This window comes from Labrys sp. KB_33_2 (genome assembly GCF_052114505.1).
Lineage (GTDB): Bacteria > Pseudomonadota > Alphaproteobacteria > Rhizobiales > Labraceae > Labrys.
Genome location: NZ_JBFREW010000011.1, coordinates 57,672 through 114,713 on the forward strand (window position 1 = coordinate 57,672; position 57,042 = coordinate 114,713).

Genomic DNA, 57,042 nt, shown 5'->3' on the forward strand with positions numbered 1-57,042 from the left:
TGCCACTGGCGGCCCAGGAGAGCGAGCACCATCGGCGCTGCCCGGGCGAAATCCGCCATTTCGGCGGCTGCGAACGGGGATGAACCGTTCTGGCGCAAGAGCGAATAAGCGAGATAGAGATCCGGCCTAAGGGCGTGCAGGAAGACGATCTCCTCGGTGAGGGAGCCGCTTTCCATCGAGATGCAGGGATGGACATCGGGCGAATTGAAATATTCGCCCTCGAAGAAATCGTCCGGGGCGAGATCATGCAGGCGATAGAGGCCTGATGGCATGGTGTGCACGCAGGCGGTGTAGACGGCGTCGAGCAGATAGGTGCCGGCGAGATAATTGGCCATGATCTGGGACGACGACACCGCCTTCAGACCGTCATGGAGCAGTGTCGGCCTGTCTTCGAGCGGGTATGCGAAGATGCAGCTCAAATCGAAGGGGGCCAGGTGCCGAAGGGCCGCATCGAGGGCGGGCGCGAATTGCGGTGAACCCAGCAGGGCGACCAGGTCCGGCGTGGCCCGATGCCAGCCATCGGCGGCCGATTGTTCGCGGCTGTTCATGGCCGTTCCTTCATCCCTCGTTTCCTGCCTTGCCCATATGCCTGTTCCAGCCGGCGATGGCCTCTATCTCTTTAGGGATATTTATCGCAACGCTGCTTCGCGGATCATCGGGATGTCGCAAAGAGGAGAATTTTACAAGCTCCTCGGCAAGAGGGGACTTCCATGACGATCGAGACGACCAGCCGCCCGACCGGCGGCGTGACCTATCAGAGTGTCGACGAGGCCTATTTCGAACAACGCCAGCTCAAGCGCCATGCCGGGCTGTTCACCTTGTGGATGATGGGGGTCGGCGCCGTCGTCGCCGGTGAGTATTCGGGCTGGAACATCGGCCTGTCCCAGGGCGGCTTCGGCGGCATGCTGTTCGGTGCCCTGATCATCGGCTTCATGTATGTCTGTCTGTGCTCCTCGATCAGCGAGATGAGCGCGGCCCTGCCGCATACGGGCGGCGCCTATTCCTTCGCGCGCACCGCGCTCGGGCCCTGGGGCGGCTTCACCACGGGCCTGGCCGAGAACATCGAATTCGTGCTGGCGCCCGGCGCCAACATGTTCTTCATGGCCTCCTATCTCGCCGCCATTTTCGGTACGCCCGACAGCTGGCTGCCGCTGTGGTGGGTCGCCGGCTATATGGTGATGCTCGGCCTGTCCGTCCGCGGCCTGGAGCTGTCCATGCGTGTGGTGGTCTGGATCACCGTCGCGGCGGTGCTGGTCCTGCTGTTCTTCTTCGCCGTGGCCATCCCGCATGTCGACTTCGTCAGGCATGCGCTCAACATCGGCGCCGAGGGCAAGCTTGTCGCTGACGGTAACGGCCCCTGGCTGCCCTTCGGCCTCACTGGCATCATGTTGTCGCTGCCCTTCGGCGTCTACATGTTCCTGGCGGTCGAGCAATTGCCGCTCACCGCCGAGGAAGCCAAGAACCCCACGCGCGACATGCCGCGCGCCCTGATCCTGTCGATCCTGACGCTGATCGCGCTCGCCCTCGGCGTGCTGTTCTTCAGCGCCTCCATTCCGCCGGGCGCCCATGCCATGGGCTCGTCGGGCGAGCCGCTGCTCGATGGCTTCCGCACCATCTTCGGCGACGGCTGGGCCAAGCTGCTGGCGGGCGTGGCGGTGCTGGGGCTTGCCGCGAGCTTCTTTGCCGGCAGCTTTGCCTCGGGCCGCAACATCTATTCGCTGTCGCGCGCCGGCTATTTGCCGACCGTCCTGTCGGTGACCAATCCCCGCACCAAGACGCCGAACATCGCGCTGGCCACCGGCGCGGGCTTTGCCCTCATCGTGCTGCTGGCGATCTGGTTCCTGGGCGGCAAGGACAATGTCGCCTTCATGGCCGGCTTCCTGGTCAGCATGATCGTGTTTGCCGGCATGGTGTCCTACATCCTGCAGAGCATCGCTTTCCTGCGCCTGCGCAGGCTCTATCCCGACATCGCCAGGCCGTTCCGCAGCCCCTTCGGTGCCTTCGGGGCCTATGCCACCATCGGCATCTGCATTCTCACGCTCGGCTACCAGTTCTTCGATCCGCTCTATCGCTGGGCGGCGATCGCGGCGGCGGCCTGGTACCTTATCGGCCTCGGCTATTTTGGTTTCTACCGCCGCCATCGCCTGGTGCTGTCGCCGGAAGAGGAGTTCGCGGTGTCCGGCGGCACGCGCGGCCGCCCGCTCGGCGAGCCTTGAGGCGCCAGCGTGGGCGAACGGATATCGGCCGGATAGCCGGCCGATTATGGATCGAATAGTCTAAATACAAGCGAGGACATCATGGCCGGAAGGCTAGCAGGCAAGACCGCCATCATTTCGGGCGGGGCGACGGGCATGGGCGGGGCGGCTTCCAAGCTGTTCGCGGCCGAGGGCGCCAAGGTCGCCATCATCGACCGCAATGCCGTCGCGGCTGAGGAGACGGCGGCCGCCATCCATGCGGCCGGAGGAGAGGCGGCCGCCTTCATCGCCGATGTCTCGGAGGAGGCCGAGGTCGAGGCAGCGGTCAAGGCAGTGCAGGAGCGCTTCGGACCCGTGACCACTTTGTTCAACCATGCCGGCACCATCCTGATCAAACCCTTCCTCGAGATCTCGCTCACCGAGTGGGACTGGCTGCATGCGGTCAATGTCCGCTCGATGTTCCTGATGACACGGGCGGTGCTGCCGCAGATGATCGGCAATGGCGGGGGAGCGATCGTCTGCACCTCCTCGATCTCGGCGGTGGCGGCAACGCCGATGGAAGTGCTCTACGACACCACCAAGGGCGCCTGCCACATGTTCGCCCGGGCCATTGCGGTGGAGTTCCGGGACCGCAACATCCGCTGCAACGCCGTCTGCCCGGGCTTCATCCGCACGCCGCACGGCCTGCGCGAGGTTGCCGAATTGCAGGCGCATGGGGTCGACGTCTCCGACGCTGCCATCGCGGCTCAGCAGGGGCGGATCGGTGAGCCCGAGGATGTCGCGCGGGCCGCGCTCTATCTGGCCAGCGACGAGTCGAGCTTCGTCAACGGTGCCCACCTGTTCGTGGACAACGGCTTCACCGCAATCTGAGCCTTTGCCGCCCTCTTCCCTCCGGCCGGCGAAGCGCGATATCGTGACGCCGACCGGAGCATGATGGGGGAGGGCGACGTGAGCGCCAGCGACGACACACAAGCGAACGGCCTGTCCGCACTGGATCTGGCCTTCCTGCGGCAGTCGATCGCGCTGTCGGACGAGTCCAGGCGACGCGGCCGCCATCCCTTTGCCGCGCTGGTGGTCGACCGGGACGGTAATGTCGTCTCCTCGGCCGGCAACAATTCGATGCCGCCCGAGGGCGATCCGACCCAGCACGCCGAATTGGTGGCCGCCGCGGCGGCAGCCAAGGCAAGGACGCCGGAAGACCTTGCCGCCTCGACGCTCTACACCAGCGCCGAACCCTGCTGCATGTGCGCGGGAGCCGTCTATTGGACGGGCATCGGGCGGGTGGTCTATGCCCTCTCCGAGCGCCGCCTGCTCGAACTCACCGGCGCCCATCCCGAAAATCCGACCTTCTCGCTGCCCTGCCGCGAGATTTTCGCGCGGGGACAACGGCGGATCGAAGTGGTCGGCCCCGCACTGGAGGAGGAGGCCGCGGTGCCCCACCAGGGCTTCTGGACGTGAGAGGCAAGGCGCTTTCGCGGTATTTGTCGGGCGTTACGCCCCGCGCGGTCTCGACTTTTGTCATTGCCGGGCTCGACCCGGCAATCCAGCGCTCTTTCAGCGGGCGGATCCGGAGGCGCTGGATGCCTGGGGCAGGCCCGGGCATGACAAGGTCTGTGTTTTTTAATAGATCAGGCGCTCACAAGCTCTGAATACGAGACTCTCCGTCGTCCCGCCCGGTGTTATCGAGGAGGCTCGGTGGCGGTGCTGGCACGATCGCGCGGGCCAATCGGCAGGGTGATCTCGAAGGCAGCTCCTCCGGACGCAGCAGGCTGATAGGTTGCAGTGCCGCCATGGGCGATGGCGATGGCGCGCACCACGGTCAGCCCCAGCCCCGAGCCGCCCTTGGCGCGCGATCGTGAGAATTCAGCGCGGGAGAAGGGCTCGAAGGCCTGTGCGACGAAATCGGGCGGCAGGCCCTGGCCCTCATCCTCCACCCGGATGGTGATCGTGGCCGTCGCCTTTGCCATGCTGATGAGGATGCGCCCCGGCTTGGCATAACGCAGCGCATTGTCGATCAACGCGAGGAGGGCCTGGCGCACGCGCGTACCGTCGCACCAGACCCGCACGTCTTCCAGTGTCACCTCGGCATGAAAGCCGCCGGCTTCAATGGCCGGCCGCATCACGTCCACGGCGCGTTCGACCTCGCCTGCCAGGCGGACGAGCTCGAAACGCAGGTCGAACCTGCCGCTGTCGACCAGCGTGGCGACGCGCAGATCATCCACCAGACGCGACAAGCCCTCAACCTGTGTCAGCAGAGTTCGATACAGCGCTGGCGAGGGCTGGAACACCCCATCCGCCAAGCCTTGGATACGACCGCGCAGGATGGTGAGCGGCGTGCGCAGCTCATGCGCGATCGCGGCGTTCCAGGCGGTGACGTCGGCGGCCATTTTCTGCAGGCGGCTGGCCATCTCGTTGAAATCATCCGCCAGATGCGCGGTCTCGCCGAGCGAGCGGTCGCCCGCCACGGCGCGGGCCGAAAGATCGCCGTCGGCGATGCGCCGGGCACTCGCCGCCACCGAATTAAGGGGCGCCAGGATGCGTCCGGCCAGCCGAAAGGCCGCGATGATCGCCGCGACCAGGGCAAAGAACACCATGATCGCGATGGCCAGCAGGTCCGGCCCGGTCGGAATCAGGCTGTCATTTTCGGCCAGGTCCGGGAAGAAGGCGACGAGCAGGGCATAGAAGATGTAAGAGCCGACGATCAGCACCAGCGCCGCGATCAGCGACACATAGATCATCGACAGGGTGATCTGCCGGCTGAGGCCCCGGAAGCGGATCATCGCGTGCTGCCCAGCCTGTAGCCGACGCCGCGGACATTGACGAGCATCCCGGCGACGCCGGCGCATTCGAGCTTGCGCCTGAGATTGCTGACATGGCTGTCGACGGTGCGGTCCAGCGCATCGCTGCCGGGCAGGCAGGCATCGACCAGTTCGCTGCGGGTGAAGACACGCAGCGGCGAGCGTGCCATATGGGCCAACAGCCGGAATTCGGTGAGAGTCAGGTTGAGCACCTCGCTGTCCTCACGTCCGTTGACGCGGGCGAGATAGGCGTCGAGATCGAGTTCCAGAGTGTCGATCCTTAGGATGCCGCTGGTCTTGGCCGAACTCGAACGGCGCAGCACAGCCTTGGCGCGCGCGACGACTTCGGCCGGATTGAAAGGCTTGACCACATAATCGTCGGCCCCGATGCGTAGCGCCTGCAGGCGGTCGATATCCTGTTCGAGCGCCGTGATCATGATCACCGGCGTGTCGCCGCGATGGCGCAGTTCCGACAATGCTTCCCAGCCGTCGACGCGCGGCATCATCACGTCGAGCAGCACCAGATCCGGCTTGAGTGCCTGGTGCAGGTCGAGCGCGATGCGCCCGTCTGCGGCCCGGACCGTGCGGAAGCCTTCCCGCTCCAGATAGGCCTCCAGGATAGTGGCAATTTCGGCCTCGTCCTCGGCGATCAGGATGAGGGCGCTCATGTCGGGTCTCCGTCGGCACGTAACATTGTAAAACTCGAAAATGCCGGCGTATTCGCGTTTCGATCGCCTGATGGTTCTCGATACCAAGTCAGGGATTGGCGAAAATCGCAGACGGGAACCGAGAGTCATGGGACATGCTTCTCGGCAATGTCGTGCGGTTTGTGCCACGAGGCGGCCCGGCAGTCGATGCATGCGACGCCGCCTCCATACGATCTCCATCAAGTCTCGACAGTTCCCCAACCAAGGCGCGCGATAGGCGGCGCCTCGTGATCCATCCTCGGATCGCCAGCAAGCCGAAAGCCATGATCAAGATCTCACGTCTGTGCCTGCTTCTCCTCGCCCTTGCCTTGCTGTTCGTCTGGACGGCCGGTGGAACATCCATGGCTGAAGGAACCGATGCGGCGGAAACCAAGGCTGCGCTCGTTTCGGTGTCGCAGGCGACATCCGAGACAGTGACGCTCTTCGACGAATTGCCGGGGCGGGTTTCCGCTTTTCGCACGGCCGATATCCGGCCGCAGGTCGGCGGCATCGTCGAACGCCGCTTGTTCGAGCAGGGATCCGAAGTCGTTCAAGGCCAGGCGCTCTATCAGATCGCCGCTGCGCCGTTCCAGGCCGATGTCGACATGGCGGCTGCCGCGCTGCTGCGCGCCGAAGCCATGCTGGAACGGGCCCGCAAGGCGCATGAGCGGGCCGAGAGGCTGGTCAAGGTCAAGGCGATCAGTGCTGACAGCTTCGACCAGGCCGTCTCCAGTCTGGCACAGACACAGGCCGGCGTAGCCGAAGCCAAGGCGACGCTACAGCGGCGCAAGCTCGATCTCGCCTTCACCACGGTACGGGCGCCGATCGGCGGGCAGACGGGGCGGAGCCTGGTCAGCGAGGGAGCTCTGGTCAGTGCAAACGATGCCAATGCCCTGACCACGATCCAGCAGATCGACAGGGTCTTTGTCGACATCCTCCAGCCGGCGGCCAGCATCGAGGCGGTCAGGCAGGCGGCGCGCGATGGACTGCTCGACGATGCCTCGAAATTGCCCGTCGACCTTTTCGCCACCGACGGCCGGCGCTACCCGGTTTCCGGACGAGCACTGTTCTCCGACATCAGCGTCGATCCGGGTACCGGCAATCTCATGGTGCGCGTCGAGGTCGACAATCCCGCCCGCGCGCTGCTGCCGGGCATGTATGTGCGGGCCCGCTTGCCGCGCGGCATTCGCAAGGACGTCCTGCTGGTGCCCGAGCAGGCCGTGGCCCGAGACGCCGCCGGGCAGCCCCAGCTCGTGGTGCTCACCGAGGGCAAGCCGGAGCGCCGCGCCATCCGGCTCGGCGACGCCGTCGGAGGCCGCGTTATCGTCGCCTCCGGGCTGAGGGCGGGCGAGATCTATGTCGTGCAGGGCCAGGAGCGCGCCCAGGACGGCGAAGCGGTGAGAACGGTGCCTTTCGAGGACGAGGCGCTGGCCGCCAAACCATCGCAACCCCTGCTACGCTGAGAACCGGCGAGACCCGACATGGCCCAGTTTTTCATCAATCGCCCGGTATTTGCCTGGGTGATCGCCATCTTCATCACCCTGTTGGGCTTGATTGCCCTCCCGCAGCTGCCGATTTCGCGTTTTCCGCCGATCGCGCCGCCCAGCGTCAGCATTGCCGCCAGCTATGTCGGGGCTTCGCCGCAGACGATCGAAGACGGTGTCGTCAGCCTGATCGAGCGTGAATTGTCGGGGGTGAAGGACATCCTTTATTTCGAATCCTCGACCGACACCTCGGGATCGGCGGATATCACGGTCACCTTCAAGCCCGGCACCGACCCGCAGATGGCGCAGGTCGACATCCAGAACCGGCTCAAGGCGATCGAAGCGCGCCTGCCCCAGGCCGTGCGCCAGACGGGATTGTCGGTGGAGGCCGCTTCCTCGGGCTTCCTGATGATCGTCGGCCTGAATGCCAAGGATGGGCGCTATGACGAACTGACGCTCGGCGACTACATGACACGCAACATCGCCGAAGAGCTCAAGCGCGTGCCCGGCGTCGGCCGGGTGCAGTCCTTCAGCTCGGAGAAGGCGATGCGGATCTGGGTCGATCCGGCTCTGCTGATCTCCTATTCACTGTCGCTCTCGGACGTCACCAGCGCCATCCAGGCCCAGAATGCGCAGATCGCGCCGGGGCGGGTGGGCGCGGAGCCGACGGTACCGGGCCAGATGGTCTCCATTCCCCTGACGGTGCAGGGCCAGTTGCAGACCCCGCAGGAGTTCGCCGCCATCGTGTTGCGGGCCCGCGCCGACGGCTCCAAGCTGGTGCTGGGCGATGTCGCGCGCGTGGAGATCGGCGCGCAAAGCCTGAGCTATTCCATTCGCGAAAATGGCAAGCCGTCGACGGCGGTCGCCATCCAGCTTTCGCCCGGCGCCAATGCCGTCGCGACCGCCGACGGCGTGCGCGCGCGCCTCGCCGAACTCGCCACTACCATGCCGAAGGGCATGAGCTATTCCATCCCCTACGACACCGCTCCCTTCGTGAAGGTGTCGATCGAGAAGGTGGTGGCTACGCTGCTGGAAGCGATGGTCCTGGTCTTCGCGGTGATGTTCCTCTTCCTGCAGAAGGTCCGCTATACGCTGATCCCCGCCATCGTGGCGCCCATCGCGCTGCTCGGCACCTTCGCCGTGATGTGGGGCGCGGGTTATTCGATCAACGTGCTCACCATGTTCGGCATGGTGCTGGCCATCGGCATCATCGTCGACGACGCCATCGTCGTAGTCGAGAATGTCGAGCGCATCATGGCGAGCGAAGGACTGCCCCCGAAGCAGGCGACCGAAAAGGCGATGAAGGAGATCACCGGCGCCATCGTCGGCATCACGCTGGTGCTGGCGGCGGTGTTCATCCCGATGGGCCTGGCCGGCGGATCGGTCGGTGCAATCTACCGCCAGTTCACCATGTCGATGGCGGTGTCCATCCTGTTCTCGGCCTTGCTGGCGTTGACGCTGACACCGGCCCTGTGCGCCACGCTGCTCAAGCCGGTCGCCTCCGGGCATCATGCCAAGGGAGGGTTCTTCGGCTGGTTCAATCGCAGCTTCGACAGCCTGACGGCGGGCTATGCGGGCTGGGTCGGCGGGCTGATCCGGCGGACGGGCCGGGTGATGGTTGTTTATCTCGTCCTGATCGGCGGGCTGATCTATGCCTATGGGCAATTGCCGTCCTCCTTCCTGCCCCAGGAGGACCAGGGCAATTTCATCACTTCCTTCTCGCTGCCCTCCGATGCCACCGCCGAGCGCACGCTTGCCATCGTCAAGCAGTTCGACCGGCATGTCGTCGCGCGCCCCGATGTCTCCAGCTCCATTGCCGTCATGGGCTACGGCTTTGCCGGTGCCGGGCCGAATACGGCGATCGCCTTCACCACGCTGAAGGATTGGAGCGAGCGCAGCACCAGCGTCGACGACGCCATTGCCGGCGCCACGCAAGCCATGGCCGATATCCGCGAGGGCACCGTGATGAGCCTCAAGCCGCCGGCCATCGACGAATTGGGCACGACATCCGGTTTCACGCTGCGCCTGCAGGACAGGGCGAACCGGGGCTATGCCGCGTTGATGGCGGCGCAGGGCCAGCTGATCGAGCTTGCTTCCAGGAGCAGCCTGGTGACCGGCGTGTATGCCGAAGGCCTGCCCAACGGCCCGAGCATGCGGCTTAAGATCGACCGCCAGAAGGCGGAGGCGCTGGGCGTGCCCTTCACCGCGATCAACGATGCGCTGTCTGTCGCCATCGGCTCGTCCTACGTCAACGACTTCCCCAATCTCGGCCGGCTGCAGCAGGTGATCGTGCAGGCCGATGCGCCGGCGCGCATGCGCATCGACGATGTGCTCAAGCTGCGCCTGCGCAACAATGCCGGCGGCATGGTTGCCCTGTCGGAGGTAGTCACGCCAGTCTGGCAGACGAGCCCGCTGCAATTGGTGCGCTATAACAGCTTCCAGGCCGCGCGCATCGCCGGCTCGGCGGCTCCCGGTGTTTCTTCCGGCGATGCCATGGCCGAGATGGAACGGCTTGCGGCGAAATTGCCCGCCGGCTTCGCCATCGCATGGACCGGAGAGTCCCTGCAGGAACAGCTCTCGGGTGCGCAAGCGCCGGTCCTGCTCGGGGTGTCGATGCTGGTGGTGTTCCTGGTCCTGGCCGCGCTCTACGAAAGCTGGTCCGTGCCGTTCTCGGTCATGCTGGTGGTGCCGCTCGGCATTCTCGGTGCCGTCGCCGCGGTGCTGCTGCGCGGCCTGGAGAACGACGTGTTCTTCAAGGTCGGCCTCGTCACCATCATCGGCCTCGCGGCCAAGAATGCCATCCTGATCGTCGAATTCGCTCAGTCGCTGCGCGCGGCAGGCAGGCCCCTGCACGAAGCCGTCACCGAAGCCGCGCGCCTCAGGCTGCGGCCGATCCTGATGACTTCGCTCGCCTTCGCGCTCGGCGTGGTGCCGCTGATGCTGGCGCGCGGCGCCAGCGCCGAAACCCAGCACGCTATCGGTACCGGTGTGTTCGGCGGCATGGTCTCGGCCACGCTGCTGGCGGTGTTCTTCGTGCCGGTGTTCTATGGGCTGGTGATGAAGCTTTTCGGCCGACGCAAGCCGCAGGCGGCAGCGGCCGATGCCAGCGTCCAAGGGGCGGAATGAGCAGGGCGGCGGCCTGAGGGTTGAATGCCTCAGGCCGCCGCGACATCGAGCAGGGAGGCGATCGCCGAGGAGGTGAAGCCGCCGATGCCTTCGCGAATGTCGGCGCCGATGGCTGCAGCCAGCTCCTCCTCGTTGCGCTGACGCAAGGCCTGGATGATTTCCTGGTGCCGGTCGACCACATAGAGTTCGGCGACATGCTCCATGGCGACGCCCTGGACTGGGCCGAGCTGCAGCCAGACGCTCTCGATCATCGGCAGGATGATGCGGTCCGGGCTGATCGCGTAGATGGTGCGGTGAAATTGCTGGTTGGCGAGCAGGGCGCCGACCTTGTCTTGCCTGTGGATGGCCTGGTCGATGGCGAGATCCATCTCGACCAGCTGGCCGATCTGCCGTTCGGTGATATGCACAACGGCCCGCCGTGCTGCATGCTGTTCCAGCACGACGCGCAGGGAGATCAGCTCCTCGAAGAGGTCCGGCGTGACGGCGGGCACCTGGATCCGGCGGTTCTCGAGCAGTTTCAGGGCGCCGATCGAGGTGAGTTGCCTGAGCGCCTCCCGCACGGGCGTGGAGCTGCTTTCGAGCGCGGCGGCGAGACCGCGTATGGTCAGCGAGGTTCCAGGCCGGAAAGCCCCCACCATGATGGCCTGCCTGAGGCGCAGGAAGACATAATCATGCGTCGTCATGCCATCAGCCCGGACCAATGGCGGCAGTGCCAGCTTCTTCAATAACCTCGCCTCCTCATCAAACCAGCATCTGCTTATCGCGAAGTCGGGCTTGCTTCCAGTCGGATATGATGTCACATACCTAATAATGTGATCACAAAATGGAGCGCGCATGATGACGTCCGAAAGCATCGATCGGGACACCTTGGCAGACCTGCTCAAGGAGGACAGTCCGATCGAGAGCATTCAGGCCGTGGTCTGCGATCTCAACGGCATCATGCGTGGCAAGCGCGTGCCGGTCAGGCAGGCCGAGAAGGTGCTGGGCGGGGGTATCCGCATGCCCCTGTCAATCGTGGGCGTCGACGTCTGGGGCGAGGATATCATCGGCAGCGAGCAGGTATTCGCTAGCGGCGACATGGATGGCATCTGCGGGGCGACCGGACGCGGCATCCTGCCGGTGAACTGGACGTCGCGGCCGAGCGCCATGGTGCCGCTCTGGCTCTTCCTGGAGAATGGCGAGCCTTTTCTCGCCGATCCGCGCCAGGCCCTCGCTGCCGTGGTGCGCGAATACCAGAAGCTCGGCCTGCGCCCCGTGGTGGCGACAGAGATGGAATTCTATCTGATCGATCCGGAGCCGGACAGCGCCGTGCCGCCGATCTCGCCCTACACCGGCAAGCGGCTCGATTCGGACGCCATTCTCTCCATCGACGAGCTCAACGATTTCGGCGAGTTCATTTCCGACGTCTATGCCGAATGTGCGCGCCAGAACGTGGCGGCGGACGCCGCTGTTGCCGAGAACGGCATCGGCCAGTTCGAGATCAACCTCTTGCACAGCGACGATCCCTTGAAGGCGGCCGACGACGCCGTGTTCTTCAAGCGCATCGTCAAGGGCGTTGCCCGCAAGCATGGTCTGGCTGCGACCTTCATGGCCAAGCCCTATGGCATGCGCTCGGGCAACGGCATGCATGTGCATTTCAGCCTCCTCGACGCCGAGGGGCGCAACGTCTTCGACGACGGCAGCAAGGAAGGCTCGCCGATCCTGCGGCATGCAGTCGCCGGCTTGCTGCGCGGCATGGCCGAGACTACGCTATTGTTCGCGCCGCATTTCAATTCCTATCGCCGCCTGCGGCCCGATACCCACGCCCCGACCACGATCGCCTGGGGCTATGAGAACCGCACCGCCGCGGTCCGCATCCCCGGCGGCAGCCCGGCGGCGCGGCGCATCGAACACCGGGTCGCCGGGGCTGATGCCAATCCCTATCTGGTGGTCGCCGCCATACTTGGCGCTGCCCTGATCGGCATCCGCAAGCAATGGACCCCGCCCGAGCCCATCGTCGGCCGCGCCCATCTGCCGAGTGCCTCGGCCAAGATCCCCTCGGAATGGGGACAGGCGGTCGATGCCTTCGAGGCAGGCGAGATCGCCGCCGAGATTTTCGACCCCGTGCTGCGCTCCATGCTGATCGCCTGCAAGCGCCAGGAGATCGCCGGCTTCACCGAACAGGTCACCGACTACGAATTCGCCGCCTATCTCGAAATCGTCTGACCGCCATCCATTCCACCGAGATCCCGGCTGCGGCCCCAGGCCAAACCCCTGGTTTGGCCTGACTGCGCGACGACCGGTCTGTTGAGGTATGCCTGCCATGTCCACCGTCGAGTTCACCGCTGCGCAGCCCCCATCGTCCAACGCTGGCCATGCGCCATCCTACTATGCTGCGACGGCCAAGGGCGCCTTCGAGCGCCCCAGGCTGAATGAGCATCTGAGCGCCGATATCTGCGTCATCGGCGCCGGCTTCACCGGCATTTCCGCGGCGCTGGAACTGGCCGAGCGAGGCTACAACGTGGTGGTGCTGGAAGCCGTCCGCATCGGCTTCGGCGCGTCTGGGCGCAATGGCGGCCAGATCGTCAACGGCTATAGCCGTGACCTCGACGTGATCGAAAAGCGATATGGCGACCAGGCGGCCAAGGCGCTCGGCGCCATGGCCGGGGAGGGCGCCGATATCATCCGTGGCCGCATCGCTTCCTACGACATCGATTGCGACCTGGTGCCGGGCGGCTTCTTCGCCGCCTTCACCGACAAGCAGTTGCGCGAACTCGACGATCAGCAGCGCATCTGGGAGAGCCATGGCCATGGCGGCCTTGAGCGGGTCGACCGGGCTGGCCTGCCGGCCATCGTAAAATCGGATCGCTATGTCGGCGGCCTGGTCGATCACAAGGGTGGTCACATCCACCCGCTCAGCCTGGTGCTGGGCGAGGCGGCGGCGGTCGAGCGGCATGGCGGACGCATTTTCGAGCACTCGCCGGTCGTCTCGGTCGAGCAGGGGGCCAGGCCGGTGGTGCGCACCAGGCACGGAGCGGTGACCTGCACCTATCTCCTCGTCTGCGGCAATGCCTATATCGGCAATCTCCTGCCCGAGATCGGCGGCAAGATGATGCCGGTCTCCAGCCAGGTCGTCGCCACCGAGCCGTTGGACGAGGCGGTGATCCGTGATTTGCTGCCGGCCAATTATTGCGTTGAGGACATGAACTACATCCTCGACTATTACCGCCGCACCGCCGACAACCGCCTGCTTTTCGGCGGCGGCATCGTCTATGGCGGCGGCGATCCGGCCAGTATCGAAGCCAAGATCCGGCCGAGCCTTGCCAGGACCTTCCCGCAGCTTGCCAATATCCGCTTCGACTATGCCTGGAGCGGCAATTTCGCGCTGACCCTGACGCGCATCCCGCATGTCGGGCGCCTGTCGCCGTCGATCTATTTCTCGCATGGCGACAGTGGCCATGGCGTGACCACCACCCATCTGCTCGGCAAGATCCTGGGCGAGGCGGTGGCCGGCCAGGCCGAGCGTTTCGATGTCTGGAGCAGCCTGCCCTACTACCCCTTCCCGGGTGGCAAGACCTTTCGGGTGCCGCTAACCGTGCTCGGCGCCTGGTGGTACGGCTTGAGGGACAAATTCGGCCTGTGACCTGGGGGCGATTTTCTACCCTCCCCTGGAAGGGGAGGGTCGGCCCACGCCTGCGACAAGATGGCCGTCCCCGTGGATTGGCGGCGCAGAGCAGTGTAAGTCTGACGAAATCACGAGAGGCCGGCGACAGCCTCCGCAATGAGGGAGTGAGAGATGCTCGACAAGCGCAAATTCTACATCGACGGCAAATGGGTCGATCCCGTCGTTCCCAACGATCTGCAGGTGCTGGATCCGGCCACCGAGCAGCCGGTCGCCGTGATCTCCATGGGCACGCCCGCCGATGTCGACAAGGCTGTCGCCGCCGCCAAGAAAGCCTTCGCCACCTATTCGCGCACCAGTGTCGAGGAACGCCTGGCGCTCCTGGAAAAGCTGCTCGAAGTCTACAAGCGCCGCTATGAGGAGATGGCGCAGACCATCACACTCGAACTCGGCGCGCCGATTTCGATGAGCCGGGCCCAGCAGGCCGATGTGGGCGTGGGCCATTTGCAGGGCTTCATCGACGCGCTGCGTCATCTCAAGGCCCGTGACACCCTGCCCAATGGCGACGTGGTGCTGCGCGAGCCGATTGGCGTCTGTGGCCTGATCACCCCCTGGAACTGGCCGATCAACCAGATCGCGCTCAAGGTGGTGCCCGCGCTCGCCACCGGCAGCACCTGCGTGCTCAAGCCGAGCGAGTTCACCCCCCTCAATGCGCTGCTCTATGCCGAAATGGTCGAGGAAGCCGGCTTCCCCGCCGGCGTGTTCAACCTGGTGAACGGCGACGGCCCCTCGGTCGGCGCTGCCCTCTCCAAGCACAAGGATATCGACATGATGTCCTTCACCGGCTCGACCCGCGCCGGCATCGCCGTCAGCAAGGATGCGGCCGAGACCGTCAAGCGCGTCACGCTCGAGCTCGGCGGCAAGTCGCCCAACATCATCTTCGAGGATGCCGACCTCGAGGATCGCGTTGCCGGCAGTGTGCTGGAATGCTTCAACAACTCCGGCCAGTCCTGCGATGCACCGACGCGCATGCTGGTGCAGCGTTCGGTCTACGATAAGGTCGTCGAGATCGCCGAGCGCACCGGCAAGACGCAGGCCGTCGGTGATCCCAAGCAGGAAGGCGAGCATATCGGCCCGCTGGTCAGCGATATCCAGTTCGGCCGCGTACAGGCTCTGATCGAAGCCGGCGTCGCCGAAGGCGCGCGGGTGCTGATCGGCGGTCCCGGCAAGCCGGAAGGCTATGAAAAGGGCTATTTCGTCAAGCCGACCATCTTCGCCAATGTCGATCCGAACATGCGCATCGCCCGCGAGGAGATCTTCGGCCCGGTACTGTCGATCATCCCCTTCGACACCGAGGAGCAGGCGATCGAGCTGGCCAACGATACCAATTACGGCCTTGCCGCCTATCTGCAGACGGGTGACGACAAGCGGGCCGAGCGGGTGGCGGCCAGGCTGCGCGCCGGCATGGTGCACATCAATGGCGGGCCGCATCGCTATGGCAGCCCGTTCGGCGGCTACAAGCAGTCCGGCAATGGCCGCGAAGGCGGCATCTTCGGCCTGGAGGACTTCCTCGAGGTGAAGACCGTGCATCGTCCCTGACGGGCTAGGCACCCATCACAAACCGGCGCCGGGATCCTCCCGGCGCCGCTGTCATTCATGGTCGGGATATCGGCCGATCCGGCCGGGCGGAGGCTAAATCGAGAGCTGCCAGGGACGCTTCTGCGATGTCGGCCAGATCCTGGCGCGAAGCCCCGTCCTGTGCCTGCAGCGACAGGGCCTGCAGGATGGCCGCGAAGAAGCGTGACAACCGGCCGATATCGGCTGCGGACGAGAGGTCGCCCTCGGCGCGGCCACGCTCCAGCCTTTGATGGATGAGGTCCTCGGTAGTTTTTCTGAGGCCGCGCATATGCATACGCACAGCCGCATTCTGCTCCTGGCAGTTGATCAGGCCGAGACTGACCATGCAGCCGCCCTGGGAGGGGCTGGCCAGCGCTATATCGATGCTGGCGAGCAGCATGGCGGCGATGGCCTCCCGGGTCGAGGCGGTGTCGGCGAGGATGCGCATGCTGCCGCTGCCAGCGGTGGCGAGGTAGAGATCGACGGCCTCGCGGAAGATCGCTTCCTTGCTGTCGAAGGCGGCGTAGAAGCTGGGCGGGTTGATGCCCATGGCTGCGGTCAGATCGGCAAGCTGTGCCGCCTCGTAACCCTTGGCCCAGAAGACCTGCATGGCGCGTTCGAGCGCAGCACTGCGGTCGAAGGCGCGAGGGCGTCCGCGGGCTGCCATGGAAATCCTTTCTGTAGTTTCAATTATAGAATTCTTGACATGCTGGCATGAGGCTTTTTATGTAATCCGAATTACAGAATGGAGCAAGCCATGGACAATGCTATGCGCGCCGAGCGCATCGAGACGATCCGCAGCTATTTCCGGCTGGTGGACGCCAGGGAGCCGGCCTTGCTGGATCTGTTTACGGATGATGTGCGATTCTACTTTCCCAAATTCGGGATGGCTGCGGGCAAGGCCGCCGTGGCCGGCTTCGGCGAGCGGATCGGGCGTGAGTTGCGCAGCCTGATCCACGACATCGATGGTCTCATCTTCACGGTCGACGGGGACCGTATCGTGGTGGAGGGGCAGGAGGCCGGCGTCACTATGGCCGGCGAAAGCTGGCCTGACGGCGAGATCTCGCAAGGCCGTTTCTGCAACGTGTTCGAATTCGACGGCTCCCTGATCAGCCGCACCTATATCTATGTCGATCCGGATTTCACCAGTGCCGATCAGCCGCGGCTGCAACGCTATCGGGACGGCGGCGAGATTGCATCGCCGCGCGAGGTGGCGCTGCGTTATCTGGAGGCGGTCGGACTTTATCGTGCCGAGCCGGGTGATCCGCAGCGCCTGGTTGCGATCACCGAACTCTTCTCCGAGGATGCCGATTGGGACATCGCGGGTGACCGGGCGCGCGTGCCGTGGATCGGGCCTCGTCGGGGCAAGGCGGAGATCGCCACCTTCTTCCGCGAGCTGATCTCCAGCATCGAACCCAGGTATTTCGAGGTGCGCTCCGTCCTGGCGGATGGCGAACGGGCCGTCATCCTCGGAGAGCTTGCCTCGCTGGTACGCGCCACCGGCAGGCTGATCGAGACCGGGTTCGCCTTCGACCTCACGGTGAGGCAGGGCAGGATCGTGCGCTACCGTATGCTGGAGGATAGCTACGCCGTGGCGCAGGCTGCCTGATAAAGAGTGTCCCGCCGCCTCATGAGAAGCAGCGGGACACTAAAACCCTATCGGTGTCCTACTTCATCGTCGGCATCACGAAATCGGCGCCGGCGCGGATACCGGTGGGCCAGCGGCTCGTGATGGTCTTGAGCTTGGTGTAGAAGCGCACGCCCTCGGCGCCGTGCATGTGATGGTCACCGAACAGCGAAGACTTCCAGCCGCCGAAGGAGTGGAACGCCATCGGCACCGGGATCGGCACGTTGATGCCGACCATGCCGACCTGGATCTGGTGGGCGAATTCGCGGGCGGCATCACCGTCGCGGGTGAAGATCGCGGTGCCGTTGCCGAATTCATGCTCGTTGATCATGCGGGCAGCGGTGGCATAGTCGGGTGCGCGGGCCACTGCGAGCACCGGGCCGAAGATCTCTTCCTTGTAGATCGTCATGTCGGTGGTGACGCCATCGAACAGGGTACCGCCGAGATAATAGCCGTTCTCGTAGCCCTGCATGGCGAAGCCACGCCCGTCCACCACCAGCTTGGCGCCTTCGGCGACGCCGGTGTCGATATAGCCGCGCACCTTGTCGAGATGCTGCTTGGTGACGAGCGGACCCATTTCGGCTTCCGGATCGGTGCCGGGACCGATCTTGAGGGCGCGCACGCGGGGTTCGAGCTTGGCGAGCAGCGCCTCGGCGGTGGCTTCGCCGATCGGCACCGCAACCGAGATCGCCATGCAGCGCTCGCCGGCCGAGCCATAGGCCGCACCCATCAGGGCGTCGACGGCCTGGTCCATATCGGCGTCGGGCATGACGATCATGTGGTTCTTGGCACCGCCCAGCGCCTGGCAGCGCTTGCCGTTGTGCGAGGCGGTTTCGTAGATGTAGCGGGCGATCGGTGTAGAGCCGACGAAGCTGACGGCCGAGATGTCGGGATCGGTGAGGATGGCGTCGACGGCTTCCTTGTCGCCCTGGACCACATTGAAGACGCCATCCGGCAGGCCGGCCTCCTTGAGCCATTGCGCCAGGAGGAGCGAAGCGGACGGGTCGCGCTCGGAAGGCTTGAGGATGAAGCAGTTGCCGCAGGCCAGCGCCACCGGGAACATCCACATCGGCACCATGGCGGGGAAGTTGAACGGCGTGATGCCGGCAACGACGCCGAGCGGCTGGCGCAGGGAATGGCTGTCGACGCGCGTGCCGACATTTTCCGTCACCTCGCCCTTGAGGAGCTGGGGCGCGGAGGTGGCAAACTCCACCACTTCCATGCCGCGCTGGATCTCGCCCTTGGCATCGGAGAGCACCTTGCCATGCTCGGCCGTGATCGCGGCGGCGAGCTCGTCGGTGCGTTCTTCCAGGATGTGCAGGAACTTGTTGAGGATGCGGGCGCGGCGCAGCGGCGTGGTAGCGGCCCAGCCGGGGGCGGCGGCCTTGGCGGCGGCGGAGGCCTCGCGCACTTCGGCAACCGAAGCGAGGGCGACTTCGGCTGCAGCCTCGCCGGTGGCGGGATTGTAGACCGCGGCCTTGCGGCCGCTGCGGCCGGCGACCAGCTTGCCGCCGATGAAATGGGAGATCTCGCGCGTCATCCTCTACCTCCTGTCGCTCCGTCCGTCGATCGGGCGGCTTTCGGCGCGATCTATGCAGTTGATCCGTTCGCACAGCAATGAGAAGGATTGCACTTCCGATGTGCAAAAATTAAGGTCATTGGCGAATGATCTTCCCGGGTGCACGGACATCCTGCCCGTTCTTGGAAACGTCGAGCTCGCAGGATCGGAAGAACGGGCAGGATGCCCGTGCATCCGGAACAGGAGCCCGTCATGAACTGGGATCACGTCCGCATCTTCCTGGCGGTAGCGCGCAGCGGCCAATTGCTCGGCGCAGCGCGGCAACTCGGGCTCAACCATGCCACTGTCGGCCGCCAACTTACGGCGCTCGAGGAGACGTTCGGGGCGCGGCTGGTCGAGCGCCAGACCCAGGGCTGTACGCTGACACCAGCCGGCGAGGCCCTACTGGTCGCAGCGGAGAAGGCCGAATCCGAATTCCTGCGTGTCGGTGCCCTGGTTTCCGGCACCACGGCGGAGATCAGCGGCACAGTGCGTGTCGGCGCGCCGGACGGACTCGGCAACTACTTCCTGTCGCATGAACTGGGCGCCTTGGCCGCCCGCCACCCGGAACTGGTGGTGCAACTGGTGCCGCTGCCGCGAACCTTTTCGCTGTCACGGCGGGAGGCCGATATCGTGGTGACGCTGGACCGCCCGGTACAGGGGCGGCTGATGGTCAAGAAGCTGACCGACTATACGCTCAGCGTCTATGCTTCCAGGCGCTATCTCGAAGAGACCGCCCCCATCACCTGCGAAGAGGATCTGGCCGGCCACCTCTTCGTCACCCATGTCGACGACCTCGTCTACAGCCGGGCGCTGGACTATGCCGAGACGCTGGGCAGGCTGATGCGCCGGCGTTTCGAATGCGGCAGCGTGGTCGCCCAGATGGAGGCCGTCAGGGCCGGCCACGGCATCGGCATCCTGCACGATTATGCCGCCCGGCAATATCCCGAGTTGAAGCGCCTGCTGCCGGGCACGCGCTTCACCCGCAGCTATTGGCTGGTCTCCCACCCCGACACGCACAACACCCGCCGCGTCGCCGCCGTCGCCGACCACATCACGGCCCGCGTGCGGGCCGAGCGGGCCAATTTCGCGCGGGATTGAGGAAACCTCCCGGGCCGCCTCACGCCCGTCCCGAGGCCATTGCCGTCTGCGGCGTGTCGTTGATCGGGAAATGCAGCGCCGCCGCCATCAGACTGGCAAGGGCGGTCGCCCACCACACCAGCGTGTAGGAACCGGTGAGGTCGAAAGTCAGGCCACCGAGCCAGGCGCCGAGAAACGAGCCGATCTGGTGGCTGAGAAAGCAGATGCCGAACAAGGTGCCGAGATGGCGCACGCCGAAGACCTTGGCGACGAGACCGCTGGTGAGGGGAACCGTGCCGAGCCAGGTCAGGCCCATCACGGCCGCGAACAGGGCGACTGATATGTCCGACTTCGGTGCCAGGAAGAAGGCGGCGATGGTGACACCCCGGATCAGGTAGAGCCAGCCGAGCACATGTTGCTGCCGATAGCGCCCACCGAGCCAGCCACAGGCCCAGCTTCCCGCCATGTTGAACAGGCCGATCAAGGCGAGGGCCTTTGCGCCGGTACCGGCGGGCATGTGGCAGAGCGAAAGATAGCCCGGCAGATGGGTGGCGATGAAGGCGAGCTGGAAGCCACAGGTGAAGAAGCCGAGGGTGAGAAGGCAATAGCCGCGATGGCCGAGAGCCTGTTCCAGCGCGGCTTTCAGCGGCAGGCCTGCCTCTTCCTTTTTGACCGCGGCCAGCCTTGGCCGGCCATCCAGAAACAGGCCGAAAGGCGCCGCGGCCAGCATGACGAGCGCCAACACGACGAGGGCGGTGGACAGGCCCGAATGCTCCGAGACGATCTGTGCCAGGGGAACCATGGCGACCTGGCCGAACGAGCCGCCGGCACTGGCGATGCCCATGGCCATGCTGCGCTTTTCGGGCGAGGTCCCGCGGCCGACCGCGGTCAGAACGACACCGAAGGCCGTGCAACTGATGCCGATGCCGACCAGGACGCCGAGACCGAGGATGAGCATGATCCCTGAGGGTGCCATGGCGGCAATGCCGAGGCCCAAGGCGAACATGGCGGCGCCGAATGCCACGACCGGTGCCGAGCCGTAGCGGTCGGCCGCAGCGCCGGCAAAAGGCTGCGCCGCGCCCCAGACCAGGTTGTGGATGGCGATGGCAAAGGCGATCAGGGTGACGGGAAGGCCCCGGTCCATCGAGAAAGGCTCGACGAAAAGCCCGAAGGTCTGCCGGATGCCCATGGCCGCGCTCAGGATGACGGCAGCGGACAGGATCAGCAGTGTCTGGCGACTGAATACGGGCCTGGCTTTGATCGGATCGGACAGGGCCATTTCCATCTCCTCGGGAGAGGGCGATCGCGTTCCCGACGCCGCCGCTTCATCCCGTTTCTCGGGGGAGCTCAATAGATGGCGGGGACGATTCACCCGAATGACCGGCCTGTACACTCACTGTACGGTATACTTGATTCATTGGACGATCTGATCCTCGACCTTGATTGACGAGACGCCCCTGCTTGCGCCAAGGGATAAGGGGCTAACGATGCGGAAATGGGGTAGGCTGGAGAAGAGCAGGAAGAGTGCCGGACAATTCGAATTCCCGAACGGTGGTCACCGCCCGACGCATCGAAACCAACGTACCGCCGTCACTACGGCGCTTCCTCGCGCTTGCGGATTTCGAACCGGCAGCCCGCCGGCATCTGCCGCGCCAGATCTATGGCTATTATGCCGGTGCTGCCGAGACGAATGCGGCGCATGCCGGCAACACCCGGGCGCTGGCCGCCCTCGGGCTGGTGCCACGCGTGCTCGTCGATACCAGGGCGCGTTCGACGCACCATACCCTGTTCGGCCAGGCCTATGCCCTGCCGGTCGGCATAGCGCCCATGGGACTGTCGGGCCTTGCGACTTTCGAGGGCGACTTGGCCCTCGCCAAGGCGGCGGCTGCCGAGAACGCCCTGATGGTGGCCAGCGCCACCTCGCTGATCCAGTTGGAGCGGTTGGCCGAGGAGGGTGGGGCGCGCTGGTTCCAGACCTATCTGCCGGGCGAGCCCGAACGCATCAGCCGCATGGTGGCGCGCGTGGCGGCCGCGGGCTTTGAGACGCTCGTGCTCACAGCCGACGTGCCGGTCGCCGCCAATCGCGAGAACAACGCCCGCACGGGCTTCTCGACGCCCCTGAAGCCGAGCCTGAGATTGTTCTGGGATGGCATTACCCATCCGTCCTGGTCGCTGGGAACCTTCGCCCGCACCCTGGCCGGCGGCATGCCGCGCTTCGAGAACATGGACGCCTTTCGCGGCCCGACCCTGCTGTCCCGCAACGCGGTGCGCGACATCGGCGCACGCGACGGCCTCGACTGGAGCCATCTCGATCTCATCCGGCAATTGTGGCGTGGCAAGCTGGTGGTGAAGGGCATCCTCGCACCCGAAGACGTTGCCATCGCGCGTGACAGAGGGGTTGATGGCGTCTGGATCTCCAATCATGGCGGGCGCCAGCTCGATACGGCCATCGCCCCCATGACGGTCCTGGCCGAGGCCGTTTCGGCAGCTGGCGAGATGGCCGTGTTGATCGATGGCGGCTTCCGCCGTGGCACGGATGTCCTGAAGGCCTTGGCACTCGGGGCCGACTTCGTCTTCGTCGGGCGTCCTTTCCTGTTCGCCGCCGCCGTGGGGGGCGAGGGCGGCATTCGTCACGCCCTCGGCCTCCTCCAGGCGGAAATTGCGCGCAACATGGCCATGCTGGGCGTGAGCGACCTCGACGAATTGCAGCCTGTGCATGTACGTGCGGTAGGCTGATCGCAGGGGTTTCTTTCCCAAGCCAAATAAATTGCCCGCCTTGCCTCACAAGAGGCTTGACCTTCCCATGATGTCAAGCCTTACGCCCTGTCCAGGAAGGCTGGGAAACCAGCGGGAATCGACTGAGAGGCATGGGACGGGCTGATGAACGACCATCACCATCATCACGATCACCACCACGATCATGCCGGGGCGCATGCCGGCGTGAAGGACCCGGTCTGCGGCATGGAGGTCGATCCGGCGACCGCCAAGCATTCGCTTCGGCACGAGGGGCACCCCTACTATTTCTGCTCGGCCGGCTGCAAGTCGAAATTCGAGGCGGAGCCGGGGCGTTATCTCGGCGAGCGCAAGCCCGCGGCGCCTGCGCCTGAAGGCACGATCTACACCTGCCCGATGCACCCCGAGATTCGGCAGGAAGGGCCGGGATCCTGCCCGATCTGCGGCATGGCGCTCGAGCCTCTCCAAGTCACGGCCGAAGCCGGCCCCAATCCCGAACTCACGGATATGACGCGGCGCTTCTGGGTGAGCCTGGTGCTGGCCTTGCCCGTCTTCGTCCTGGAGATGGGCTCTCATCTCGTCCCCGCGCTGCATCATCTGGTGCCGCCGGCCCAATCGGCCTGGATCCAGCTCGTCTTGGCCAGTATCGTGGTGCTGTGGGGCGGCTGGCCCTTCTTCGTGCGCGGCTGGCAGTCCGTCCTGCGCCGCAACCTCAACATGTTCACCCTGATCGCCATGGGCACCGGCATTGCCTGGGTCTACAGCCTGGTGGCGGTGCTGGCGCCCGGCCTGTTCCCCGAAGCCTTCCGTGGCGACGATGGCAGCGTGGCCGTCTATTTCGAGGCGGCCGCGGTGATCACCGTGCTCGTGCTGCTCGGCCAGGTGCTCGAACTCAGGGCCCGCGAACATACCTCGGGGGCGATCCGGGCTTTGCTCAACCTCGCGCCGAAGACGGCGACGCTCATCCGGCCGGATGGCTCGGAAGAGGAGATCACGCTCGACAAGGTGGCGGTCGGCGACAATCTGCGTATCCGTCCCGGCGAGAAAGTGCCGGTGGACGGCAGTGTGCTGGAGGGTCGCTCCTCGCTCGACGAGGCCTTGGTGACCGGCGAATCCATGCCGGTGAGCAAGGCCGTCGGCGACAGCGTCATCGGCGGTACGCTCAACCAGACCGGTGCTTTGGTCATCCGCGCCGACAAGGTCGAGGGCGACACCATGCTGGCCCAGATCGTGCAGATGGTGTCGCAGGCGCAGCGTTCGCGTGCTCCGATCCAGCGCCTGGCCGACCAGGTGGCCGGCTGGTTCGTACCCCTGGTCATCCTGGTCGCGGCGGCGGCCTTTGCCGCCTGGGCCGTGTTCGGCCCCGAGCCTCGCTTCGCCTATGGCCTGGTCGCGGCGGTCACGGTGCTAATCATCGCCTGTCCCTGTGCCCTGGGATTGGCGACGCCGATGTCGATCATGGTCGGCGTCGGCAAGGGAGCCGGTCTCGGTGTGCTAATCCGGAACGCCGAAGCGCTGGAGCGGTTGGAAAAGGTCGACACCCTGGTGGTCGACAAGACGGGTACGCTCACCGAAGGGCACCCAACCGTTACCGCCATCTGGCCCGCCGAAGGCTTTGGCGAGGACGAGCTGCTGCGGCTGGCGGCCAGCGTGGAGCGCGCCTCCGAACATCCCCTCGCCCGGGCCGTGGTCGCGGCGGCGGAGGCGAAGGGTCTCGCCTTGTCCGCGGTTGTGGATTTCGATTCACCCACGGGCAAGGGTGCGCGAGGTACCGTCGAAGGCCGGCCGGTGCTCCTCGGCAATGCGGCCTTCATGGCGCAGGAGGGCGTTGCGGTCGCCCTGGCGGCGGAAGCCGACCGGCTGCGCCACGACGGGGCGACGGTAATCTTCGCCGCTGTCGACGGGCGCCTGGCCGGCCTGCTCGCCATTGCCGATCCGGTCAAGGAAACCACGCCGGCTGCCCTGGCCGCCCTGCGTGAGGAGGGCATTCATGTCGTGATGGTGACCGGGGACAACCGCGTTACCGCCGAAGCCATCGCCCGCCGGCTCGGCATCGATGCCGTCGAGGCCGAGGTCCTGCCCGAACGCAAGAGTGTGCTGGTCGAGGCCTTCAAGCGCGAGGGCAAGGTGGTGGCCATGGCTGGCGACGGCGTCAACGATGCGCCGGCCCTGGCGGCGGCCGATGTCGGCATCGCCATGGGTGCGGGCACGGATGTCGCGATCGAGAGTGCCGGCGTCACCCTGGTCAAGGGCGATCTCATGGGCATCGTGCGGGCAAGGCGGCTGTCGCAGGCCACCATGGCCAATATCCGCCAGAATCTTTTCCTCGCCTTCGTCTACAACGCAGCCGGCGTACCGGTTGCCGCCGGGGTGCTCTACCCCTTCTTCGGCATCCTGCTGTCGCCCATCATCGCCGCGGCCGCCATGGCGCTCTCCTCCGTCAGCGTCATCACCAATGCGCTCCGCCTGCGCGCACGCCAGCTCTGAATAAGGATTGGAACTATGAACAGACGTGAATTTCTGCTCTCGGGCGTTGCGGCCCTGGTGATTTCAGGCCCGGCCGCGGCGCAGATGCAGGACCATTCCGAGCATGGCATGCCGGGCATGGAGGGCATGTCCGGAGAGGCCGGCAAGATGGCGGCTCCCCGGAGTTCTCTGGCGCTGCCTGAGGGAGCCCCGTTGCGCGACCTGCCCCGCCTCGCCAACCGGGCCCGCGAACCCGGGCATTTCGAGGCCGAACTCACGGCCAAGCCCGCCATCGTGCGTTTTGCCGAAGGGATCGACACACCTATCCTCGCCTATGAGGGCGAGACTCCCGGTCCCCTGATCGAAGTGACCGAGGGCGACAAGGTCGCCATCCGCTTCGCCAATCGCCTGCCGGGCGAGGAGACCACCATCCACTGGCACGGCATGCCGGTGCCGGCGGAACAGGACGGCAATCCCATGGACCCGGTGGCCTCAGGCGCCGATCGGCTCTACGCCTTCGAACTGCCGGAAGGCAGCGCCGGCAGCTATTGGTATCATCCCCACCCCCACGGCCGTACGGCCGAGCAGGTCTATCTTGGTCTCGCCGGGGCCTTCATCGTCAAGCCCCGCCAGGATCCGATCCCGGCCGCCTATGGCGACACGCCGCTGTTCTTCACCGATCTGAGGCTGGCGGCGGACGGTTCGATCCCGGCCAGCACCATGGCGGATTTGATGAATGGGCGGGTCGGCGACCATGTCCTGGTCAACGGCCAGAAGAAGCCCGTCCTGACGCTGCCGGCCGGCAGCCGGCGCCGTTTCCGCCTGTTCAATGCCACCAATGCGCGCTTCCTGCGCCTCACCTTCGGCACGGCGGCGATAACGCTGATCGGCAGCGATGGCGGCCTGCTGGAAGCGCCGGTGACCGGCCTTCGCGCCATCGACCTGGTTCCCGCCGAGAGGGCGGAGGTCATCGTCGCCTTCGAGCAGCCGGGACGGGTGGTGCTGCGGACCGAGGATGTCGATCGCGGCTGGATGGGCCCCGGACGTCCCGATACCGCCGCTGAGCTGATGACCATCGAAGTCACGCAGGAACAGGCCGAGCCGGCCCCGCCTCTGCCCGCCAGGCTTCGCCGCATTGCCGATCTCGGCCTGCCCGTCGCCACGCGCCGCCTTGAGTTCACCGAAACCATGTCGATGGGAGAGGGTGGCATGAAAATGGGCTTTCTCATCAACGGCGCCGCCTTCGACATGGGCCGTGTCGATGTCGTCACCAAAGCGGGGCAGACCGAATTGTGGGAGATCGCCAATCTTGCCGACATGGATCACCCCTTCCATCTTCACGGCACGCAGTTCCAACTGGTGGAGACCGAGCGGGACGGCCGGGTGAGCAAGGCGCCCTATCGCGCCTGGAAGGATACGATCAATGTCGCGAGGGGCCAAACAGTGCGTCTGCTGGTGCGACAGGACCAGCCGGGCCTGCGCATGTATCACTGCCATATCCTGGAACATGAGCAACTGGGAATGATGGGGGTCGCCGAGGTGCGGGCCTGATCTTATCGTCCTTCCTTGCTGTAGAAGCCTAAGGCTTCTGTATGAGTGCGAGGGGCTTGTAGACGAAAGGGTTTCAGCTAGGATGAATGACTGGCCGCGAGCAAGGAGTTCGAGGATCTTACTTTGCGGCCGGTGCCGGAAGAAGCGTACACATCAAGAATAGAGCGGTACCGCCATCTGCGGACATTCCTTGAAACGGATCGTCCCGACAGGAGGGATACCGTCGGCTTGGCGGTGTCGGGTCCGGTTTTCCCGTGATCCGCCACCCCTCGTTTGGAAAGCTCATCATGCCGATCCATCGCCGTTCCCTCCTGGCTGGCCTGCTGCTTGCCGGGCTGCGGCCGGAGAGAGTCCTGGCTCGGGCGGCCGTGGAGGCTGGCTCGATTCTGGGCGCCAGCGGCGAAAGCACAGCGCAGGCCCGCGGCCAGACACGTCTGCTTGCCGTCGGCGATCCCGTCTATCTCAACGATCTCCTGGCGACCGGCGAGAGCGCGCGACTGTCGGCGCAACTGGGTGAGGCCACCCGCTTGCTGCTCGGCGCCCGCACGAGAGTGCGTATCGACAAGTTCCTGGTCGACCGTGGCGGCAGGCTGGTGCTCGAGCGGGGTGCCATTCTGTTCGACCGCCCGCATGACCGGCCCTCGGGCGAACTCAGCGTTACCACGCCTTTCGGGCTGATCGCCGCTCGCGGCACCCGGTTCTTCGCCGGGCCGAGCTGGGGCAAGTTCGGCGTCTATGTCGAGAATGGTGTCGTCGACGTCGCCACCAAGGGGGGAACGGTGCGGCTTACCCCTGGTTTCGGCACCGAGCTCACCGGTATGCAGGCTGCGCCGGCCAAGCCTGCACCCTGGAGCCGCCTGCGCGTCGGCGAGGCCTGGGGCGCCGTGGTCGGGCCGCGCAATACGTTTGGTGGCGGTGACGTGTCGCCCTCGGGTGGTGGCGACATGCCGTCGCCGGGTGGTGCTGGTAAGCCGTCGGATCACACATCAGGCGGCAGTCACCCCGCGCCGAAATAGCACTCCTGTGTCAATGGCAGCGCGGCGGCAGGGTTTTCGCCTTGTTCAATGCGCTGTCCGCGCCTCGATGGCACGGATCACCGCCGCCATGTCGAGCGAGCCGTGGCCGAGATCCTGTGTTTCGCCATAGAGGGCGTGGCAGACATCGAGGAGGGGCGAGGCGAGCCCGGCGCGGCGGGCGGCCTCCGAGACCAGGCGGTTATTCTTCAAGACATCGGCGATCGAGGCCTGCACCGCAAAATCGCCTTCGACCAGTTTCGCCAGCTTGATACGGGAGACCGGGCTCGCCATCGGGCCGGCATCGAGGATGGCCTGGAATTGCTGCATGTCGAGGCCGCGCCGCTCCGCGAAATGGGCGGCCTCGGCCAGGCCGGTCACCATGGTGATCAGGAACAGGTTGACGGCGAGCTTCATCGTCAATGCGCCGGGAACGGCCCCGCAATCGAAGGCCTGATGGCACATCCTGTCGATCAGGGGGCGGATCTGGGCGAGTGCCTCGGCGTCGCCCGCCAGCATGGCCACGAGCTGCCCGGCTTCGGCAGGCTTGCGGGAGCCGGAAACCGCGGCTTCAACATAGTGGCCGCCGGCGGCGCGGATATCCTGGTCGAGCCGGCGCGAATCCTCCGGTGAGATCGTGCCCATCTGCACGATGATGTGACCGGCGACCCGGTCTTCGAAATCGCTGGTGTCCCGGCCGAGCACCGCATCGATCGCGCCCGTGTTCGCCAGCATCAGGATCACGATGCCGGCCTTGGCGAAGAGCTCACCGGGGTTGCCGGCAACCTCGGCCCCCGCCGCCTGCAGGCTGGCACATTTGTCCGGGGAGCGGTTCCAGACCACCAGCGGTGTTCCCGACCGTGCAAGATTGAGCGCCATGGGCTCCCCCATGACACCGAGACCGATGAAGCCGACTGGCATGACGACGCGTTTCTCGTTCCGAAATTTCCAATCGTGGAATGGTATCTTCGCGCTGGACGGCGATCTTGAACGATTGTGCGTGGAAGCTGATAACTCTACGGCTCGATGCGTTGCCAGCCATGCAGCAGGCGGCGGCTCGTCACGTCCAGGGCGAAGTAATTGCCGCCGCCCGGCGCCTGGTCGTATCGGCGGTCGATCGGCACGCACAGAAGATGGCAAAGCAGGAGGGCGCCGACACCGCCATGGGCGACGACCGCGATGTCGCCGCTGCCGCCATCCTTGTCCAGGATGGCCTCGACGGCTGCGATGATGCGGGCCTGGGCGTCGATGGCCCGCTCCCAGCCGCGAATGCTCTGCTCGGGATTGGCAAAGAAGGCGTCGGCGGTTGCCTCGAATTCGTGGGGCGGCAGGAAGCCGGTGGCCGATCGGTCGTTTTCGTGCAGGGCCGGCTCGATCTGCAGCTCCAGGCCGAGAGGGCTCGCCAGGATCTCGCCGCCATCGCGAGCCTTACGCTCGTCGCTGGCATAGACGGCGCTGATTCCAGCCACGAAGCCGTGCCGGTTGAAGGCCTCGTGCCGGGCTCGTCCCTTTGTTGAGAGACGCCATTGCGGCACGGGAATGGAGGGATCGATCTCGACTTCCGCATGGGTGATGAAATAGGCGGTCCTGACGGTACCCAAGCGGCTGTCTCCGATGAAATGCCGCGCCATCCTGGCCGAAGAGGAAGGCGATGGCCATCCCCTTCGGCCCGATGCTCAACCCTGGGGCGTCGGCAGGCGGGTGGCGCTCTGGCGTTCGATCATCCAGCCGGGATACTCACGCGGCAGGGCACTCACCTTGTCGAGGCGAGCGAGTTCCTCCTCGCTCAGCACCACGTCGGTGGCAGCCAGATTGTCGTCGAGCTGCTCGATGGTCTTGGCGCCGATGATCACCGACATCACGAAGCGCTGATGCAGCACGAAGGCCAGGGCGATGCGGGCGACGGAGACGCCATGTGTCGCGGCGATCTCCCGCATCACGTCGATGGAGGCGAAGGCGCGCTCCTTGTCGACGGGCGGGAAGTCGAAACTGGCGCGGCGCGAGCCTTCGGGACCATTGCCGTCGCGGTCATATTTGCCGGAGAGCAGGCCGCCGGCAAGCGGGCTCCACACCATCAGGCCGAGCTTTTCGGCTTCCAGCAGCGGGACGATCTCGCGTTCGAGGTCGCGGCCGGCAATGGTGTAATAGGCCTGCAAGGTCGAGGGCCTGGTCCAGCCATGCCGGTCCGCGAGGCCGAGGGCCTTCATGATCGTCCAGGCCGACCAGTTGGAGACGCCGACATAGCGTATGCAGCCCTGGCGCACGAGATCATCGAGGGCACGCATGGTTTCCTCGATCGGGGTTATGCGGTCGAGGCCGTGGATCTGGTAGAGGTCGATATAGTCGGTGCCGAGCCGCTTCAGGCTCGCCTTGACCGCATCCATGATGTGGCCGCGCGAGGCGCCGCGGTCGTTCGGGCCGGTGCCGACCACGCCGAAGGCCTTGGTCGCCAGCACGACGTCCGAACGCTTGTGGCCGGAATTGACGATGGCCCGTCCGGTGATCTCCTCCGACAGGCCGCCGGAATAAACATCAGCGGTGTCGATGAAATTGATGCCGGCGTCGAGGGCGCGGGCGACGATGCCGTCGGCGACCGTCTGGTCGAGCTGGCCGATCGCGTTCCAGAATTCATTGCCGCCACCGAAAGTCATGGTGCCCAGGCAAAGTTCCGAGACGTGCAGGCCAGTGCCGCCAAGTGTCTTGTAGCGCATGAGATGATGTCCGTGAAATGAAGGGATCCTGCCGTCCATGCGGCATGGAAAGGCGCGGGATCTCGTCTCGCGTCCTCAAGGAGGTTAGGCCATGGCGGCCGGTATCAAAAGCCGGCGACTGCTCCACACGCTATATAGCCGTGCTATACAATGATGGAGGGATACGCGGAGCGCTTTGCGAAGCCGTGCCGTCAATTCTGAGGCGGTTCTTCATTCCGTCTCATCGCAAAAGGCATTAGCATCCGCGAACGCTGTTTCCTCGCCATTTGAATCGTGTCGGAGCCGATTGTGAGAAATCCTTACGAGGTTCTCGGTGTTGCCTCGACGGCGTCTCCCGCCGAGATCCAGAGCGCCTTTCGCCAGCTTGCAAAAAAGCTGCATCCCGATCTCAACCCCGGAGACAAGAGCGCGGAAGACAAATTCAAGGAAGTCACGGGTGCGTACGATCTGCTCAGCGATGCAGACAAGCGCAAGCGTTTCGACAATGGCGAGATCGATGCGAGCGGGGCGGAACGGCCGCCGCAGCATTTCTACCGGGAATACGCAGGATCGGACCAGGATCACCCCTATGCGGACGCCTCCGGTTTTGCTGACTTCATGGACGAAGAGGATGCCTTTGCCGAGCTCCTGAGGCGGGGGCAGCGGGCCCGTGCAAACCGGCGTGGCCAGGATATGCATTATCGGATGTCGATCGAGTTCGCCGATTCGGTGACGGGCGCGAACAAGCGCCTGACACTGCCCGATGGCGGCACACTCGACGTCAAGATTCCAGCGGGCCTGGTGGATGGACAGACCCTTCGCCTGAAGGGCAAGGGCATGCCGGGCGCGGGAACGGGCAGTTTTGGCGATGCCTTGATCGAAGTGGAAGTCCTGCCGGATCGACGCTTCACGCGCGAGGGCGACGACATCACGCTCGAACTGTCGATCTCGCTGTCGGAAGCTGTGCTGGGAGGACGGGTGCGGGTTCCCACCCCCACGGGGGACGTGACGATGTCGGTGCCGAAAGGCTCGAATACCGGCACGACCCTGCGCCTGAAAGGAAAGGGCGCTCCCCGCCGCGGCGGCGGTCAGGGCGACCAGTTCGTCAAGCTGAAGGTGGTTCTGCCGAAGCCACCGGACCCGGAACTCGAAGCCTTCGTTTCGAACTGGGCCAGGGGGAAGGACTTCGATCCGCGTGAGGATGGAGCATCATGAGCATGAACAAGCACGAATTTCTGACAAGTTCCGGCCTCCAGGTGCAGACGCTGGAATTGTGGCTTGAGCAGCGCTGGCTCATCCCTCGGCAGACCGATGCCGGCGTGCAATTCACCGAGATCGATGTCGCACGCGCCCGCCTGATCCGGGATTTGAAGGAAGATATCGGAGCCAATGACGAGGGCATCGACGTCATCTTGCATCTTACGGATCAGCTCCATGGCCTGCGCCGTGCCCTGGCGCAATTGCGGGCCGACATGCAGGAGGGCTCATCGTGATGCGATTTGCCATGAGGCGGAATTCTCTTCAGCCCTTGTCGAGCCATGCGAACGCCTCAAGGCGAGAGTGCATGATTTGACATGACGGTTTTGATTGTACGGTTCGGATATGGCGCGCAGTGACCCGTTCGACGGCCTCTCCGAATTCCTCGCCATCGTGCGCCGGGGCAGCTTTCGGGCCGCGGCGATCGAGTTGGGGGTTACCCCAGGTGCGGTGAGCCAGGCTCTGCAGGCGCTGGAGCGACGGCTCGGCCTGCCGCTTTTGCATCGGACCACGCGCAGCATCGCCCTGACCGAGGATGGCGAGCGGCTGCTTTCCCAACTCGGCCCGGCAGCCGAAACCATCGTCGGGACGCTCGACGAACTCGTGCAGTCGCGGCTGAAGCCCTCGGGCACGCTGCGCCTGCTCGTGCATCGCATGGCGCTCGTGCATGTGCTCGAACCCGTCCTGCCGCAGTTCCATCGGCGCTGGCCGGAGATGCGGGTCGATGTGACTGTGGATTCGACCCATGCCGAATTGGTGGAGGGCGGTTTCGACGCCGGCATTCGTGTCGGTGAATTCATCGACAGGGACATGATCGCCGTGCGTGTCACGCCGATCTTCCGCTGGGTGGTGATGGCGGCTCCGGGCTATCTTGCCCAGCGGGGGCGGCCGCAGATGCTGGAGGACATCGCCGGACATGAATGCCTGCGATATCGACGTCCGGATGTCGGCGATATCTATCGCTGGGAATTCGAGCGCGACGGCCAGGCGCTCAGCATCGATCCGCCCGGCACCATCGTCTCCAATGATCCCGGCCTGCTGCGCGCGCTGGCGGTGCAGGGCATGGGGCTGCTCTACGGCTCGACCCTGCAATCGGCCCGGGAATTGGAACAGGGGCTGCTCGAACCGGTCCTGGAAGAGTTTTCGCCGGCGGGCGACAGCCTGTTCATCTATTTTCCCAGGACGAGCCGCAGCCAACCCAAGCTGAGGGCCTTCGTGGAGGCGTGTACGGAGCATCTGCGCCAACAGGCAACGTCAGCCTCGATTCATGCATCAGGTTCGGTGCTGTAAGATTTTGTTGTCGCATCGTTTTCAGCCAGAACGCGGGCGCTGGGCCGTGGCACGGTGCTCTCGCATTTCCGGCCTTCCGCGCGATCCGGTTTGATGCCAGAGATAATTATGTCGGACTTTTGAGTCGGAACCCCGGTTCCGCCTCGAGGACGGCCACAGCTTCAAGAACAAGCAGGCTCCGGGGCGGTCCATGCCGCTGTCGCAGCACTGCGCAGGCGCCCTTCCCAGGAAGGCGCCAAGTGAGGAAACCGATCATGGGCGTGCACGAACAACAAGAGCAGCGGGGAACTGGCGCGGTCAGCCTTTCCGGCTTCTTCGGCCTGGAGGGCAAGGTTGCCGCGGTGACCGGTGGCGGCAGCGGCATCGGCCTGGCGGCGGCGCAGGCCCTGGCCGCGGCGGGCGCTGAGGTCGTCATTCTCGATCGGGCGCCGGTGGGAGACGACGTGCTTGCCAGCGTCGAGGGAAGCCGGCCTGCCGAGGCCCTCGTCATGGATGTGACCGACGAAGCCGAGGTGGCGGCGCGTTTCGCCGAGATCGTCGCCCGCCACGGCCGCATCGACATTCTCGTCAACAATGCCGGCCTCGCCATCCGCGATGCCGCGGTGGATCTCAGCCTGGAGGCATGGGACAAGGTGGTGGCCGTCAACATGACGGGCGTCTTCCTGTGCGCGCGCACCGCGGCCCGCCACATGATCGCGGCCGGGCGGGGCGGGGCCGTCATCAACACGGCTTCGATCATGGCCTTGTCGGGGGGCGGCATCTACCCGAACATCTCCTACCAGACCACCAAGGGCGCCATCGTCAATCTCACCCGTGCCCTGGCGGTGGAATGGGCTCCGCACCGCATCCGGGTGAACGCGGTTGCTCCCACCTATGTGCGCACGCCTTTCATCGCCCCCCTGCTGGCCCAGCCAGAACTGATGCAGCGCATCGAAGCGATGACGCCGCTGCGCCGCATCGCCGAACCGCATGAGGTCTCCCCGGCGATCCTCTTCCTCGCCAGTCCCGGTGCCGCCATGGTGACCGGCCACACGCTTCCGGTGGATGGAGGGTTTCTCGCTCAGTAATTCACCAGTCCTGTCATTGCGTGTTCCTCAGTTTCGTGGAAGTTTGCGTCCTGAAATGGCTCGTCGTCCACGAATTTAAGAATAAAATAATGAGGAAGCACCAATGAACAGCAGTGTTTCCGCCGGGAGCGGCGGTCTGTCTCCTGGGCTTTTGGATCGAGAGCGCATCGTTGCACGGCCGGGGTTCAATCGCTGGCTCGTGCCACCTGCGGCACTGGCCATCCATTTGTGCATCGGCATGGCCTATGGCTTCAGCGTGTTCTGGTTGCCTCTAGGACAGGCGCTTGGCATAACCAAGCCGGTAGCCTGCGCGGTCGATCCGGGCTTCTGGGGCGCTCTCGTCGGTCTTGGGCGGGCCCTGTTCACCACGAGTTGTGACTGGCGCGTCTCCGACCTGACCCTGACCTATACGCTCTTCTTCGTGCTGCTCGGCTCGGCTGCGGCGATCTGGGGCGGCTGGCTGGAGCGAGCCGGGCCGCGCAAGGCCGGCGTCGTGGCGGCGCTGTGCTGGTGCGGCGGGCTGCTTATCTCGGCCATAGGCGTCTACATCCACCAACTCTGGCTGATCTGGCTGGGTTCGGGCGTGATCGGCGGCATCGGCTTGGGGCTGGGCTACATCTCGCCCGTCTCCACGCTGGTCAAATGGTTCCCCGACCGGCGTGGCATGGCGACCGGCATGGCCATCATGGGCTTCGGCGGTGGTGCGATGATCGGCTCGCCCTTGGCCGACATCCTGATGAACCATTTCAAGAGCGCCGATAGTGTCGGCGTCTGGCAGACTTTCGTGACGCTGGCGGTTGTTTATTTCGTCTTCATGATGGCGGGGGCCTTCGGCTATCGCGTGCCGCCGGCGGGTTGGCAGCCGGAAGGATGGACGCCGCCCGAAAGCACCAAGGCCATGATCACCTCGGGCCATGTCCATTTGTCCAATGCCCACAAGACCCCGCAATTCTGGCTGATCTGGGCCGCGCTCTGCCTCAACGTCTCGGCCGGCATCGGCGTGCTCGGCATGGCCTCGCCCATGCTGCAGGAGATCTTCGCCGGTTCCCTGATCGGCAAGCCGGAGATCGGTTTCGCGACACTCGATGCCGGGCAGGCCAAGCTGGTCGCCACCATCGCCGCGAGCTTCGTCGGCCTGCTGTCGCTGTTCAACATCTTCGGACGTTTCTTCTGGGCCTCGCTTTCCGACAAGCTCGGGCGCAAGCTCACTTATGCCACCTTCTTCGGCCTCGGCATCGTGCTCTATGCCTCGGCGCCCTGGGCCGCCCATACCGGGCTGCTGGCGGTGTTCGTCGCCTTCTTCTGCGTGATCGTCTCGATGTATGGCGGCGGCTTTGCGACGGTGCCGGCCTATCTCGCCGACATGTTCGGCACCCAGTTCGTCGGTGCCATCCACGGCCGGCTGCTGACGGCCTGGTCGACGGCGGGGATCGTCGGACCGGTGGTGATCAACTACATCCGCGATGCCCAGATCGCCGCGGGCGTGCCGCGAGCGCAAGTCTATGATCGCACCATGTATGTTCTCGCCGGCATGCTGGCCGTCGGCTTCGTCGTCAACCTCATGATCAAGCCGGTGGCTTCCCGCTGGTTCATGACGGACGCCGAGGTGGCGGCCCTGCAAAAGCGCGGACAGACGCAGGAGGGGAAATCCTCGGGCATCGGGCGGGGCGGGCTGAACGGGCCGGCCGTCCTGGCCTGGCTCGCCGTCGGCATTCCCATCCTGTGGGGGGTGTGGATCACCTTCTCCAATGCGCTGAAGCTGTTCCACTAGGGCGAGGCGCTCACCCGTCTCGCGAAAGAGCGAGATGGGGAACGGATCATTCCAGGCGGTTCACTTGCTTCCCTCAGGAATGCCCGGCCGCAATGCGATCGAGCGCGGCGACCTCGTCTTCCGGCAGATCGAGCTTTGCCGCGGCGAGGTTGGCTTGCAGATGCGCCACGGAGGAGGTGCCCGGGATCAGCAGAATGTTGGGCGCGCGGCGATGGAGCCAGGCCAGCGCGACCTGCATAGGCGAGGCATCGAGGCGCTGCGCAACCTCCGACAGGGTCGAGGATTGCAGCGGCGTGAACCCGCCGAGCGGGAAATAGGGCACATAGGCGGTACCTTCTTGGGCGAGATCGTCGATCAGGATATCATCGGCCCGGTGGGCGAGGTTATAGTGGTTCTGCACGCAGACGATCGGGCAGATGCGGCGTCCTTCCGCGATCTGCGTTGCGGTGACGTTGCTCAGTCCGACATGCCGGATCAGGCCCTGTTGCCGAAGCTCGGCCAGGACGCTGAGCGGTGCCTCGATCGAACCCTCGGCCGGCCCGTGAACGTCGAACATGGCGCGAAGATTGACGACATCGAGGACATCAAGCCCGAGATTGCGCAGATTGTCGTGCACCGCCTGGGTGAGGGCCTCCCGTGAGAAGGCAGGAATCCATGAGGCGTCCTCGCCACGCCGCGCGCCCACCTTGGTGACGATGACGAGATCGTCCGCATAGGGATGCAAGGCCTCGCGGATCAGCCTGTTGGTGACATGCGGGCCGTAGAAGTCGCTGGTATCGATATGGTTGACGCCGGACGCAACGGCTTCGCGCAACACGGCCAGCGCTGCATCGTGATCCCGGGGCGGGCCGAACACGCCCGGCCCTGCAAGCTGCATGGCGCCATAGCCGAGCCGCCTCACATGACGGTCGCCGAGGGTGAAACTACCGGACTGCTCGATTGTGGTCATAGCCGATCTCCTGTTCGTCCTGCGTAGCTAGGGGCTGTCAACTTGCGCGACAATCAGTCATAATTGGGACAGGTTGTTCGGAGTTGCGAACAGTGAAAGTCGACCTCAACGATCTCCATGCTTTCATGACCGTCGCGCGTGCTGGGGGATTCCGCGACGGAGCCCGTGCGAGCGGTGCCAGTCCGTCTGGTTTGAGCGAGGCGGTGAGCCGGCTGGAGACGAGGCTCGGTGTCAGGCTGCTGAACCGCACGACGCGCAGTGTCGCGGCTACCGAGGCCGGCGAGCGTCTGCTCGAACGGCTCGGCCCGGTCATGAGCGAGATGGAGGCGGCGCTGGACGTCGTCAACGGTTTTCGCGACAAGCCGGCCGGGACGCTCAGGCTCAATGTGCCCGTCAGCGCGGTTCGGCTGGTGCTGCCGGCGATCGTGCCTGATTTCCTGGCCGCTTTTCCCGATATCCGCCTGGAGGTGATGGCCGAGGACAGCTTCGTCGACGTGCTGGCGGCCGGCTGCGATGCCGGCATCCGCTACGACGAGCGGCTTGAGCAGGACATGATAGCCGTGCCCATCGGGCCGCGTGTGCAGCGCTTTGCCGCCGCGGCTGCGCCTGTTTATCTCGATCGACGAGGGCGGCCAGAGCACCCGCGCGATCTGCTTCATCACGCCTGCCTGCATGGCCGATTTTCATCCGGGGCGATGCCGGCCTGGGAATTCGAGCGCGATGGCGAGGTCGTGACCGTCGATACGACGGGGCCGCTGCTGGTGAGCGTCGGCACGGCGACGGATCTGGCCGTCGATGCCGCAGTCGCGGGCACCGGTATCATCTATCTGTTTGAGGATTGGTTGCGCCCCCATTTCCACAGCGGAGCCCTCGAACCCGTCCTCGAACCCTGGTGGGAGCGCTTCTCCGGCCCCTTCCTGTACTATCCCGGGCGCCGTCTGGTACCTGCGCCGCTGCGGGCGTTCATCGATTTCATCAAGAACTCCGCGCCGCGCCTTTTTCCGGACGAAAGTGAGCAAGGTCCCGAGTAAAAAGGGCCTGGGCGCGACATCAGGCCTTGGCGGCGAAGCTGTCCAGCTTCTCGAACAGGGTGGCCAATTGCTCCGCGCTCGGCTGGAAGGACTTCATGCCCAGGCTGATGAGAATGCCGTAGGACGCGAACAGCACCAGGGTTGAGTCGATGCTCCCGGCCTTGCCGTCCTTGTTTGCCCTCTCGACCAATGTGCTGAACATGGTGGCAAGCACGGAGGCCGCTTCCGGGATTTCGGCGGCGGTCACCAGGAACGCCGGCGACACGCCGCCTTCCTCCAGAGCGATGCGGCGGGCGAACTGAGCCAAGGCCGAGGCGAAATTCACGGTCGAGCCCGCGGTTTCGTCGATTTCCATCATCAGCGTTTCCATGTCCTGGCTGATAGCGGCGACGATCAGGGCCGTCTTGGTCGGGAAGTGGTGCAGCACACCGCCCTTGCTGACGCCGGCTTCCGCCGCCACCAGATCGATGGTGAGGTTGTGAACGCCGACGCGCTCGATCACGCCGACGGTAGCGGTCAGAATCTGCCCGATGGTTTCCATGCTGCGCCGTTGCAACTTGCGCGCGCGAAGAGTTTGGGGCGGGGGAGGAGTCTGGGGCATAATTCCTGAAACGATCTCGATATAATAAAAACCGTCTGGACGGTTTTGTTTTTAATTGATATGGGAACGCTGTGCAAGCGGAGAGTCCCGCTGCTGGCTGAGTGATCTTCCTAAAGCGTTTTGCGATTTGGCGGAATCGCCTTGAATCGCAGAGTCGCGTCGAAACAAGAAGTTGGAGCAGGACGGTGTTTCCGTTTGAACACGGTTTGCTCCGGACGCTGCGGAGCGGCAAGGGCGATGCGTGGACTGCAAGGGCTCGGGCCTTCCCGTCGAAACGACCCAATCGAACGACATTCGCATGAAACAGCGAGGGCGACGATGATCTCAAACCTCGGCAATCCCATGCAATTGCGCCGTGCCCTTCTTTTCGGAGGCCTGGTCGCGGTGCTCTCGCCTGCTATCGCCTGGGGCGGAGGGCCGCCGGCGCGCGTCGGCATCGTCACGGCCCGGGCCACAGATTACCGGCCGAGCGTCAGCCTGACCGGCGATGTCGAGGCCCAGGTGCAGAGCGATATCTCTTTCCGCGTGAGCGGGCGCATCATCGAGCGGCTGGTGGATGTCGGCGATCATGTCACGCCGGACCAGGTACTGGCTCGCGTCGACGGGCAGGAACAACGCATCACCCTCGACACCGCCAACGCTGCCCTTGCCTCAGCGCAAGCGCAACTGCAGCAGAGCCAGGCAGCCTATCAGCGCCAGAAGACACTGATCACCAGCAATGCCACCTCGCAAAGTTCCCTCGATGCGGCGCAGGAGAATCTGAGTGTGGCACAGGCGTCGGTTTCGGCCGCGACGGCCCAGGTCGAACAGGCCAAGGAGCAGCTCGGCTACGCTGATCTTCGCGCGGGTGTTGCCGGCACGGTGACGGCACGCAACGCCGAGACGGGGCAGGTGGTGCAGGCCGGCCAGACCGTGGTCAGCATTGCGCAGGACGGGCCACGAGACGCGGTTTTCGACGTCTATGAAGCCTTGATCGACAAGCCGCCGGGTTCGCCCGAAGTCGGCATCACGCTGGTAGCGGACCCTCGTGTGAAAACCACCGGCCATGTCCGGGAGGTCTCGCCCATCGTCGATGCCCGCAAGGGCACGATCCGGGTGAAGATCGGCCTCAAGGAGACGCCACCCGGCATGTCGCTGGGCACGGCAGTGCGTGGTGAGGCGAGCCTTGCCCCGCAGCGGCGTTTCGTGCTGCCGGCTTCGGCGCTGTTCGAATGGCAGGGCAAGCCGGCGGTGTGGACCGTGACAGCCGATCAACATCAGGCGCAGCCGCGCGCGGTCACGCTCGACCGCTACACCACGCATGACGTCGTGCTGTCGGGCGGGCTCGAGGATGGCGAGGCCGTCGTCGTGCAGGGCGGCCAGTTGCTGCGCCCCGGCCAGATTGTCGAGACTGTCCAGATCGAGAAACCCGTCCAGAGCGTGGAAACAGTCTTGGAGCAAGGGCAATGAGGCCAACCACACTCGGCGCTGCGATATCCGCGCTGCTCATCGGCGCATTTCCCGTGGCCGTGGCTTTCGCCCAGGAGCCTGCCAGGCCGGTGCTGACATTGACGGCCCGCAGCGTCGATACGGCGAGTTTCGGGCCTTTCGTCGGCAGTGTCGATGCCCGTTTCCAGACCAATCTCGGCTTTCAGGTCGGCGGGCGCATCATCGCGCGCGAAGTGAATGTCGGCGACAGGGTCAAGCAGGGCGCCAGGCTGGCGGCCGTCGACGCCACCTTGCTGCGGCTCGCCGTGCAATCGGCCCAGGCCGACCTTGCCAACGCCAAGGCACAGCTCGCCAATGCCGTGCTGACAGAGAACCGCAGCCGTGCCCTCGTGGTCACCGAAACGGCTTCCCGGGCCCAGGTCGACACGGCGGTGGCAGCCCGCGAGACCGCCGCAGCCAAGGTGTCCCAGGCCGAGGCTTCGCTGCGGCAGGCCCAGAATGTCCTCGGCTATGCCGAACTGGTGGCTCCTTATGAGGGGGTGATCACCGCCGTGAATTCGGATGTCGGCAAGGTGGTGTCGGCCGGCGACATCATCGTCACCCTGGCCCGGCCCGATGTGCGCGAGGCCGTGGTCGATGTGCCGGATTATCTGTCGGACGAACTCAAGGCCTATGCCAGCTTCGACGTCGTCCTTGCGGGCGAGCCAAGCATCCGTACGACCGCCACGCTGCGCCAGCTCGCCCCCGCTTCGGACGCGGTGACACGCACCCGCCGGGCTCGCCTGGCGCTGCAGGATCCACCCAATGCCTTCCGCCTCGGCTCCACCATCTCGGTCTCGGCCACGCGAAAGGTCGCTCCCTACATCGCCGTTCCGGTTTCGGCTCTGGCTGGCCCTGCCGACAAGCCATCGGTCTGGATCGTCGATCCGGTCAAGGCCGTGGTCACGGCCCGGCCGGTGAAGCTGGTCTCCCGCAAGGCGGGCTATGCCGTTGTGGATGGCATAGAGAACGGCGACATCGTGGTGGAGGCCGGCGTCGGCACTCTGCAGGCCGGCCAGGCCATCGATCTCAAGCGCAGCCAGAACCCAGAGGGGCAGAAATGAGCGGATTCAACCTGTCCGACTGGGCGCTCAAGCATCGCTCCTTCATTTGGTATCTGATGATCGCCTCGGTGATCGCCGGCGCCCTCTCCTATGTCCGGCTCGGCCGCGAGGAGGATCCTTCCTTCGACATCAAGACCATGGTCGTCCAGGTGAACTGGCCGGGGGCGACGCTGGAGGAGACCCTCAACCAGGTCACCGACCGGGTCGAGAAGGAACTCCAGCAGATCGGCGCGCTCGATTACACCAAGAGCTATACCCGGCCCGGTACGGCCACCATCATGGTCAACCTGAAGGACACCACCAATGGCCGGGCGCTGAGCGATGCCTTCTACCAGATACGCAAGCATGTGAACGATATCTGGTACACCCTGCCGAGCGGTGTGCAGGGACCGTATTTCAACGATGAGTTCGGTGACGTCTACGGCAATGTCTATGCCTTCACCGCCGACGGCATCGATTTCCGGCAACTGCGCGACTATGTGGAGCAGGTCCGCGACCGTGCGCTCGCGGTGCCCAATGCCGGCAAGACCCAGATTCTCGGCGCGCAGGACGAGGTTGTATATCTCGACTTCGACACCGCGCGTCTTGCCAGTCTCGGGCTCGACCGCCAGGCGGTGATCGCCTCCCTGCAGGCGCAGAACTCCGTATCGGCCGCCGGTGTGATCCAGGCGGGCCAGGACCGCGTCAGTGTGCGCGTCGATGGCGGCTTCAAGTCGGAACAGGACCTCAGTGCCATCAATTTGCGCGTCAATGACCGCTTCTTCCGCCTGAGCGACGTCGCCACCATCACACGCGGCTATGTCGATCCGCCGAGCTCTCTGTTTCGCTTCGATGGCAAGCCCGCCATTGGCCTGGCCATCGCCATGGCGCCCAACGGCAACCTCCTCCAGTTCGGCGAGGACCTGAAGGAAGCCATGGCCGAGGTTACCGCGACCCTGCCGGTCGGCGTCGGCGTGCATCTGGTCTCCAACCAGCCGGCGGTGGTCGAGGAGGCGATCTCCGGCTTTACCCGGGCGTTGCTCGAAGCCGTGATCATCGTGATGGCGGTCAGCTTCGTCAGCCTCGGCCTGCGTGCCGGGTTGGTGGTTGCGATTTCAATTCCCCTGGTCCTGGCCATCGTCTTCCTGGTGATGGAATATACCGGCATCTCCCTGCAGCGCATTTCGCTGGGCGCGCTGATCATCGCCCTCGGCCTTCTGGTCGACGACGCCATGATCACGGTCGAGATGATGATCAGCCGGCTGGAGGCGGGTGACAACCTCCTCAAGGCTGCGACCTTCGCCTATACCTCGACCGCCTTTCCGATGCTGACCGGCACGCTAGTGACGGTGGCCGGCTTCATCCCGATCGGGCTCAATTCGAGCTCGGCCGGTCAATATACCTTCACTTTGTTCGTGGTGATCGCGGTTGCGTTGCTGGTGTCCTGGATCGTCGCCGTGCTGTTTGCGCCGCTGGTGGGCGTGACGGTGCTGCCGGCCACCATGAAGAAGCACGACGAGAAGCCGGGCCGCTTCGCCGCCGCTTTCAAGAGCGCGTTGCTCGCGGCCATGCGATGGCGCTGGGTCACCATTGCAATCTGCCTCGGCCTGCTTGGCGCCTCTGTCGTGGCCATGGGCCATGTGCAGCAGCAGTTCTTCCCCTCATCCGACCGGCCTGAACTCCTGGTCGACATGACACTGCCTCAGAACAGTGCCATCGGCGAAACCAAGGCGCAGATGGACCGCTTCGAGAAGGCTCTGGCCGGCGATGGCGACGTGGTGCGCTGGAGTTCCTATATCGGCCAGGGCGCCGTGCGCTTCTATCTGCCGCTCGACCAGCAGCTCTCCAATCCCTTCTTCGGCCAGGCCGTCGTGGTCACCAAGGATATCGAGGCGCGAGATCGGGTGCAGAAGAAGCTGGAGGTGCTGGCGCGCGACAAGTTCGTCGGCATCGACATTCTCGTGCATCCGCTCGAGCTCGGCCCGCCGGTCGGGCGCCCGGTGCAATATCGCGTCAGCGGCGCCGATATCCAGAAGGTGCGCGAGCAGGCGATCAAGCTGGCCGGCCTGATCGCGACCGATCCCAATCTCGGCACCATCACCTTCGATTGGAACGAGCCGGCGCGCGTGCTCAAGGTCGAGGTCGACCAGAACAAGGCCCGGCTGCTCGGCGTCACCTCGCAGGACATCGCCTCCATCCTCAACGGCACGCTGGCGGGGGCCGCCTTCACCCAGGTGCGCGACCACATCTATCTGATCAACGTGGTCGGCCGGGCGACGGCGGACCAGCGCAATTCGGTGGAGACGCTGGAGAACCTGCAGATCCCGCTTTCCGGCGGCACGGTGGTGCCGCTGCGGGCGGTGGCAAATATCGGCTACGGCATGGAGCAGCCGATCGTCTGGCGCCGTTCACGCCTGCCCACCATCACGGTGCGGGCGGCGCTGGAAGGCAATGTCCAGCCGGCGACCGTGGTCGAGCGCCTGGCGCCGAAACTGGCGCAGTTCAAGGCCCAGCTTCCCGACCACTACAAGCTCGAGGTCGGCGGCGCGGTGGAGGAATCCGCCAAGGGCCAGGGACCGATCATCGCCATCGTGCCGATCATGCTTCTGACCATGATGACCATCCTGATGATCCAGCTCCAGAGCTTCCAGAAACTGTTCCTGGTGGTCAGCGTGGCGCCACTCGGCCTGATCGGCGTGGTGCTCGGCCTGCTGCCCTTCAACCAGCCGATGGGCTTCGTTGCCATCCTCGGCATTCTCTCGCTGATCGGCATCATCATCCGCAATTCGGTGATCCTGGTGAAACAGATCGAGGATCACGAGGAAGAGGGCATGGATCGCTGGACGGCGGTGGTGGACGCAACCGTCCACCGCATGCGCCCGATCATGCTGACGGCCGCGGCTGCGAGTCTGGGCATGATTCCGATCGCCCGCGAAGTGTTCTGGGGACCGATGGCCTATGCCATGATCGGCGGCATCCTGGTGGCGACCGTGCTGACGCTCCTGTTCCTGCCGGCCCTCTACGTGGCCTGGTACCGGATCAAGGAGCCGAAGACACCGGCTGCCGCCTGACGAGCGCCTCTAGATCGTCCCAGGCATAGACGAGGTTATGCGAGCGCCAGAGCGGGCCGGGATCGGTATAGGATCCAGCTTTCCTGCCGCCCTGCGCCTCGTAGAAGGCGATCGCCGGCTGATTGCCGGCGACGACGCCGATGGCGGCGCTTCGGCGTCCCTGTTCGACCAGCCGTGCCGCGATGGCCTCGAGCAGGGTTCGCCCGATGCCTTGGCGCTTGTGCAGCGGATCGACATAGAGGTGCTTGATCTCGCTGCGTCCGTCGAAGATCGCCTGCGAGGGGGGGCCCGCCGCGGCAAAGCCGACCAGTCCGGCTCCGCTCTCGGCCAGCAGCACGATCTGGTCTGTAGCGGCCGAGGTCAGCCGCTTGTGCCAACTGGCGAAGCGATGCTCTTCGTCGAGCACGACGAAGGCCTTGGAGGGCGCGAGGGCATGATAGGTGTGGCGCCAGACCGCGACATGCAGGTCGGCCATGGCTCTGGCATCGTCGAGATGGGCAGGTCGGATGCTGACTGCGCTCATTCCATCACTCCGAAAGCTTGTGCTGGGTCTCCATGGGACTGCGATCCGCGGTAGATATCGCCGGGATATCCACCGGCAAGGCCTCTGGCACCCCAGTCAAGCACAGCAGCGGGCGGGATGAAAGTATCGTTGGCGTGAGGGGGCGGAAGCAGCCGCCCTGCCGGAGACGTTCTACAATCGAGCTTGCGTAGTGCGCGGCGTGGCGAGCAGCAGGTGGGTCTCGGAGGCGGTGACGCCTTGGATCAGGCGCACGCGACGCAGCACGGCGTCAAGGTCGCTGAGATTGAGGGTGGCGAACTCCACCACGATGTCCCAGCGGCCATTGGTGGTATGCACGGCACTGATTTCCGGAAAGCCGCCGAGGATGTCGATGACCCGGTCGGCTGCCCGCCCTTCAACTTCGATCATCACGATGCCGCGCACCGGCATGGCGATCGCGTCGGCCTTGAGGATCACCGTATAGCCGATGATGTCGCCCTGGGCTTCCATGCGCTCGATCCGCGCCCGCACCGTGGCGCGCGACAGGCCGAGTTCGCCGGCGAGGTCGGAAATGCTGCGCCGGCCGTTATGGCGCAGCAAGGTGAGGAGCTGGCGGTCGATGTCGTCCATGAGCCTGCCGAAATGATCATGAGTTTATGCCAATTCGATAAGGTATATTGAGCTTTTTGCCAATTTGCATCGTTCATACCGCCAAGCCTGGGCGATAGACTGCCGCCGATTTTCAAGAGGCTCTCATGACTTCGAAACATTGTATCTTGCTGGGTGCGCCACTGCAGGAAGGCACGGGGCGGCTCGGCTGCGACATGGGCCCGAGCGCCTTTCGGGCCGCCGGCCTGGCCGGTGCCCTGCAGGAACTCGGCCACAGCGTCGAGGATCGCGGCAATCTCACTCCCACTCCCCAGCGTGCGATCCGCCACGCCAATCCCGCCATCAAGCACCTGCCCGAAGTGGTGGCGTGGACCGAGGCTCTCACCGAAGCGGCCTATCGCCTCGGGGCCGAAGGCCTGCCGATCGTCATCGGTGGCGATCACGGCATGGCCGCCGGCACGCTGGCGGGCTTCAGCCGCCGGGCAGCCGAGACGGGACGGCCCTTCTTCGTGCTGTGGCTCGACGCCCATCCCGATTTTCACACGCTGGACTCGACGGTGAGCGGCAATCTCCACGGCTGCCCGGTTGCCTATGCCACCGGCCAGCCGGGCTTCGAAGGCTATTTTCCCCCGCTTGCTGCACCGGTGAAGCCCGACCACATCTGCATGATGGGCATCCGCAGCGTCGATCCGGCCGAACGGACGGCGCTCGCCGCTGCCGGCGTCACCGTGCATGACATGCGAGCCATCGACGAGCATGGCGTCGGCCCGCTGCTGCAGGCCTTCCTGAGCCGCGTGGCCGAGGCGAACGGGGTGCTGCATGTCAGCCTCGACGTCGATTTCCTCGATCCCGGCATCGCGCCGGGCGTCGGCACCACGGTGCCGGGTGGTGCGACCTTCCGTGAGGCACATCTGATCATGGAGATGCTGCATGACAGCGGCCTGGTCGCCAGCCTCGATCTCGTCGAGCTCAATCCTTTCCTCGACGATCGTGGCCGCACGGCTCTGCTGATGGTCGATCTCGTCGCCAGCCTGATGGGGCGCCGCGTGATGGATCGGCCGACCCGCGCCGGCACGGCCTAGCCTTCAGCTCTCTTGCTGATTTCGGCGCTTTCTCAACCGTTCCTGCGAGCCTGGCCATTCATTCGATCGGCAAGGCTCGCAAAAAACCCGGAAATCAAATCTTTCGCTGTAGTATCGGGGACGGGAGACCCGCGTCGCGATTTCGCCGAGGCGGACCGGCAATTCAGGGAGGCCGCATGCCACACAGTGTTCGTGATACCGGGGCCATGATTGCCGGAATGACCCCACGCCTCAAGGAAGGGGACTTTGTCTTCTGCACCACGACCTCGCCGGCCGTGATCGAGGCGGCTGCCAGGCAGGCTCTGTCATTCTTCCGGGAAGAGGAAGGCGTCACTTTGATCTTGCTGGTGGAAGAAGCCGCCACCCTGGGCTTCGACACCGCCATGGCGATGAAACGCATCGAGCTGGAGGTTTTCTCGGCGCTCGATGGTGTCGGATTGACGGCCGCGGTCGCCTCCGCCCTGGCTGACGCCGGAATCCCCTGCAACATGGTGGCCGCCTATCATCACGATCACGTCTTCRTTCCTGCCGGGATGGCCGAGCGTGCCGTCGCCATCCTGGAGGCCGCACAGCGGCAGGCTGGGGGCTGACGTCGCCCCATCACCCGCCGCGCAAAAGCCGCTCAGTCATGAACGCGCTTTGCTCCAGCGACATAGGGCAGCACGAACATATAGAGGCCGCTGAACAGCAGCAGGAAGAGCGGCAGCAGGGGCGCATAGACCACGAAGGCAGGCGGTTCGCCTAACGCCATGGCAACGAAATTGGCGATCACGCTTAATGTGAAGACAATGGACAGCCAGCGATGGGTCCGTCGAATCCAGGCATTGATGTTCAAGGAAGCCTCCCTTTGTCGATATCGAGCGGGTAACCCGCGATGGTATAGGGGCCAAGGCTTATTCCGACCGCGCCAGGACCTGCTCCAGATTGGCGAGGAACTGCTGCCAACCGGTCTTGGCGCCGCCATAGGCCTGGCGCTGGGAGGGCCGGAAGCCCGCCTGCTCCATGCGCAGATGCGTGCCCGCGCCGGTAGGCGTGAGCGTGAAGGTCACCACGCTTTTCAGATCGTAGGCGGCATCGTCATGGCTGAAATTCCAGCTATAGGACAGGCTCCGATGCGGCTCGACGGTGAGGACTTCGCAGTCGAGTACGCCGCCCCATTCGCCGCGCAGATTGAAGCGATGACCGACAACCGCGTCGAAGTCGTTCTTCATCAACCACTCCTCGATCAGGTGGGGTTGGGTGAGGGCGCGCCAAAGCTTTTCGGGCGGATGCGGAATCTCGCGCTCGACGACGACGGTACGGGTTTCGCTCGCGCTGTTGGTCATTGGTCCATCCTGTTCAGCAAATCTTCGAGATCGTCGAACCGGGCTTCCCAGAATTGCGTCATCTGGCTTGCCCAGTCGATGAGGGGGCTGAGGGCGCCGAGTTGCGCGCAATAATGGGTCTGCCGGCCTTCGTGGCGGTCGCGGACCAGCCCGGCTTGTTTCAGCATCGCAAGATGCTTCGAGACGGCCGGCTGCGAGACCCGGGCATGGGCCGTGAGGGCTCCGACCGTCTGCTCTCCCTTGCGGCACAAGCGCTCGAAGATCGCCCGCCGGGTCGGATCGGCGAGCGTTCTGAACAGGAGGTCGGGGGAGAGCGGCGTCAAAATCAATAACTCCTCAGCTATGGATTTAATTCATAGCTGAGGAGTTATGAATTCGTCAAGTCTGCAGCAAAGAGGGAGATCGCCGTCGATCCATGATATGGCTCGAAACTGGCAGCCCAGGGCACCCTCTGGAAAGGCAGTTCTGCCTTTCGCAAAGGAGACGCCTCAAAACGAGGCGCTGGATCGGGTGGAGCAGAATGCCACCGATGCCATTGCAGATGTCATCCAGCGGCGCGCTATCCCGACGCCGCAAGCGTCAGGAGCAGGGCCACTTCTCCTGCAGGGCCGTGGTGGCAAGGACCACGAAGGGTTCCTTGAGCCGGTCTGGATGGGCATCGAGGAAGGCGGAGACGACGGCTGCCGTCTGTGCAACAGAGACGTCGACCGGCTTGCAGATACGCTTATCCGAGGTCAGCAGGCGCCCCATCGAGGCGAGATCCTCGATCTCGATGGCGCAGTCCAAGGAGGGAAGTACGAGTTCATTTGGCGTCGGCGCGGTATTGGCCGCCAGACTGCGGCATGCGGCGCGATAATAGTCGCCGCTGTTCGGCAGGGTCTGGGCCGCCGCGGGCACGCATAAGCCGGTCAGGCAAAGGGCTGAAAGCAGGAATTTTCTCACCATGGGAAATCCTCCATGTGCCAGCTGGTTCCCGGCAAGCTGACATTTCCGGGGCTACATGGTCAATCAAGGCCTGTACCCAGGTGCGCTTTAGCCCGGGATGCACCAAGCTCGGGGGGCATCGTGCTCATCTTTCTCAGGCGGAGTGACGATACCGGATTTCAGCCTTAGGCCTCCAGGCGTCATCCAGGAGAAGTTGTAACCACTGAGGGAAACTTTCCGTTCGAAGGCTTCGTTCTGTTTGTAATATTTAAATTCTGCACATATTTTCTTTGATCTTAAGTATATATTTTATTGGAATTGAGTGTTCTAGATAATTATTTCTAGATAGTACTGGATTTTAGCAATTTTCAGGCCTATCAGCGGCTCGTTAATTGGAATCTTGTCTTTCATCATGAAATCTTCGAGCTTGTTCGCCGCGGTTCTCTTCGCCAGCACCGCTCTCTCCAGCCATGCCTTCGCGCAGATGCAGCAACCACTGGTCGAGATCGAGGGCGGCCTCATCCAGAACAAGGGCTATGGAGGCATCGGCGTCTTCCTGCCATTTCTCATCGATGATCGGAATGGCATCTTTTTCGATGCCAGCGGCAGGCTCGCCAAGGGCTCGGCCCGGCAGGCCTCCCTCGGCCTGGGCTATCGCCGTCGCTTCGGGCAGGACTGGGTGATCGGCACCTATGGTTATTTCGATCTCTTCAAGAGCGACTATGGCAATCGCTTCAATCAGTGGTCCTTCGGCGTCGAGGCGATCGGCCCGGCCTATGAGGGTCGCGCCAATGTCTACCTGCCCGGGAGCCGGGAGGCCTATCTGCCCGGCCTGAGCCGCGCCTTTGTCTCCGGGGACGAGCTGCGTTTCCAGGCCGGCCGCGAGTTTGCCCGGGCAGGCGGCGATGCGGAAGTCGGTTTCCGTGTGCCCGATTTCCTGGAGGAGATGGCAGCGCAGGTGAAGGTGTTCGGCGGCGCCTATTGGTATGACGGCCGCAGTCGCGTCGACGATATCCCCGGGGTCAAGGCCCGGACGGAAATCACCTTCGCCAAGGTGCCGGGCCTTCCCGGGGCGACCTTCGCGCTCGGCGCCTCCGTCTCCTACGACAGGGAGGACCGCACCAAGTTCGGCCTGACGGCCCGGCTGCGCGTGCCGCTGGGCGGCAGCGCGCGTGGTGGAGACGGCGCCTTCGACGCCATGTTCCAGCGCGTCGAGCGCGCCAGCCTGGTGCGCACCTATGCCGGCGCTTCCGGCCCGATCGAGCGGGCCGAATATGTCGCCAGCGGCCAGGCCGTCGGCAAGGTCGTCAAGATTACCTCCGGCAGCGGTCGTGCCGCGGTGATCAACGACAGGCTTGCCGCGGGCGGCGACAACGCACTGGTGCTCGCCAATGGCGAGATTGCCCTCGACCAGTCGCTGCAACTGGGTCAGGGACAGCATCTGCTCGGCGGGGGCGGTGGGATCGCCGTGCGCGGCGCCTCCAGCCGGCAAGAAACCGTGTTCCGCAACCAGGGGCCGACGGCCCGGCTGACGGGTAGCAGCCCACTGGCCAATGTCGTCACCATGGCCAGCGGCAGCGAAGTCGCCAGCCTGGCGATCTCGGGCGGGCTGGCCGGCATTGCCGGCAGTGGCGCCAGCAATCTGACGATCCGTGACGTCGATATCAGCCGCACGGCGGGCGACGGCATTCGGCTCGACAACGTCACCGGCGCTCTTATCGATGGGGCCAGGATTCATGACCTCTATATCTGCGACAACAACAGCGAATGCGAATTCGCTGTTGGCAATCCCAACCGCGCGCCCCATGCGGCCATCAGTGCTCTCGGCAGCCGGGATCTCACCATCCGCGACACGGCGATCGACAGCGTGACCTACGGCATCTTCATCGGCAGCCGTATCGACGACAGCGACTGGCCTGTTGTCATCACCCATGTGGCAGAGAACATCAGCATCGACAATGTCGCCATCAGCCGCTCGCGGCGCGAAGGCGTGCTGCTGGTCGCCGCCAAGGGGGTGACGATGAACAAGGTCGGTGTCGACAATTCCCAGCAGGGCCTGGACATGGATCTGGTGGTGCTGCAGGGCACCTCGGATGTCACCATCAGGGACATGAACCTGAAGGGCGGCATCAATGGACTGATGCTGGTTACGGCCTCGACCCTGCCAGAGGCGGCCAGGACCACCAATGTGCGCGTGGATGGCCTGACGGTCGACGGCACCCGCAATGCCGGCATCTTCCTCAACCCGGTCTCCGACATCCATTTCAAGAACGTCTCGATCTCGAATGCCGGCACCTACGGTGCCTTCATCTATGGCAGTGACTGGGATTTCCTGGGCGGTCCGGTAAAGAATGTCAGCTTCGAGAATATGCGCGTCGACAAGGCCGGCACGGCGGGGCTCTATTTCATGGGCCCGGCGATCGACATCCGTGGTGACGTGGCGGTTTCCGGCACGCCCCGCAATTGCCTGGTCTCGAGTTTCGGTTCCTATGTCAATGGCTCGCTCACCCAGCCCGCGGGTTCCAGGCTCACGCTCAATGGCAGCGAACTCAACGCCGGCAATTTCGAAGCGAATTGCCTGTAACCGCCAGTGATGAGGGTGGCCACGTCGGAGCGGAGCCAGGAGTGGTAACAAGGCGGGGGCGGTTGTCGTAGGATAGGGGAGGGGTCTGACGACCATCCTGCGAGGAGACTTGCCCATGCCGACACGCCGCGATTTTCTGGGCCTCGTGCTGCTGGGAGGCACGAGCTTCGCCTTCACGCAAGCGGCTGCGGCGGGTCCCGCTCGCCTTGCGCTCAGCGATGATGAATGGCGCCGGCGGCTGACGCCATCCCGTTTCGCCATTCTGCGAGAGGCTGGTACCGAACCGGCCTTCACCAGTTCGTTGCTGCATGAACAGCGGGCAGGGCGCTTCGTCTGCGCGGGCTGCGGCGCGGCCCTGTTCTCGTCCCGGACCAAATATGACAGCGGTACCGGCTGGCCGAGCTTCTGGGCTCCGATCGGCCGGTCGGTACGCACCAGCCGGGACACCAGTCTCGGCATGGTCAGGACCGCGGTCGCCTGCACCCGTTGCGAGGGGCATCTTGGCCATATCTTCGACGATGGTCCGAAGCCGACGGGGCTGCGCTATTGTATCAATGGGCTGGCTTTGGTTTTCGTGCCCGGCAGGGCCTGATAAGTCGCTTCTGAAAAGAAACGGCCCTCGAGGCATGGCCGTAATTTGTTCGTGAATTGTTCTTGTTTCTGGCACGCGCCAAGGTATGATTGCGCATTCCTTCCTTTCGGAGAGATTGCGCAATGCCCACCTTCAGCCGCGCCGGCCTGGCCCTCATGGCGCTGATTGCCCTGCAAACCGGGCCTGTCCTGGCCGAGACGACGGCCTGCAAGCCGTTCAAATGGTCGCTTACGCGGGAACAGGGCTGGTTCCAGGCCTCACCGCCAACCTTGGCTTCGGGCGCAACGCTGGCCAAGGTCGACGGGGCCGCCGACCTCCAGCTCAGCCCGGTGTCGGATCTGAAATTTCCCGTGACGTCCGGCCGCAAGCCGGCAACCGATACCTATGGGGCCTTGCTGACCCTGCCGCCGATCGAAAAAGCCGGCCTCTATCAGGTCACGCTCTCGGAAGAGGGCTGGATCGACGTCGTGCAGGCTGGGGCAACGGTGAAATATTCGGCCGCGACGGGCCAGAAGGCCTGCACAGGCCTGCGCAAGAGCGTGCGCTTCAACCTGCAGCCGGGGCCGGTCTCCCTGCAGATCAGCGGCGTGAAGGCGCAGACCGTCAAGCTCGCTGTGGCGCCGGCCGAATAGCCGCCGGCGCGCGCTGCTCATCCAGTGTGGTTGCCCGCTGGACTGGACAGGTCCGGTCGAACATCGCACGCGCCTCCAAAATGGCGGCGCGGTTGGCGAAGGCCCATTGGCCGAGCGCATTCACCGGCATGCGCAGGGAATGGCCGAGTTCGGTGAGCTCATAGTCGACGCGCGGCGGAATGCTGGGCGTCACTCTGCGGCTGATGAGGCCGTCGCGCTCCAGGCCCCGCAGTGTGAGCGTCAGCATGCGCTGGGAGATGCCGTCGATCCGGCGCTTGATCTCGCTGAAACGCAAAGGCCCCTGGCTCAGCGCCATCACGATCAGGATGCTCCATTTGTCACCGATGCGCGACAGGATCTCGGTGACCGGCCGGCAGCTCTCGGTGAGGCTGCCCTTGTCCTCGTTCATGCCGGTTACACCCATGTCACCTACGGCCATGAATGTGCCTCCTTGTGCCTTACATGCCTGTACCATATTTAGCCTCAGTTACGTTTTGTAACCAGAAAATTTCAACCTGGAAAACCCGGGACGCTTCGTTCCCGGTGAGGCGCGATACATATGGAACTCGGCCTGTACACCTTCGCGGAAACCACCGCGGATCCCGCCACCGGCACCGTCATCGGCGCCGAGGAGCGCATTGCCAATCTGATGGAGGAGGTCGAGCTTGCCGACGAGCTCGGTCTCGATGTCTTCGGCATTGGCGAGCATCACCGTCCGGATTTTGCCGCTTCCACCCCCGCGGTACTACTGGCGGCGGCGGCTATGCGCACCAAGCGCATCCGCCTCACCAGCGCCGTTACCGTGCTGAGTTCGGACGATCCGGTGCGGGTGTTCCAGGAATTCTCGACCGTGGACCTTCTGTCGGGCGGGCGGGCCGAAATCCTGGCGGGGCGGGGCTCCTTCATCGAGTCCTTCCCGCTCTTTGGCTACGACCTCAAGGATTATGACAGCCTGTTCACGGAAAAGCTGGAACTGCTGCTGAAATTGCGCGAACAGACCACGGTGAGCTGGCAGGGCGAGCATCGCGCGCCGCTCGACCGCCAGAGCGTCTATCCGCGGCCGGTCCAGCAGCCTCTGCCGATCTGGGTCGGTGTCGGCGGCAATCCTCAATCGGTGATCCGCGCCGGCACGCTCGGCCTGCCGATGGCACTCGCCATCATCGGCGGGGAGCCGGCTCGCTTCAAGCCGCTGGTCGAGCTTTATCGCGAGGCGGCGCGCCGGGCCGGGCACGATCCGGCCAAGCTTCCGGTCAGCATCAATTCGCATGGCTATATCGGCGAGGACGGCGACAAGGCAGCGTACGAGATCTTTCCTTACTATGCCGACGTCATGGGCCGCATTGGCCGTGAACGCGGCTGGCCGCCGCTGAGCCGGGCGCAATTCGAGGCGTCGCGCGCGCCGCGCGGTTCGGATTTCGTCGGCGATCCCCAGCAGGTCATCGACAAGATCCTGGCCGAACACGAATTGTTCCGCCACCAGCGCTTCCTGATCAAGTTCTCGATGGGCAGCATTCCCCATGCCAAGATGATGAAATCGATCGAGCTGTTCGGTACCGTGGTCGCCCCCGCCGTCCGCAAGGCGCTGGCTCCCGTCCCGGCATAGGGATCTCAAAGCAACACTTTTGCTTGAAAGTATACAAAAGTGTTGCTTTGCTGGGGCTGGCGCCTAAGCTGGGCCTGTACCAGAGCAAAACGCGTTCAAGTGTGAACGCGTTTTGCTCTGGACTCTTCGGTTCGACGCGTCTTTGCGATTCTTGGCGGTCCCGCCAGACCGCAAACCGCTCTTGCAGGAAAGGCCCAGCCATGACACGTCGCTATCTGATCGGCCTCGACTATGGCACGGAATCGGCACGTGGCGTGCTTGTCGATGCCGATAGCGGCGAGCAGGTCGCCAGCCATGCGCTGCCCTATCGGCATGGCGTGATGACCCGCCTGCCGGATGGTCCGGCCCTGCCGCCGCTCTGGGCGCTCCAGAACGCGGACGACTATGTCGAGACGGCCCAGGCGATCCTCTCGGCTCTCGGCCGAGACAGGCAGATCGAAGGCATCGGCCTCGGCTTCACCGCCAGTTCGCCGTTGCCCGTTACGGCCGAGGGCGTGCCGCTCTCCCGCCTCCACCCGCGAGAGCCGCATGCCTATGTGAAGCTGTGGAAGCATGGGGCAGCCCAGGCGCAGGCCGAGGCCATCAATGCTCGGGGAGGGGCCTTCCTTGACAATTTCGGCGGGAAACTCTCGGCCGAATGGCTGCTGGCAAAAGCGGCGCAATTGGCGCAGGAGGCGCCGCAGCTATGGCACGAGACGGAACGCTTCATCGAGGCGGGTGACTGGCTCGTCTGGCAATTGACGGGCGCGGAAACACGCAGCCTCGGCTTTGCCGCCTACAAGGCGCAATATGCCGAAGGAGCGGGCTATCCCGACGGCATCGTTCCCGATCTCGCCGATCGCCTGACGCAGCCCCGGCGGGTCGGTACCTCGGCGGGGGGCTTATCGCCGGCCTGGCGCGAACGCACCGGCATTCTCGGGCAGGCGGCGATCGCCGTGGCGGTGATCGATTCCCACGTCGTCCTGCCGGCCGTCGGCGGCGTCAGCGATGGCTGCCTCGTCGGGGCGCTTGGTACCTCCGCCGTCTATCTGATGCTGGGGCGGCAGTTCCGGCCCTTGCCACAGGGGATCGAGGGCGTGGCCTTCGACGGATCGGTGCGGGACCTGTGGTGCTACGAATCGGGGCAGGCTGGTTTCGGCGATACGCTCGCCTGGTTCGTTAAAACCTTTCCGCGCGCTGCGGAGACGGCGGAGAATTTCCGGCTCTACAATGCCGAGGCAGCCGGCCTGGTGCCGGGCTCCAATCACCTCCTGGCGCTCGACTGGTGGAGCGGCAACCGCGTGCCCCTGGCCGATTCAGGCTTGAGCGGTTTGCTCGTTGGTCTGACCACGGGCACGACGGCTGCCGGCATCTATCGGGCCCTGCTGGAATCCCTGGCCTATGGCGCGCGCAGCATCCGGGACCTCTTCGTTGCCGGAGGCTTTCACATCGATCGTCTCATCCTGTCGAGTGGCCTGGCCCGCAACAACCCCCTGCTGGTGCAGATCATGGCCGATGTCCTGGCGCAGGAGGTCGGGGTGCCGGAGATCGACAATCCCACAGCGGTGGGCGCCGCCATCCATGGCGCGGTCGCGGCCGGCGTGGTCGCCGACTATCCGGAAGGCGCGGCGCGGTTCGGCGCGCGCGAATTCAAGATCTATCGGCCCGGGGCCGGGGCGGCATCCGTCTATGCCGATCTCTATCGCAACTATGCCGCGCTGGCAGGCGATACATCCTTGCGTGGCGCGATGCATGCGCTCAACCGGATCGGCAATCCGCGATAGCCAGGAAGACACACGGAATGTTATGCCTGAAAACAGGCAAAATATATTTGCATTCATTCAGCGATGATGCATTAATCCGCAGCCTACGATGGAAAGGCCATCGTCGAGAAGAGAGCGCTAAGCTCCATTCATAAATCTGGGAGGATTTCATGTCAGCGCTCCGCCTGAGCCGCATCTTCGCATCCACTGCTCTCGCCACCACGGCCGCCCTCGGCTTTGCCGTGTTTTCGTCCCTCGCCGTGGCCGACAAGGCCCAGGCGGCAGGGGAGGTGATCGTCGGCCTGGTCACCAAGACCGAGGTCAACCCCTATTTCGTCAAGCTGCGCCAGGCCGCCGAGGCCGAAGCCAAGAAGAAGGGCATCAAGCTGATCGCCCGCTTCGGCAAGTTCGACGGCGACAACGAAGGCCAGGTCGCAGCGATCGAGGATCTCATCTCGGCGGGCGCCAAGGGCATCCTGGTGACGCCCAACAACTCGACCGGCATGCTCGGCATCATCAAGAAGGCCCGCGACTCCGGCGTCCTGGTGATCGCGCTCGACACGGCGACCGATCCTGCCGATGCGGTCGACGCCACCTACGCCACCGACAATTTCGAGGCCGGCGTGAAGCAGGGCACCTATGCCAAGAAGGCCCTGGGCGACAAGAAGCCGGTGCTCGCCATGCTCGACGGCACGCCGGGCGGCACGGTCGATACCTTCCGCCACAATGGCTATCTGCAGGGCTTCGGCATCAAGGAGGGCGACCCGGTCATCGCCGGCTCCGCTATCACCAATGGCGCGCAGGACAAGGGCCAGACCGGTATGGAGAACCTCCTGTCCAAGAATGGCGACATCAACGTCGTCTACACCATCAACGAGCCGGCGGCGGCCGGCGGCTATGCGGCGCTGAAATCCTTCGGCAAGGCCAAGGGCGTGATGCTGACCTCGATCGACGGCAGTTGCCAGGGCGTGAAGGACGTCAAGTCCGGCAAGGTCGCCGCGACCGTGATGCAGTTCCCCTACAAGATGGCGGTCGCCGGCGTCGATGCCGTCGCCGAATACGCCAAGACCGGCAAGAAGCCGAGCGGCTTCATCAACACCGGTTCGGAACTGATCACCGACAAGCCAATGTCGGGCCTCGATTCCAAGGACACCGCCTGGGGCCTCAAGAACTGCTGGGGCGGCGAATAAGCCGCACTGGTATCTCACTTTGTTGGAACCGGTATACCCGCATACCCTGCGTGCTCGGAATAGAGCGCAGGCTTTCCTTCCCCGGCTTTTCGGGGAAGGTGGCATTTCAAAGAAATGACGGAAGGGGGAGGGGGCGTGACAGGGCCATAATCTGTCAGGTTGCGCTACTCTCCCCCTTCCGGCCCGGCTCTGCCGGTCCACCATCCCCGAAACCGGGGAAGGATACTCGCGCATTATTCGGCTTGGCCAGGGGATGCGTACCGCCATCCGTATCGTCGAGGATTGTATGAGCACGACCACGGTTCCCGCGCCCGAAGAGAAGCGCAGCCTCCTGGCGCGTATCTTCGCGGTGCCTTCGGCTGGACCCTTCCTGGTACTGGCGCTGTTCTGCGTCATCTTCGCCAGCATCAACGAGCGCTTCCTTGCGCTGCAGAACATATCGCTGATCCTGCAGCAGACCGTGGTGGTCGGCACGCTGGCGATCG

Annotated in this window: 51 protein-coding genes (2 of these 51 running past the window's edge); 32 read left to right on the forward strand and 19 right to left on the reverse strand. The window is 64.7% G+C overall.

Translation table 11 applies throughout. From position 1 onward, the window contains the following. Nucleotides 1–548 carry the 5' portion of a response regulator transcription factor gene (locus AB4037_RS19790; protein ID WP_441772682.1) on the reverse strand. 283 nt of this gene lie to the left of the window's left edge, so only the first 548 of its 831 coding nucleotides appear in the window; it begins with the start codon at nt 546–548; its stop codon lies beyond the left edge, outside the window. A 162-nt stretch (nt 549–710) separates the two neighbouring features. On the opposite strand from AB4037_RS19790, the gene AB4037_RS19795 reads away from it, so the two are divergent. The 3 genes from AB4037_RS19795 to AB4037_RS19805 all read left to right on the forward strand — a co-directional run bounded on the left by AB4037_RS19795 (nt 711) and on the right by AB4037_RS19805 (nt 3,653). Then, entirely contained in the window at nt 711–2,216 is a 1,506-nt protein-coding gene (locus AB4037_RS19795) for an amino acid permease (protein WP_441772683.1), read from the forward strand. 81 nt (nt 2,217–2,297) lie between these two features. Continuing rightward, the gene (locus AB4037_RS19800) at nt 2,298–3,065 is read left to right on the forward strand and encodes an SDR family NAD(P)-dependent oxidoreductase (protein WP_434955249.1); all 768 of its coding nucleotides are present in this window, start codon (nt 2,298–2,300) and stop codon (nt 3,063–3,065) included. A gap of 78 nt (nt 3,066–3,143) precedes the next feature. Then, nucleotides 3,144–3,653 (forward strand): nucleoside deaminase, encoded by a 510-nt coding sequence (locus AB4037_RS19805; protein ID WP_434955250.1) that lies wholly within the window; start codon nt 3,144–3,146, stop codon nt 3,651–3,653. A gap of 221 nt (nt 3,654–3,874) precedes the next feature. Here the strand turns inward: AB4037_RS19805 and AB4037_RS19810 are convergent, their stop codons facing one another. Continuing rightward, a complete protein-coding gene (locus AB4037_RS19810; protein WP_441772684.1) occupies nt 3,875–4,975 on the reverse strand; it encodes an ATP-binding protein in 1,101 nt (366 codons plus the stop codon). Then, nucleotides 4,972–5,661, reverse strand: coding sequence for a response regulator (locus AB4037_RS19815; RefSeq protein ID WP_441772685.1), 690 nt, complete (start codon nt 5,659–5,661; stop codon nt 4,972–4,974). The genes AB4037_RS19810 and AB4037_RS19815 overlap by 4 nt, the downstream gene beginning before the upstream one ends. Before the next feature lie 266 nt (nt 5,662–5,927). On the opposite strand from AB4037_RS19815, the gene AB4037_RS19820 reads away from it, so the two are divergent. Further along, nucleotides 5,928–7,142, forward strand: coding sequence for an efflux RND transporter periplasmic adaptor subunit (locus AB4037_RS19820; protein WP_441772686.1), 1,215 nt, complete (start codon nt 5,928–5,930; stop codon nt 7,140–7,142). 18 nt (nt 7,143–7,160) lie between these two features. Then, entirely contained in the window at nt 7,161–10,289 is a 3,129-nt protein-coding gene (locus AB4037_RS19825) for a multidrug efflux RND transporter permease subunit (protein ID WP_441772687.1), read from the forward strand. Nucleotides 10,290–10,318: 29 nt separating this feature from the next. Here AB4037_RS19825 and AB4037_RS19830 read toward each other — a convergent pair whose 3' ends face one another. Continuing rightward, a complete protein-coding gene (locus AB4037_RS19830; protein WP_441772688.1) occupies nt 10,319–11,014 on the reverse strand; it encodes a GntR family transcriptional regulator in 696 nt (231 codons plus the stop codon). Nucleotides 11,015–11,126: 112 nt separating this feature from the next. Between AB4037_RS19830 and AB4037_RS19835 the strand changes: the two genes are divergently transcribed. The 3 genes from AB4037_RS19835 (at nt 11,127) to AB4037_RS19845 (ending at nt 15,489) form a co-directional block, all read left to right on the forward strand. After that, on the forward strand, nt 11,127–12,494 hold the full coding sequence (locus AB4037_RS19835; RefSeq protein WP_434959593.1) for a glutamine synthetase family protein: 1,368 nt from the start codon (nt 11,127–11,129) through the stop codon (nt 12,492–12,494). 97 nt (nt 12,495–12,591) lie between these two features. Next, on the forward strand, nt 12,592–13,911 hold the full coding sequence (locus tag AB4037_RS19840) for an NAD(P)/FAD-dependent oxidoreductase (protein WP_441772689.1): 1,320 nt from the start codon (nt 12,592–12,594) through the stop codon (nt 13,909–13,911). Nucleotides 13,912–14,064: 153 nt separating this feature from the next. Then, nucleotides 14,065–15,489, forward strand: a complete 1,425-nt coding sequence (locus AB4037_RS19845) for an aldehyde dehydrogenase family protein (RefSeq protein WP_441772690.1) — start codon at nt 14,065–14,067, stop codon at nt 15,487–15,489. A 55-nt stretch (nt 15,490–15,544) separates the two neighbouring features. Here the strand turns inward: AB4037_RS19845 and AB4037_RS19850 are convergent, their stop codons facing one another. Continuing rightward, nucleotides 15,545–16,174, reverse strand: a complete 630-nt coding sequence (locus AB4037_RS19850; RefSeq protein ID WP_441772691.1) for a TetR/AcrR family transcriptional regulator — start codon at nt 16,172–16,174, stop codon at nt 15,545–15,547. 90 nt (nt 16,175–16,264) lie between these two features. On the opposite strand from AB4037_RS19850, the gene AB4037_RS19855 reads away from it, so the two are divergent. After that, nucleotides 16,265–17,116, forward strand: a complete 852-nt coding sequence (locus AB4037_RS19855) for a nuclear transport factor 2 family protein (RefSeq protein ID WP_441772692.1) — start codon at nt 16,265–16,267, stop codon at nt 17,114–17,116. A 58-nt stretch (nt 17,117–17,174) separates the two neighbouring features. Here AB4037_RS19855 and AB4037_RS19860 read toward each other — a convergent pair whose 3' ends face one another. Beyond that, nucleotides 17,175–18,674 (reverse strand): CoA-acylating methylmalonate-semialdehyde dehydrogenase, encoded by a 1,500-nt coding sequence (locus AB4037_RS19860; protein ID WP_434955260.1) that lies wholly within the window; start codon nt 18,672–18,674, stop codon nt 17,175–17,177. Nucleotides 18,675–18,905: 231 nt separating this feature from the next. On the opposite strand from AB4037_RS19860, the gene AB4037_RS19865 reads away from it, so the two are divergent. Continuing rightward, nucleotides 18,906–19,793, forward strand: a complete 888-nt coding sequence (locus tag AB4037_RS19865; RefSeq protein ID WP_441772693.1) for a LysR family transcriptional regulator — start codon at nt 18,906–18,908, stop codon at nt 19,791–19,793. A gap of 19 nt (nt 19,794–19,812) precedes the next feature. Here AB4037_RS19865 and AB4037_RS19870 read toward each other — a convergent pair whose 3' ends face one another. Further along, nucleotides 19,813–21,051, reverse strand: coding sequence for an MFS transporter (locus AB4037_RS19870; protein WP_434955262.1), 1,239 nt, complete (start codon nt 21,049–21,051; stop codon nt 19,813–19,815). A gap of 245 nt (nt 21,052–21,296) precedes the next feature. Between AB4037_RS19870 and AB4037_RS19875 the strand changes: the two genes are divergently transcribed. The 4 genes from AB4037_RS19875 (at nt 21,297) to AB4037_RS19890 (ending at nt 27,538) form a co-directional block, all read left to right on the forward strand. Continuing rightward, a complete protein-coding gene (locus tag AB4037_RS19875) occupies nt 21,297–22,508 on the forward strand; it encodes an alpha-hydroxy acid oxidase (protein WP_434955263.1) in 1,212 nt (403 codons plus the stop codon). 144 nt (nt 22,509–22,652) lie between these two features. Further along, nucleotides 22,653–24,992, forward strand: a complete 2,340-nt coding sequence (locus AB4037_RS19880; protein WP_441772694.1) for a heavy metal translocating P-type ATPase — start codon at nt 22,653–22,655, stop codon at nt 24,990–24,992. Nucleotides 24,993–25,007: 15 nt separating this feature from the next. Next, nucleotides 25,008–26,522: a multicopper oxidase family protein gene (locus tag AB4037_RS19885; RefSeq protein WP_441772695.1), complete on the forward strand. Its 1,515-nt coding sequence runs from the start codon at nt 25,008–25,010 to the stop codon at nt 26,520–26,522. Nucleotides 26,523–26,809: 287 nt separating this feature from the next. Continuing rightward, nucleotides 26,810–27,538, forward strand: a complete 729-nt coding sequence (locus tag AB4037_RS19890) for a FecR family protein (RefSeq protein WP_434955266.1) — start codon at nt 26,810–26,812, stop codon at nt 27,536–27,538. Nucleotides 27,539–27,583: 45 nt separating this feature from the next. On the opposite strand, the gene AB4037_RS19895 is transcribed toward AB4037_RS19890, so the two are convergent. The 3 genes from AB4037_RS19895 to AB4037_RS19905 all read right to left on the reverse strand — a co-directional run bounded on the left by AB4037_RS19895 (nt 27,584) and on the right by AB4037_RS19905 (nt 30,246). Beyond that, on the reverse strand, nt 27,584–28,456 hold the full coding sequence (locus tag AB4037_RS19895) for an NAD(P)-dependent oxidoreductase (protein ID WP_441772696.1): 873 nt from the start codon (nt 28,454–28,456) through the stop codon (nt 27,584–27,586). Between the two features lie 95 nt (nt 28,457–28,551). Then, nucleotides 28,552–29,136 (reverse strand): histidine phosphatase family protein, encoded by a 585-nt coding sequence (locus tag AB4037_RS19900; RefSeq protein WP_441772697.1) that lies wholly within the window; start codon nt 29,134–29,136, stop codon nt 28,552–28,554. Between the two features lie 75 nt (nt 29,137–29,211). Next, nucleotides 29,212–30,246 (reverse strand): aldo/keto reductase, encoded by a 1,035-nt coding sequence (locus tag AB4037_RS19905; protein ID WP_434955269.1) that lies wholly within the window; start codon nt 30,244–30,246, stop codon nt 29,212–29,214. A 288-nt stretch (nt 30,247–30,534) separates the two neighbouring features. Between AB4037_RS19905 and AB4037_RS19910 the strand changes: the two genes are divergently transcribed. The 5 genes from AB4037_RS19910 to AB4037_RS19930 all read left to right on the forward strand — a co-directional run bounded on the left by AB4037_RS19910 (nt 30,535) and on the right by AB4037_RS19930 (nt 35,610). Continuing rightward, nucleotides 30,535–31,440 carry a DnaJ C-terminal domain-containing protein gene (locus AB4037_RS19910; RefSeq protein ID WP_441772698.1) on the forward strand — a complete coding sequence of 302 codons (906 nt, stop codon included), beginning with the start codon at nt 30,535–30,537 and terminating at the stop codon, nt 31,438–31,440. Between the two features lie 2 nt (nt 31,441–31,442). Next, the gene (locus AB4037_RS19915; protein WP_434959594.1) at nt 31,443–31,718 is read left to right on the forward strand and encodes a chaperone modulator CbpM; all 276 of its coding nucleotides are present in this window, start codon (nt 31,443–31,445) and stop codon (nt 31,716–31,718) included. Nucleotides 31,719–31,827: 109 nt separating this feature from the next. Further along, entirely contained in the window at nt 31,828–32,772 is a 945-nt protein-coding gene (locus tag AB4037_RS19920; protein ID WP_441772699.1) for a LysR family transcriptional regulator, read from the forward strand. Between the two features lie 239 nt (nt 32,773–33,011). Beyond that, nucleotides 33,012–33,839: an SDR family NAD(P)-dependent oxidoreductase gene (locus AB4037_RS19925; protein ID WP_441772700.1), complete on the forward strand. Its 828-nt coding sequence runs from the start codon at nt 33,012–33,014 to the stop codon at nt 33,837–33,839. 103 nt (nt 33,840–33,942) lie between these two features. Continuing rightward, complete coding sequence (locus AB4037_RS19930) at nt 33,943–35,610, forward strand: OFA family MFS transporter (RefSeq protein WP_434955273.1); 1,668 nt, start codon at nt 33,943–33,945, stop codon at nt 35,608–35,610. Nucleotides 35,611–35,683: 73 nt separating this feature from the next. On the opposite strand, the gene AB4037_RS19935 is transcribed toward AB4037_RS19930, so the two are convergent. Then, complete coding sequence (locus tag AB4037_RS19935; RefSeq protein ID WP_441772701.1) at nt 35,684–36,559, reverse strand: aldo/keto reductase family oxidoreductase; 876 nt, start codon at nt 36,557–36,559, stop codon at nt 35,684–35,686. A 92-nt stretch (nt 36,560–36,651) separates the two neighbouring features. Here AB4037_RS19935 and AB4037_RS19940 point away from each other — a divergent pair, with 92 nt between their 5' ends. Then, a complete protein-coding gene (locus tag AB4037_RS19940; RefSeq protein ID WP_441772702.1) occupies nt 36,652–37,590 on the forward strand; it encodes a LysR family transcriptional regulator in 939 nt (312 codons plus the stop codon). Nucleotides 37,591–37,609: 19 nt separating this feature from the next. Here AB4037_RS19940 and AB4037_RS19945 read toward each other — a convergent pair whose 3' ends face one another. Continuing rightward, nucleotides 37,610–38,131: a TetR/AcrR family transcriptional regulator gene (locus AB4037_RS19945; RefSeq protein WP_434955276.1), complete on the reverse strand. Its 522-nt coding sequence runs from the start codon at nt 38,129–38,131 to the stop codon at nt 37,610–37,612. 378 nt (nt 38,132–38,509) lie between these two features. Between AB4037_RS19945 and AB4037_RS19950 the strand changes: the two genes are divergently transcribed. The 3 genes from AB4037_RS19950 to AB4037_RS19960 are packed head-to-tail and all read left to right on the forward strand — an operon-like array spanning nt 38,510 to nt 43,772. Then, the gene (locus AB4037_RS19950) at nt 38,510–39,640 is read left to right on the forward strand and encodes an efflux RND transporter periplasmic adaptor subunit (RefSeq protein ID WP_441772703.1); all 1,131 of its coding nucleotides are present in this window, start codon (nt 38,510–38,512) and stop codon (nt 39,638–39,640) included. Continuing rightward, entirely contained in the window at nt 39,637–40,722 is a 1,086-nt protein-coding gene (locus AB4037_RS19955) for an efflux RND transporter periplasmic adaptor subunit (RefSeq protein ID WP_434955278.1), read from the forward strand. The genes AB4037_RS19950 and AB4037_RS19955 overlap by 4 nt, the downstream gene beginning before the upstream one ends. Further along, nucleotides 40,719–43,772 carry an efflux RND transporter permease subunit gene (locus tag AB4037_RS19960; RefSeq protein ID WP_441772704.1) on the forward strand — a complete coding sequence of 1,018 codons (3,054 nt, stop codon included), beginning with the start codon at nt 40,719–40,721 and terminating at the stop codon, nt 43,770–43,772. The genes AB4037_RS19955 and AB4037_RS19960 overlap by 4 nt, the downstream gene beginning before the upstream one ends. Here AB4037_RS19960 and AB4037_RS19965 read toward each other — a convergent pair. Together AB4037_RS19965 and AB4037_RS19970 are read right to left on the reverse strand one after the other, a co-directional pair. Beyond that, nucleotides 43,741–44,295 carry a GNAT family N-acetyltransferase gene (locus AB4037_RS19965; protein WP_441772705.1) on the reverse strand — a complete coding sequence of 185 codons (555 nt, stop codon included), beginning with the start codon at nt 44,293–44,295 and terminating at the stop codon, nt 43,741–43,743. The two genes, AB4037_RS19960 and AB4037_RS19965, sit on opposite strands and share 32 nt — an antisense overlap. Before the next feature lie 171 nt (nt 44,296–44,466). Beyond that, the gene (locus tag AB4037_RS19970) at nt 44,467–44,904 is read right to left on the reverse strand and encodes an Lrp/AsnC family transcriptional regulator (protein WP_434955281.1); all 438 of its coding nucleotides are present in this window, start codon (nt 44,902–44,904) and stop codon (nt 44,467–44,469) included. A 125-nt stretch (nt 44,905–45,029) separates the two neighbouring features. On the opposite strand from AB4037_RS19970, the gene rocF reads away from it, so the two are divergent. Both rocF and AB4037_RS19980 read left to right on the forward strand, forming a co-directional pair. Continuing rightward, nucleotides 45,030–45,965 carry an arginase gene (gene rocF, locus AB4037_RS19975; RefSeq protein ID WP_434955282.1) on the forward strand — a complete coding sequence of 312 codons (936 nt, stop codon included), beginning with the start codon at nt 45,030–45,032 and terminating at the stop codon, nt 45,963–45,965. Nucleotides 45,966–46,141: 176 nt separating this feature from the next. Next, entirely contained in the window at nt 46,142–46,555 is a 414-nt protein-coding gene (locus tag AB4037_RS19980; RefSeq protein ID WP_441772706.1) for an ACT domain-containing protein, read from the forward strand. A gap of 32 nt (nt 46,556–46,587) precedes the next feature. Here the strand turns inward: AB4037_RS19980 and AB4037_RS19985 are convergent, their stop codons facing one another. The 4 genes from AB4037_RS19985 to AB4037_RS20000 all read right to left on the reverse strand — a co-directional run bounded on the left by AB4037_RS19985 (nt 46,588) and on the right by AB4037_RS20000 (nt 48,235). After that, nucleotides 46,588–46,800: a hypothetical protein gene (locus AB4037_RS19985; RefSeq protein ID WP_434955284.1), complete on the reverse strand. Its 213-nt coding sequence runs from the start codon at nt 46,798–46,800 to the stop codon at nt 46,588–46,590. A 58-nt stretch (nt 46,801–46,858) separates the two neighbouring features. Then, a complete protein-coding gene (locus tag AB4037_RS19990; RefSeq protein ID WP_441772707.1) occupies nt 46,859–47,290 on the reverse strand; it encodes an SRPBCC family protein in 432 nt (143 codons plus the stop codon). Continuing rightward, the gene (locus AB4037_RS19995; protein ID WP_434955286.1) at nt 47,287–47,613 is read right to left on the reverse strand and encodes an ArsR/SmtB family transcription factor; all 327 of its coding nucleotides are present in this window, start codon (nt 47,611–47,613) and stop codon (nt 47,287–47,289) included. Before AB4037_RS19995 ends, AB4037_RS19990 begins: the two co-directional genes overlap by 4 nt. Nucleotides 47,614–47,869: 256 nt before the next feature. Next, on the reverse strand, nt 47,870–48,235 hold the full coding sequence (locus AB4037_RS20000) for a Rap1a/Tai family immunity protein (RefSeq protein ID WP_434955287.1): 366 nt from the start codon (nt 48,233–48,235) through the stop codon (nt 47,870–47,872). Nucleotides 48,236–48,626: 391 nt separating this feature from the next. Here AB4037_RS20000 and AB4037_RS20005 point away from each other — a divergent pair, with 391 nt between their 5' ends. From AB4037_RS20005 to AB4037_RS20015, 3 genes are all read left to right on the forward strand, one after another. Further along, complete coding sequence (locus tag AB4037_RS20005) at nt 48,627–50,798, forward strand: right-handed parallel beta-helix repeat-containing protein (RefSeq protein WP_441772708.1); 2,172 nt, start codon at nt 48,627–48,629, stop codon at nt 50,796–50,798. Nucleotides 50,799–50,913: 115 nt separating this feature from the next. Then, the gene (gene msrB, locus AB4037_RS20010) at nt 50,914–51,390 is read left to right on the forward strand and encodes a peptide-methionine (R)-S-oxide reductase MsrB (RefSeq protein WP_441772709.1); all 477 of its coding nucleotides are present in this window, start codon (nt 50,914–50,916) and stop codon (nt 51,388–51,390) included. A 122-nt stretch (nt 51,391–51,512) separates the two neighbouring features. Beyond that, a complete protein-coding gene (locus AB4037_RS20015; RefSeq protein WP_434955290.1) occupies nt 51,513–52,022 on the forward strand; it encodes a hypothetical protein in 510 nt (169 codons plus the stop codon). Here AB4037_RS20015 and AB4037_RS20020 read toward each other — a convergent pair. Next, complete coding sequence (locus tag AB4037_RS20020; protein WP_434955291.1) at nt 51,994–52,461, reverse strand: winged helix-turn-helix transcriptional regulator; 468 nt, start codon at nt 52,459–52,461, stop codon at nt 51,994–51,996. The two genes, AB4037_RS20015 and AB4037_RS20020, sit on opposite strands and share 29 nt — an antisense overlap. A gap of 120 nt (nt 52,462–52,581) precedes the next feature. Here AB4037_RS20020 and AB4037_RS20025 point away from each other — a divergent pair, with 120 nt between their 5' ends. The 4 genes from AB4037_RS20025 to AB4037_RS20040 form a co-directional block, all read left to right on the forward strand. Further along, complete coding sequence (locus AB4037_RS20025; protein WP_441772710.1) at nt 52,582–53,625, forward strand: LLM class flavin-dependent oxidoreductase; 1,044 nt, start codon at nt 52,582–52,584, stop codon at nt 53,623–53,625. A 200-nt stretch (nt 53,626–53,825) separates the two neighbouring features. Further along, on the forward strand, nt 53,826–55,388 hold the full coding sequence (locus AB4037_RS20030; protein WP_441772711.1) for an FGGY-family carbohydrate kinase: 1,563 nt from the start codon (nt 53,826–53,828) through the stop codon (nt 55,386–55,388). 149 nt (nt 55,389–55,537) lie between these two features. Further along, complete coding sequence (locus AB4037_RS20035; protein ID WP_434955294.1) at nt 55,538–56,557, forward strand: substrate-binding domain-containing protein; 1,020 nt, start codon at nt 55,538–55,540, stop codon at nt 56,555–56,557. A 286-nt stretch (nt 56,558–56,843) separates the two neighbouring features. Next, a protein-coding gene (locus tag AB4037_RS20040) for an ABC transporter permease (RefSeq protein WP_434955295.1) crosses the window boundary here: on the forward strand, nt 56,844–57,042 show its start. Its footprint extends 788 nt past the window's final position; the window shows 199 of its 987 coding nt (coding positions 1–199); the start codon lies at nt 56,844–56,846; the stop codon falls past the right edge of the window.

Bases quoted from the DNA above. Each gene is read 5' to 3' on its own strand.
- AB4037_RS19960 (WP_441772704.1), top strand. From the start codon at position 40,719: ATGAGCGGATTCAACCTGTCCGACTGGGCGCTCAAGCATCGCTCCTTC.
- AB4037_RS19920 (WP_441772699.1), top strand. From the start codon at position 31,828: ATGGCGCGCAGTGACCCGTTCGACGGCCTCTCCGAATTCCTCGCCATC.
- AB4037_RS19895 (WP_441772696.1), bottom strand. From the start codon at position 28,456: ATGCCAGTCGGCTTCATCGGTCTCGGTGTCATGGGGGAGCCCATGGCG.
- AB4037_RS19930 (WP_434955273.1), top strand. From the start codon at position 33,943: ATGAACAGCAGTGTTTCCGCCGGGAGCGGCGGTCTGTCTCCTGGGCTT.
- AB4037_RS19815 (WP_441772685.1), bottom strand. From the start codon at position 5,661: ATGAGCGCCCTCATCCTGATCGCCGAGGACGAGGCCGAAATTGCCACT.
- AB4037_RS19990 (WP_441772707.1), bottom strand. From the start codon at position 47,290: ATGACCAACAGCGCGAGCGAAACCCGTACCGTCGTCGTCGAGCGCGAG.
- AB4037_RS19915 (WP_434959594.1), top strand. From the start codon at position 31,443: ATGAACAAGCACGAATTTCTGACAAGTTCCGGCCTCCAGGTGCAGACG.
- AB4037_RS19835 (WP_434959593.1), top strand. From the start codon at position 11,127: ATGACGTCCGAAAGCATCGATCGGGACACCTTGGCAGACCTGCTCAAG.
- AB4037_RS19905 (WP_434955269.1), bottom strand. From the start codon at position 30,246: ATGCGCTACAAGACACTTGGCGGCACTGGCCTGCACGTCTCGGAACTT.
- AB4037_RS20000 (WP_434955287.1), bottom strand. From the start codon at position 48,235: ATGGTGAGAAAATTCCTGCTTTCAGCCCTTTGCCTGACCGGCTTATGC.
- AB4037_RS19955 (WP_434955278.1), top strand. From the start codon at position 39,637: ATGAGGCCAACCACACTCGGCGCTGCGATATCCGCGCTGCTCATCGGC.
- AB4037_RS19860 (WP_434955260.1), bottom strand. From the start codon at position 18,674: ATGACGCGCGAGATCTCCCATTTCATCGGCGGCAAGCTGGTCGCCGGC.
- AB4037_RS19855 (WP_441772692.1), top strand. From the start codon at position 16,265: ATGGACAATGCTATGCGCGCCGAGCGCATCGAGACGATCCGCAGCTAT.
- AB4037_RS19885 (WP_441772695.1), top strand. From the start codon at position 25,008: ATGAACAGACGTGAATTTCTGCTCTCGGGCGTTGCGGCCCTGGTGATT.
- AB4037_RS19840 (WP_441772689.1), top strand. From the start codon at position 12,592: ATGTCCACCGTCGAGTTCACCGCTGCGCAGCCCCCATCGTCCAACGCT.
- AB4037_RS19950 (WP_441772703.1), top strand. From the start codon at position 38,510: ATGATCTCAAACCTCGGCAATCCCATGCAATTGCGCCGTGCCCTTCTT.
- AB4037_RS19870 (WP_434955262.1), bottom strand. From the start codon at position 21,051: ATGGCCCTGTCCGATCCGATCAAAGCCAGGCCCGTATTCAGTCGCCAG.
- AB4037_RS20005 (WP_441772708.1), top strand. From the start codon at position 48,627: ATGAAATCTTCGAGCTTGTTCGCCGCGGTTCTCTTCGCCAGCACCGCT.
- AB4037_RS19945 (WP_434955276.1), bottom strand. From the start codon at position 38,131: ATGGAAACCATCGGGCAGATTCTGACCGCTACCGTCGGCGTGATCGAG.
- AB4037_RS20030 (WP_441772711.1), top strand. From the start codon at position 53,826: ATGACACGTCGCTATCTGATCGGCCTCGACTATGGCACGGAATCGGCA.
- AB4037_RS19850 (WP_441772691.1), bottom strand. From the start codon at position 16,174: ATGGCAGCCCGCGGACGCCCTCGCGCCTTCGACCGCAGTGCTGCGCTC.
- AB4037_RS20035 (WP_434955294.1), top strand. From the start codon at position 55,538: ATGTCAGCGCTCCGCCTGAGCCGCATCTTCGCATCCACTGCTCTCGCC.
- AB4037_RS19880 (WP_441772694.1), top strand. From the start codon at position 22,653: ATGAACGACCATCACCATCATCACGATCACCACCACGATCATGCCGGG.
- AB4037_RS20020 (WP_434955291.1), bottom strand. From the start codon at position 52,461: ATGGCCGTAGGTGACATGGGTGTAACCGGCATGAACGAGGACAAGGGC.
- AB4037_RS19970 (WP_434955281.1), bottom strand. From the start codon at position 44,904: ATGGACGACATCGACCGCCAGCTCCTCACCTTGCTGCGCCATAACGGC.
- AB4037_RS19965 (WP_441772705.1), bottom strand. From the start codon at position 44,295: ATGAGCGCAGTCAGCATCCGACCTGCCCATCTCGACGATGCCAGAGCC.
- AB4037_RS20015 (WP_434955290.1), top strand. From the start codon at position 51,513: ATGCCCACCTTCAGCCGCGCCGGCCTGGCCCTCATGGCGCTGATTGCC.
- msrB (WP_441772709.1), top strand. From the start codon at position 50,914: ATGCCGACACGCCGCGATTTTCTGGGCCTCGTGCTGCTGGGAGGCACG.
- AB4037_RS20025 (WP_441772710.1), top strand. From the start codon at position 52,582: ATGGAACTCGGCCTGTACACCTTCGCGGAAACCACCGCGGATCCCGCC.
- AB4037_RS19825 (WP_441772687.1), top strand. From the start codon at position 7,161: ATGGCCCAGTTTTTCATCAATCGCCCGGTATTTGCCTGGGTGATCGCC.
- AB4037_RS19935 (WP_441772701.1), bottom strand. From the start codon at position 36,559: ATGACCACAATCGAGCAGTCCGGTAGTTTCACCCTCGGCGACCGTCAT.
- AB4037_RS19810 (WP_441772684.1), bottom strand. From the start codon at position 4,975: ATGATCCGCTTCCGGGGCCTCAGCCGGCAGATCACCCTGTCGATGATC.
- AB4037_RS19800 (WP_434955249.1), top strand. From the start codon at position 2,298: ATGGCCGGAAGGCTAGCAGGCAAGACCGCCATCATTTCGGGCGGGGCG.
- AB4037_RS19845 (WP_441772690.1), top strand. From the start codon at position 14,065: ATGCTCGACAAGCGCAAATTCTACATCGACGGCAAATGGGTCGATCCC.
- AB4037_RS19795 (WP_441772683.1), top strand. From the start codon at position 711: ATGACGATCGAGACGACCAGCCGCCCGACCGGCGGCGTGACCTATCAG.
- AB4037_RS19890 (WP_434955266.1), top strand. From the start codon at position 26,810: ATGCCGATCCATCGCCGTTCCCTCCTGGCTGGCCTGCTGCTTGCCGGG.
- rocF (WP_434955282.1), top strand. From the start codon at position 45,030: ATGACTTCGAAACATTGTATCTTGCTGGGTGCGCCACTGCAGGAAGGC.
- AB4037_RS19865 (WP_441772693.1), top strand. From the start codon at position 18,906: ATGAACTGGGATCACGTCCGCATCTTCCTGGCGGTAGCGCGCAGCGGC.